We start from the raw sequence: 57,671 nt of genomic DNA, 5'->3' as shown, positions 1-57,671 counted from the left end.
CGTCATCCCGCCAGCTTATTGCCCCGGACGTTCAAATGACATACCGTTCCGGAAATGACACGTCATTCCGCAAGAGCGCTGGTGCTCGGCTGCGGCGGGACCTCGGGCTTCGCCTGGACCGCGGCGGTCCTCGAAGCGCTGCACACCCGGACAGGCTGGGACCCGCGCGAGGCGGACGTCCTGATCGGGACCTCGGCCGGTGCCGAGGCGGTGGCCATGCTCGGGGCGGGCATCCCGGCGAAGGCGATCCTCGGCGCGCTGGCCGGGGCGCCGGACGGCGATCCCGTGGTGGCCGCCCACGTCAGCCGGGTGCCGAACCGGTTCCCGCCGGTACCGTTCCCGCGGTGGCCCGCGGCCAAGCTGGTCCGGGCCGCGCTGCAGCGGGACGTCGACACGCTCGCCGGTCTCGCGGGGCTCCTGCCCCTGGGCAGGGGAGACGCCGGTTGGCTCCGCGAACTCGGGGACGCGCTGGCGCCCGGCGGCTGGGTGCCGCATCCCGCGACCTGGCTGGTGGCCACGGATCCGGCGGGCGGGCGGGTCGCTCTCGGCGCCGAAGACGCGCCACCCGCCCGGCTCGGCGAGGCGATCGCCGCGTCCTGGGCGATCCCTGGCTGGTTCCCACCGTCCGTTGTGGACGGACGACCGCTGCTCGACGGCGGGACGGTTTCGCCGACCTCGGCCGATCTCCTGCTGGGGCATGACGTCGGCGAGGTCGTGCTGATCGCGCCGATGAGCAGTGAAGGCGGTGCTCCGGCCCGCGGTCCGGCCCGGCTGGAACGCCTGCTGCGGACAGCGATGACCAGACGCGTCGACGACGAGGCGCGGAGGCTGCGCGCGGCGGGAGTCCGAGTGGTCCGGATCGAACCAGGACCGGCCGATCTCGCCGCCATGGGCGCCAACTTCATGGACGGACGGCGCCGGGAGCACGTGCTCGCCACGGCGTCGAGGACGGCGCCAGGCCTGGTCGCCGACGCCTTCGCACGAGAGGGAGTGCGCGCATGAGCAAGTATCCGGACCTCGACCTCGATGGGGCGCATGTGGCGATCACCGGCGCGGGGCAGGGCATCGGCCGCGCGACCGCGGAACGGATGGCCGCTCTCGGCGCGCGCGTGTCCATCGGCGACCTCGACCTCGAAGCCGCGAAACGCACCGCCGCCGACATCGGCGGGACGGCGCACCTTCTCGACGTCGCCGACCAGGTCTCCTTCGCCGCCTTCCTCCGGGACGCCGAACAGGCGAACGGGCCGCTCGCGGTACTCGTCAACAACGCCGGGATCATGCCGAACGGCGGTTTCCTCGATCTCTCCGACGCGCTGAACCGGGCGACCATGGAGGTCAACGTCTTCGGCGTCGTCCACGGTATGCGGCTGGCCCTGCCCGGAATGCTGGAGCGAGGCAGGGGACATGTCGTCAACGTCGCTTCGCTGGCCGGGAAATTCCCCGTCAAGGGACTGGCGATCTACAACGCCAGCAAGTTCGCCGTCGTCGGGCTGACAGCGGCGACCCGGCTGGAGTACGCGCCGCACGGGGTGAGCGTCTCCGCCGTGCTGCCTTCGGCTGTCGACACGGCGCTCGCGTCGGGGCTCGACATGCGGCCGATCCCGAAGGTGAAACCGGGCCGGATCGCCGACGCCGTCGTGGATTCCGTCCGCACCAGGGCCGCGGAGATCGCCGTGCCCGGCTACGTCGGCGCGCTCGCGTCCCTCGCCGCCATCACACCGGAACCGGCGCTCAACGCCTTCCGCCGCCTGATGCGGGACGACCGGGCCCTGCGCCCCGATTCACCGGAGCGGGACGGCTACCGCGCCCGCCTCCACCAGGACACCCACCGGGAGGAAAACGCATGAACGCGCAGTACGACGCCGTCGTCGTCGGGGCCGGTTTCGGCGGGATGGGCGCGGCGATCCAGCTCAACCGGCTCGGCTACGACAATCTGCTCATCCTCGAACGCGAGTCCGACCTCGGCGGCACCTGGCACGTGAACCGCTACCCGGGGCTGGCCGTCGACATCCCTTCCGCCACCTACTCGTACTCGTTCGAGCCGAACCCGCACTGGTCGCGCCTTTTCGCGCCGGGCGCGGAACTCAAGCGGTACGCCGAACACGTCGCGGACAAGTACCGGCTGCGGCGCTACATGCGCTTCGGCACTGTTGTCACCGGCGCGGTCTGGGACGAGGCGAACGCGCACTGGACGGTCTCGCGCGCCGACGCCGAGCCGGTCACCGCCAAGTACCTCCTCACCGCGACCGGATTCCTTTCCCAGCCCAAGAAACCCGACATCGCCGGGATCGAGACCTTCGGCGGCAAGGTCATCCACACCACCGCCTGGGACGACGGCTACGACCTCGCGGGCAAACGCGTGGCGGTGATCGGCACCGGCGCGACAGCCGTCCAGCTGATCCCCGAGATCGCGAAGGTCGCACGGGAACTCAGCGTGTACCAGCGGACCCCGATCTGGGTGAGCCCCAAACTGGACTTCCCGGTGCCCAAGGCGGTCCGGCGCGCTTTCGCGGCTGTCCCGCTCACCCAGCGCGTCGCCCGGCTGACCGGGACGGCCCTGCTGGAACTGATGATGGTCTCCGGTGTCCTGCACTACAAGCAGCTGCCGATCGCGAACCGGCTCGGCAAGCTGTGGTGCCAGGCGCATCTCCGCCGTCAGGTGCGGGATCCGGGACTGCGCGCGGAACTGACGCCGCGCTATTCGTTCGGCTGCAAGCGCCCGACGTTCTCCAACGAGTACTACCCGTCCTTCACCAAGGACCACGTGCACCTGGAGACGAAGTCCATCGCGAAGATCGACGAGACCGGCATCGAGACCGCCGACGGCGGGCGGAGGGACATCGACGTCCTGGTGCTGGCGACCGGCTTCGACCTGTGGGAGGCGAACTTCCCGGCGGTCGAGATCATCGGCCGCGGCGGCCGTGACCTCGGGAAGTGGTGGCGGGAGAACCGGTTCCAGGCCTACGAGGGCGTCGCGATCCCCAAGTTCCCCAACTTCATCTCGCTCAACAGCCCGTATTCCTACTCCGGACTGTCCTACTTCACCACCATCGAGACGCAGATGCGGCATATGGACCGGCTTTTCGGCGCGATGCGGCGGCGCGGCGCGACCGAGTTCGAGGTCACGCAGCAGGCCAACGACGCTTTCCTCGACCGGATGACCGAACGCCTCGGCGACTCGATCTTCACGCTCGGGAACTGCGCTCCGGCGAACAGCTACTACTTCAACCCGCACGGGGAGGCGACGTTGCTCCGGCCGTCCTCCACCTTGAACGCGATCAAGGAGGCGGGGAGTTTTCCGATCGAGGACTACACCTTCGCGTAGCTGAAGGGCGCTTTCCCCGCATGACACGCGGGGAAAGCGCCCTTCAGTCCTTGGTGCTTACTGCCGCCGGAGCCGGAGCGTGACGGCCGCGCCCGCCGCGGCGAGGAAGACCGCGCCGAGCGCGTACGGCCACCACGGCACCGAGTCGTCGCCGACCGGGGAGGCACCGTAACCGCCGGCCGCGCCGGTACGGTCGTAGGTCGAGCCGGGCAGCTTGTCGCCGTAGCGGCTCTGCAGGGCCTCACGGTAGGCGGCGAGAGTCATCGTCTCGCCGGTCTTCGCCACCGACGAGCCGTCGAGGACGGTCACCTTGTCCCCGTCGACGGCGTACCAGGCACCGGCCTGCGGTTCGCTCAGGAGGTAGCCCTTGCCGGTCCGCGCCGCGAGGCGCTTCTCGACGTCGCCCGAAGCGACGTTGTAGACCGACCAGCCCGACCCTTCGCGCTGTGACCAGACCGTCGCCGCGTCGCCGTTGCCCAGGGTGGCTGGGGTGGCGACGTAGGCGAGTTCGGCGGGGACGGCCGACGTTCCGGCGATGAAGCCCGCGGTCGGCTGGTAGACCGCCACCGGCGTCCGCGGATCGGCCTTGGCGGTCCTGGCCGCGAGGGCCGTGTCGGCCTTGGCGGCGCCGGGGAACACCGCCTTGGCGAGCCGCTGGGTGGTCGCGTCGCTGGTGACCACTGTGGACACCGCGGCGAGGTCGGCGGCGGTGGGCGCGCCGCTGGGGGCGTCGGCCGCGGACGCCTGGCCGCCGAGCGCCAGTGACAGTCCGAGGGCGAGGATCGTGGCGCCGAGGAAGGTTCGCTTCATGGTTTCAGTCCTTGATCCCGTAGACGGTGTGGGTCCAGGTGAACGAGTTGTTGGACCGATAGGCGTTGTAGCTCATCTGGTTGTAGCGGGGGCTCGAACCCCACGGGTCGCCGTAGTAGACCGTCGTCGCGCCATTGGTGTTGTCGTAGCCGTAGAGCACGTGCATGTGGCCGCCACCGTTGCGCCAGCCGATCCGGGTGCCGATCGGCTGCCGTGCGTCGACCTGCCCCTTGATCGAGGCGAAGCTCAGCGTCTGGCCCGACGAGCTGTAGGTGCCGACGTTGCTGAACCCGAGCCAGCGGAACACGCGCTGCTGATCGCTCAGGTAGCCCTGGTTGTTCGCACAGTCCGAACCGGACTCGTTGTGCGCGACCTGGCAGAACTTCGTCTGGGAGATGCTGTGCCCCCACCAGGCGGCGATGGTGTTGCCGCTGGCGTCCCAGCACCAGTTGCTCTTCTCCTGCGCCTGCATCTTGATCGGGATCGTGGTGGCCGCCGTGATCACGGGCGCCGCGGAGGCGGGCGCCTGGAGGGCGACCATCGCGGCGACACCGGCGCAGGCCGTGGCCAGCCCGCGCCTGAATGAGGTCTTCACCGTCGGAACACTCCTAACTGGATGGTCGAACGCGAAGCACGCGCGGGTGGCTACCCGGAGGGGACAGGTGGGGATTTCGGCTACCCGAATGGGTGGCCGACCGGCGCGGGCAGGGGACTTGCGCTGTGGCGATGTAACAGAAGGGCACTGCGAACAGACTGAGATTCACCCTCCGGGGGTATCCGTGGCAAGGTGCACGGCAATACCTAAGGGTCCGTATTGCCGATGCGGGGATTCGCTCCGCGCAGGTCGGCGTCGCCCGATCGAGTTAACTCGGTGACTCCGGTGGTGTGGACCAGCGGAAAGCGTGCGGCGCTCGGTCACTGTTCGTGTTCCCGCCTTTCGGCGGGTGTCCTATCGGTATGGTCCGAGCATGCCGACGATCGGTGCGGCACCGGTGTTCGTGGCCCGCGACGCCGAACTGGCCGAACTGGTGCGCGTCACCTCGAGCCCGCCGTCGGTCGCCGTCGTCGAGGGCGAACCGGGTGTGGGCCGGAGCCGTCTGCTCGCAGAACTGGCCGCCCACCCCGGGATCGCGTCGCGCGTGGTCTGGTCCGCCCGCTGTGGTTCGTTCGCGCGGCCGTGCCGCCTGGCGCCCTTGGTCGACGCGCTGCTCGGGAAGAGTGAGGTGGCCGCCGCCCACGCGGCGGATTTCTCCCCGGTGACCGGCGTCCTGCGGCGGCTGATCCCCGAATGGTCGCCGTGGCTGCCGCCGTTCCCGGAGAACGCGGACGCCGAGACCGTCCGGCAGCAGGAATTCCGCGCCGTGCGCGAAGTCCTGACCGGCTGCGGTCCGGCGGTCCTGATGCTCGACGACGTCCACTGCGCCGACGACGACACGTGGGAGTTCCTGCGCGGGCTCGCGGCGTCCCCCGCGCCGCGGCTGAGCGTGGTGCTCAGCTCGGTGACGTACGGACCGCGGCGATTCCCGCCGATGCGCGAGACCGCCGCGTATCTCTCGCTTCCCGCGTTCACCTCCGTCCAGGTGCGGACGCTGCTGGACGCGACCTTCGGCCGCTGTGCGCCGGATTTCGCCGAAGCGGCGCACCGGCGGACGTCCGGGATCGCCGTCGACCTGACCGCGCTGGTGCAGAGCGTCGGTGACACGGCCGAGTCGCTTTCGGCGGACAGACTGGCGTCGGCGGCCGCGCCACCGGTCGTGCGCGGCCGGATCGACGGGCTGATGGCGGCGATCGGCCCGGCCGCGCGGGACGTCGTCCGCGCGGCCGCGGTGCTGGGATCGTCCGCCGGGGAAGCGGATCTGGGCGCGGTGGCGGCATCCTCGTCCGGAGAGATCCCGGGCGCGGTCACCGAAGCCGTGGAAGCGGGACTGCTGCGGGATCTCGGACGAGGCCGATACGTCTCGGGGAGCCCGCTGATCGCCGAAGCCGTCTACGCGTTGCTCCCCGGCCCGCAGCGGTGCGCGATGCACGGTCGCGCGGCCGCCCGGCTCGCCTCCGGCACGGAACCGTTCGCGTCGCTCATCGCCCGGCACGCGCGGCTGGCGGGCGATCTCGTCGCGTGGACACAGTGGACCGGTGTCGCCGTCGACAACGCCATCGAAGACGGCCGGACCGAGGAAGCGAGCCGTCTGCTCGAAGCGGCTTTGCGGGACGCCGACCTGCCGAGGACGGCACGCGAGTCGTTCGCCGTCCGGCTCGGCAGGGAGCTGCCGCGCAGTATCGCCCACGCCGGCACTGTCCGGCTGCTGCGGGAGATCCTGCGCGAATGGCCGCTGAGCAAGGCCGCGCGGGGCGAGATCCGGGTCCATCTCGGTCAGGTGCTGATCAACCAGGTCGGCAAGGTCGAAGCGGGCAGGCTCGAGATCGAACTGGGCGCGGCCGACCTCGGCAGGCGGCAGGCGCTGCTCGCCAGGGGGCTGGTCACGTTGGCGCTGCCGCATATCGGGACGGTGCCGGTCGAGGAGAACTTCCGCTGGCTCGACGAAGCCGAACAGGTGAGCAAGGGGGAACACGACGCCGGGCTGCTCGCCGCGATCGCGGCCAACCGGCTTTCGGCGCGGATGCAGATCGCCGATCCGGAGGCCTGGGAGGACATCGCGGCCCTGCCGCGGGCGCCGGAATCGGCCGAGGTCTGCCGCCAGGTGGCCCGGACCTACATCAACCTCGCCGACGCGGTGGCGTGGAACGGGCACTATCCGGTCGCGCGGGCCTATCTCACGACAGCGCGGCGGCTGATCCGCGACGACCACCAGCCCTATCTCGACGCACTCGCCGACGGCACCGAACTCCGGCTGGATCTCGCGATGGGGGAGTGGTCGAGCGTCGCCGAGAAGGCGCGGGCGATGCTGACGCGGGTCGACAAGGACAGTTCGCTCGCCGCCGAGCCGCTGCTCGTGCTCGGCTGGTACGAGTACGGGCAACACCGGCCGACGGCGGCACTGCGCAGTTTCGACGCGGCGTTCGCGCTTTCCGCGGGCAGTGTCCCGGTGCAGGCGTCGGCCTACGCGGGCCGCGTCGCGGTCCACCAGGCGGGCAAGGATCTGCAGGCCGCCCGGCGTCTGGCCGAGTACGGCCTGGAGACCGTGCGGCGCAAGAACAACTGGGTCTGGGCGGCCGAACTGATGCCGTTCGCCGTGCGCACCATGCTCGGGCTGGGGCAGCATGTCGAGGCGCGAGAACTGCTCGCGGAATACCGGCAGGGCATCGACGGCAAGGACACACCGGTCGCCAACGCGGCGGCGCTGCTGTGCCGGGGCATGCTCACCCAAGCCCGCGGCGAGACGCTCGCCGCGGGCGATCTGCTGCTCGGCGCCGCGCGGGCCTATCACGCGCTGCCTTTGCCGTATTTCGCCGCCTACGCCGACGAACTCGGGGCCGGATGCTTCTTGGAAGCCGGTGAACGGGAGCGTGCCGTCGCCTCTTTCACCACCGCGGAGACGGCGTACGCGAGCCTCGGCGCCGCCGTGGACGCGCTCCGCTGCCGCCGGTCACTGCGCCGCTGTGATCCGGAGATGCCCCGGCGCGGCCGCAAAGGGTACGGCGAAACGCTGTCGCCGAGGGAACTCGAGGTCGCCCGGCTCGCCGCCCGGAACCTCACCAACCGGGAGATCGGCGAGCGGCTGTTCCTGTCGCCGCGGACGGTCGAGATCCACGTCGGGCGCGCGCTGCGCAAACTGGGGCTGCCTTCGCGCACCGTCCTGACGGACGACCTGCTCCGCGACGCGTCCGGCGAGGGTTCCAAAACCGCCTGACCCATTCCTTAAGTGCCCTTATTCGGCGATTCGCTGGGTACGTCGCGGAGAAACCGCAGGTGGGAGCCGGTTTCTTTAAATGGGGGAATGATCGCCGAACTCCACTATTGTTCCGTTTCCGCCGCCGATCGACAGTTGTCGGGCAGTCGCGATTTCCCTGAAAGGAATCACCGTGAGCAGAAAACGGATCTTCGGCGTGGTCGCCCTGACCATGGCCGCGCTGGCGCCGGCGGCGGGTATCGCCGGTGCGGCACCGGACGGCACCCCACGCGCCATCGCCCCGACCGACGCCGCGCCCCTGCCGACGGGCGGCGTCCACGGCCAGAGCATCGGCGGCTCGCCCGCGTCGGTCAAGGACTACCCGTACGTGATCGCCGCCCTGCGGGAAGGCGGTTCGCGGCCGAAGGGGCAGAGCTGCTCCGGCTCGGTCATCGCGCCGCGGAAGGTCATGGTCGCGGCCCACTGCAAGGAACTGGCCGGCGAGAAGAGCGTCCTTTATGGACTGGACGACCTCAAGGGCGCCGGCGGCGCTCAGCTGAAGGCCGTCGACTACAAGCTGCATCCCAGGTTCACCCAGCCCTGGAACGGATACGACGTCGCGGTGATCACCGTCGACGGTGACATCCCGGTGCCGCCCGGCGGGTACGCGAAGGTCGCCACCTCCGCCGACACCGGTCTGGAGACGCCCGGCAAGGACGGGTTCAGCCTCGGCTACGGCAAGAAGGACATCAACGACTCGACCCAGGACGTCACGCTGCACAAGCTGACCCTGCCGATCGTCAACGCGAGCCAGTGCACCGGCGTGGAGAACGGCGTCGACCCGAAGACGATGATCTGCGCCGGGTACTCCGACGGCCGCAAGACCGTCCTGCCCGGTGACAGCGGTGGCCCGTTCGTCGTCAACGGGAAGGTCGTCGGGGTCACCTCCTGGAGCCGCAGCGATTTCCGCTGGTACAGCGTCTACAGCAGGCTCAACAACGAGATGGGGGACTGGGTCGCCGAGCAGATCGGCGGCGAGCAGCCGGGTGACGCCTTCACGCTGGCCGCGTCGCCGTCGTCGGTGAAGGTGCTGCCGGGGAAGTACGTGTCGGCGAGTGTCACGAGCAAGCCGGGTAAGAACGGGGCCGAGAACATCACGCTCTCGGCGTCGGGACTTCCCGAGGGCGCCAAGGCCACGTTCCAGCCTGCCACGATCAAGGCGGGCGAGGTGGCGAAACTGACCATCGAGACCGCGTCCGGAACCCCGGAAAAGGCTTACCAGGTCACGATTTCGGGTAAGGGCACCACCGAGACGGCGACCGCCGGGCTCACCCTCACCGTCGGGGCGGGCGAACCTCCCGTCGGCGATCTGAAGGTGACCGTGAACCCGTCGTCCGGGTCCGGGCGCGCGGGTTCGCTGGTGAGCGCCACCGTCACCGCGACCGGTGGCAGCGGTTCGATCACGCTGTCCGCCAGTGGTTCCGGGCTGCCGATCAACCCGATGTTCTCACCGCAGAGCGTGTCGAGCGGCGGCAGTTCGACCATGCAGGTCTTCGCGCCGTTCAAACCGGGGACGTACCCGGTCACGGTGACCGCCAAGGACAGCGGCGGCAAGACCGCGACCACCACGTACACCCTCACCGTCCAGTGATCTTCGCCGAAACAGAGGTGACCAGCCATGCGTGACAAGACGAAAACCCTGTTGGCACTAGGCCTGTTGACCCCGCTTCTCGCGCTCGGTGCCGGAACGGCCGTCGCCGCCGAGGCCGAAGGCGTGGTGATCCCCGCCAAGGAACACTACGGCGACCAGTACATCGTCGTCCTCCACGACGTCGCCGCTGCCGGGCAGGCAGCGTCTGTCGATCTGGCGAAGCGGTACGGCGGCGAGGTCCGCTCGGTCTGGGCCGCGACCGTCCGCGGCTTCTCGGCCAAGAGCATGACCCCGGCCGAAGCGCGGAAGCTGGCCGCGGACCCGTCGGTCAAGGCCGTCTACGAAGACGGCACCGCTCGCGGCACGGGCACCCAGCAGAATCCGACGTGGGGCCTGGACCGGGTCGACCAGAAGAACCTTCCGCTCGACAAGGCCTACACCTATCCCAACGAGGGCACGGGCGTCACCGCCTACGACCTCGACAGCGGTATCAACCCGTCGAACCCGGAATACGAAGGCCGCGCCAGCCTCGGCAAGGACTTCATGGGTGGCGACGGCAAGGACTGCAACGGGCACGGCAGTCACACGGCGGGCACGATCGCCAGCAAGACCTACGGCGTCGCGAAGAAGGTCAAGATCGTCGGGCTGAAGGTCTTGGGCTGCGACAACACCGGCCCGGACTCGGGCATCATCGACGCCGTCGACTGGGTGACGGCGAACGCCCAGAAGCCCGCGGTGGCGAACATGAGCCTGACCATGGACGCGCCCGGCGTCGGTGACGACGCGCTCAAGCGGTCGATCGCCTCGGGCGTCGTGTACGGAGTCGCGGCGGGCAACGCCTCCACCGACGCCTGCAACACCAGCCCGGCCCGGGTGCCGGAGGCGATCACCGTCAACGCCTCGGACTCCGCCGACAACCGGTCGTCGTTCTCCAACTACGGAAGCTGCACCGACATCTTCGCGCCCGGCACGAACATCACGTCGCTGAGCCCCACCAACGGTGGCTCGGCCGGCATGAGCGGGACCTCGATGGCGACGCCGCACGTCGTCGGCGCGGCCGCGCTCTACCTGTCGGCCAACCCGGGCGCGACGCCGCAACAGGTCCGGGACGCGCTGGTGAACGGCGCGACCGCGGGCGTCATCAAGAACGCGGGCAGCGGTTCGCCGAACAAACTGCTCAACGTCTCGTCCATCGGCACCGGCGGCCCCGGCCCGAAATGCGGCGCCAAGTCGAACACCACGCCGGTGTCCATTCCGGACGCCGGAGCCGCGGTGACCAGTTCGGTGACCCAGGAAGGCTGTGACGGCAAGGCTTCGTCGTCCTTGCCGGTCAAGGTGGACGTTTCGCACACCTACAGCGCCGACCTCGTCCTCGACCTGATCGGGCCGAGCGGCAAGGCCTACCGGCTCAAGGGTTCCGGCGGTGTCGGCTCGGCCGACGGCGTGCACCAGACCTTCACGGTCGACGCCTCCGGCGAGTCGGCGAACGGCACCTGGAAGCTGAGCGCGCAGGACGTCTATCGCTTCGACACAGGTTCGATCGACGGGTTCACTGTCACCTTCTGAACCCACTGAGTCTCGCCGGCAGGGCGGGGAGGGAAATCACCGGCGGGGCCGTGTTCGCGGCCCCGCCGGTGCGTTCGCGGGCTTGCCGTTCCGACCGCTTCTGGTGTGAAGGGGCCCTTCGTCCGCACCGTTCGACGCGGCCAGCCGTGCTCAGGCGACTACGCGACAGCTTCCGAACCGTGTCTTGACATTTAGGTAAGCCCACCCTTAGTTTCCCCCTGTAACTTTCCGGGGTGAAGAGGGTGAGATGCCGAACATCGGTGGCCGTCCGGCCAGGATCGGGATGGACGACATCCTGCGGGCCGGTCGTGAGCTCGGGATGCGCGGGCTCAGTGTCAAGGCGGTCGCCGCCCGGCTGGGGGTGACCGCGACCGCCCTCTACCGGCACGTCGACGGGCGCTGGGGGCTCGAGCGGTTGGTCGGGGAGAGCATTCTGGCCGAGCTGAGGCTCCGGGACGATCCCGGGCACGGCCTCGAACAGCACTTGCTGTCCTTCGCCCTGCAGATGCGGGCCTTCGTGCTGGAGCATCCGGGCCTCGTCGCCTATCTGCAACTGCTGTTCCCGCGTGGCGACGGCGGCCAGCGCCTGCTGAACGCCGAGGTCGACGCCCTCGTCCGCCGCGGTTACGAGCCCGGAGCGGCGATCGTGCTCAGTGGCGCCGTCGCGTCGCTGACCATCGCGATGACCGCGTCCGAGGAGAACAGCATGACGGCCGAGGAGAGTGACGGCGACGGGCTGGATCGTGAGCGGCAGGCGGTCCGCGAGCGGTTGTCGCGTGACGATCGGCTCGCCGAGCCGTCCGCCGCGTTGCCGCAGGTCCCGCGGCCCGAGTACGTGCGGCTTGTGCTGACCGCGTCGATTCGCGGGCTGATCGGGTCCTGCCCGCCGGGCAGGCCGGTCGTCGAGATGGTGGCCGATCTGGCGGCCACCGGGGAGGGTCTGTGATGGCGCGCGGGTTCCAAGGCGCGGTGATGCGGGGTTTCGGTGCGAGAGACCACGAAGCGACCGTCGTCGAACGAGAAGAGATAACGCCGCGATTCGTGCGGATCCGGTTCGTCTCGCCGACGTTGTTCGAGGACGTCGTCGTGGAGCCGACGGCCTGGCTCCGGTTCTGGTTCCCGGACCCGGACGGCGGCCCGACCGAGTTCCAGCGCGCGTACACGCTGACCGAGGCCGATCCAGAGACCGGAACGTTCGCTGTCGACGTCGTCCTGCACGAGCCCGCCGGTCCCGCGTCGCGGTGGCTGGGTGAAGCGCGACCGGGGTCGAAGGTTCCGGTGATGTCCCTGGGTTCCTCGTCCTTCGCGGTCCCCGTCGAACCACCCGCCGGCTATCTGCTCATCGGTGACTCCGCCTCGATCCCCGCGATCAACGCGATCCTCGAAGTGGTCCCGGCCGAACTCCCCGTCGAGCTGTACCTCGAGGAACACGACGACACCGACCGGCTGATCCCGCTGGGCGAGCACGCGCGGCTGGCCGTGCACTGGGTGCCGCGCGGGGACGCGACCACGCTGGCCGCGGCGATCGAGACGCGCGACTGGTCGGACTGGCAGGCGTGGCTCGCGCCGGAAGCCGGTTCGCTCAAACATCTCAAGACCCGGTTGCGGGAGACGTTCGGATTCCCCAAATCCGAGGTGCACGGCCGGGCGTACTGGTACTACGGCCGCGCCATGGGTGCTTTCCGCGGTGAGAAGGAAGAACCGGCCGCCGAAACCCCGAAGCCCGTCGAGAAGGCGCCCAAGGGAGCTTGGCGGGCACAGGCCGCCGGACGGCTCCTCGCGCCGGTGCGGCGGACGCTGATCTTCGCCGGGATTTTGCAGGCCGTCGTGACGCTGATCCGGCTCGCGCCGTTCGTGCTGCTGGTGGAACTGGTCCGGCGGCTGCTCGCGGGCGGCGGATCGCTGTGGGCGCTCGGCGTCTCGGCGCTGGTGCTGCTCGGCGTGGGGACACTGCTCGAATCCGCGGTCGTGCTCTGGCTGCACGCCGCCGACGCGCGGTTCGCCCGCGACCTGCGGCAGCGGTTGCTGGGCAAACTCGCGAGGCTGCCGCTGGGCTGGTTCACCGCCCGCGGTTCGGGCGCGGTCGCGAAACTCGTGCAGGGTGACACGCTCTCGCTGCACTACCTCGTCACGCACGCCGTCCCCGACGCGGTGGCGGCCGTCGTCGCGCCGGTCGCGGTGCTGGCCTACCTGTTCGCGGTGGACTGGCGGCTCGCCCTCGTCCTGCTCGTCCCGATCCTCGTCTACCTCGTCACCACGTCGATCATGGTCGTCCAATCGGGACCCAAGACCGGACAGGCGATGCGCTGGGCGGAACGGATGGCAGGCGAAGCGGGTGCGTACCTGGAAGGGCAGCCGGTGATCCGCGTGTTCGGCGGTGCCGCGGCGTCGTCGTTCCGGCGGCGGCTCGACGAGTACATCGGCTTCCTCGGCGACTGGCAGCGGCCGTTCACCGGCAAGAAGACCATGCTCGACTTCGCCACCCGGCCCGCCACCTTCCTGCTCCTGATCACCGGCGTCGGCACGCTGATGGTGGCGGGCGGCGGCACGGAACCGGTGACGCTGATCCCGTTCCTCCTGCTGGGCACCACTTTCGGCGCACGGCTGCTGGGGATCGGCTACGGTCTCGGCGGCGTCCGCGAGGGGATGCTCGCCGCACGCCGGATCCAGGTCGTCCTCGACGAACCCGAACTGTCCACAGTGGAGCTGAAAGCCAGGGACGGCGTCGAGCCGGGCACAGTGGAGCTCGACAGGGTGGGCTTCGCCTACCGCACCGGCGTTCCCGTACTGGAAGACGTCACTCTCACCTTGCGTCCCGGCACGGTGACCGCGCTGGTCGGCCCGTCGGGCGCGGGGAAGTCGACCCTCGCCGCCCTGGTCGCGCGCTTCCACGACGTGACCGAGGGGGCGATCCGGGTCGGTGGTGCCGACATCCGCTCGTTCGCCGCCGACGAACTCTACGGCCGGGTGGGATTCGTGCTGCAGGATCCGCAACTCGTCCAGGGAACCGTGCGGGAGAACATCGCCCTCGCCGTCCCCGACGCCACCGACGAGCAGGTCGTCGCCGCGGCCCGCGACGCGCAGATCCACGAGCGGATCCTGCGGCTGCCGCAGGGTTACGACACCGTCCTCGGCGCCGGCTCCCAGCTGTCCGGCGGGGAGCGCCAGCGGGTCGCCATCGCCCGCGCGATCCTCGCCGACGCCCCCGTCCTCGTCCTCGACGAGGCGACCGCTTTCGCCGATCCCGAGTCGGAGTACCTCGTGCAACAAGCACTCGACCGGCTCACCGCGGGCCGGACCGTCCTGGTCATCGCCCATCGCCTGCACACCGTCACCGGCGCCGACCGGATCGTGGTCCTCGACCGCGGGGAGATCGCCGAGAGCGGGACCCACGAAGAACTGCTGGCTTCGGACGGCCGTTACGCCCGGCTGTGGCAGGCCGGGGCAGGCGCGGGGGTGACCGCGTGATCCGCACACTGCTGGGGCTGATCCCCGAGACGCAGCGCCGGACATTCCGCCTTTACAACGTGCTCGCCGTGCTTTCGGTGCTGCTGCGCGCCGTCGGTGTCGTTCTGCTCGTGCCGCTGGTGGGCGCCCTGTTCGGTGCCGACCCCGCGGAAGCCCTGCCCTGGCTGGGCGCGCTCGCCGCCGTCACCGCGGCGGGCTGGGCTGTCGACGCGGTCGTGGGACGGCTCGGGTTCGACCTCGGATTCGGGGTGCTGGACCACGCCCAGCACGACGTCGCCGAGCATCTGACGAACGTCCGGCTGTCCTGGTTGGACAGTGAGCACACCCAGACCGCCCGCCAGGCCATCGCCGCGACCGGTCCCGACCTCGTCGGCCTGGTCGGCTACCTGCTCACCCCGCTCATCGGCGCGGTCCTGCTGCCGATCGCGATCGCGCTGGCCCTGCTGCCGATCGCCTGGCCGCTCGGTGTCGCCGCGCTGGCCGGGGTCCCGGTGCTCTTGGGCGCGTTGTGGGCGACCGGGCGGATCACCCGGCGTGCCGACAACGCGGCGGCCGAAGCGAACACCGTGCTGACCGAGCGGATCGTCGAATTCGCCCGCACCCAGCAGACCTTGCGCGCCGCCCGTCGCGTGGAACCCGCGCGCAGTCACGCGGGTGCCGCGCTCGCCGCGCACCACGGCGCCACCGTCCGGCTCCTGCGTCTGCAGATCCCGGGGCAGGTGCTGTTCGGCATCGCCGGTCAACTGGCACTGGTCCTGCTCGCCGGGACGACCGTCCTCCTGGCCACGCAAGGAAGTCTGAGTGTGCCCGAGGCGATCGCGCTGATCGTCGTACTCGCCAGGTACCTGGAACCGTTCACCGCGCTCGGCGATCTCGCGCCCGGTATCGAGACCGCCACCACCACACTCGGCCGAATCCGCACCGTGCTCACCGCGCCCGTGACCCCGTCGGGAGAGGCCGTCCCACCGGGGAAGGAAGCGCCGCCGATCCGGTTCGAGGACGTCGGTTTCCGGTACTCGCCCGGCACCGAGAACGTGTTGGAGAACTTCGCCCTCACCCTGGAACCGGGGACGACGACCGCGATCGTCGGGCCGTCCGGCTCGGGCAAGAGCACCGTCCTCGCGTTGCTCGCCGGTCTGCACCAGCCCACCAGCGGGCGGGTGCTCGTCGGCGGGACGGATCTCGCCGAGTTGTCCGCGACCGACCGCCGGGAGCTGGTCACCGTTGTCTTCCAGCAGCCGTACCTGTTCGACGGTTCGGTGCGCGACAACGTCCTCGCCGGGGATCCCTCGGCGACGGACGAAAGGGTCGCCGAGGTCGTCACCCTCGCCAGGGTCGACGAGCTGCTCGAGCACACGGCCGTCGGCGAGGCGGGCGGCGCGCTGTCCGGCGGTGAGCGGCAGCGCGTGTCCATCGCCCGCGCGTTGCTCAAACCGGCGCCGGTGTTGCTGGTCGACGAGGCCACCAGTGCGCTGGACACCGAGAACGAGGACGCCGTCGTCCGGTCCCTCAGCGCCGATCCCGTGCCGCGGACGCGGGTGATCGTCACTCACCGGATCGCCGGCATGCGGCACGCCGACCGGGTCGTCTTCCTGGAGGACGGTGCGATCACCGAGGACGGAACCGTCGAGGAACTCCTTGCGAGGCAAGGACGATTCGCCGACTTTTGGCGACGGCAGATCGACGCCACCGGCTGGAGGATCACCGCACGATGACCCATACCCAAGGCGAGCCGGACTGGGTCGTCACCCGCGACGGCAGACGGCTCCACGCGATGGTGCTGCCGGGGCCCGGCGGAGTCACCGGGCCGACGGTCGTGTTCGAGGCCGGAGCCGCCGCGACGCGGTCGTCCTGGGCGACCGTCCAACCGGAGGTCGCGAGGTCGACGCGCGCGATCGTCTACGACCGTTCCGGGCTCGGCCGCAGCGCCCCCGACCCCGGCGGCCGGACGCTGCGCAGGATGGCCGACGACCTCAACGACCTCCTCGACCACTTCGGCCCGGGCCCGTACGTCCTCGCCGGGCACAGCGCGGGCGGGCCGATCGTGCGCCAGGCCGCCGCCCGCCGTCCGGAGCGGATCGCCGGTCTGGTGCTGGTCGACCCGACCGACGAGGCGGCGGACGTGCTCTTCGGCCGCGCCTTCCGCACCGGTGAACGCGTGATGATCGGGCTCGGCACCTCGCTCGCGCGGCTGGGCCTGCTCAAGGTCGTCTTCCGCGGTCTGCTGCGCGACATCCCGGACGACGTCCGCCGCGATCTCGAACGCGAGGCCTTCACCATCGGGACGATGCGGACCCACCGCGAGCAGGCCCGCACCTTCCTCGACGAACTGGCCGTCTGGCGGCACGATCCGCCGGTGCTCGCGGACATCCCGGTCACCGTCGTGTCCGGCGGGCGAGGCGGGGACGGGATGTCCGCCGGTGTGCGGGCGCGGGCGAACGCGTCCCACGCCCACCGGGTGGCCCTCTCACCCGGCGGGCGGCACGTGATCGCGGAGCGATCCGGTCATTACGTCCCGAAGACCGAGCCCGAGGTGATCGTCCGCGAGATCGTCAAGATGCTGTGAGCGCCGGCCGCAGTTCTTCGTAGGTCGGCGCGAGCTTCCGGAGCGTGTCCGCGGCGCGCACGTCGTCCTCGGTGACCAGGTCGTACTGCAACGAGCCGACCAAACGCGCTTGAGTGGTGGCGATTTCGGCGGCCTTGTCGCGGCCGATCCGGCGCAGGCACGCCGACGCGTCGGACAGCCTGCGGGCGCCGACGCGAATCGCGAAGTGCACGAGGAGCCCGCGCAGTTCAGGATCGCAGCCGGACGCGATCCGGGCGGCCAGCGCGAGTGCTGCGTCGGCGTTGCCGAGGCTGCCCGGCGGGAGTCCGGCACCGGTCTCTCCGCAGAGCCGCTCGATCGCCCGGGGGAGTGCCCCGGCGATCGCGGCGTCCTCCTCCACGACGGTGTGGCGGCGGAAGTCGGTGCGCATCGTGTGCGGCTTGCCGTAGGCGACCGTCTCGGCCCGCCAAGCGGCGGCGAACTCCGCCCGGGGAAGCCGCGCGTACGGGTATCCCTGCGGATCGTGGACGGTGACGGACTCGTCGTCCGAGGCGAGGACGACCAGGAAATGGTCGGCGCCGATCGGGCCGGTCATCCCTGGTTGGTAGCGCAGATGCCCCATTTCGATCGGGCCCGCCATGACCGGTCCGTCGGCCAGGCTTGCGACGAGCCGCGCGAACGCGGCGTCCGGATCCGGCTCGCTCACGGTTTCCGCGCTCCAGCCGAGGACCTCGAGCGCCTCGCCGATGCCGATGTCGGGATCCCAGCCGAAGGCGTCGAAGAACGGCAGCTCCCCGCCGACCAGCTGCATGCCGAAGGGACTGCCGGTCACGGTTTCGAGCACTGCTGTCGACGGAGCCTCGGAGCCGAGCATCATCGCGAGGGAATTCGCGTAGCAATAGGGACCGGAACCACGGTAAGAAATATCGATCACGCGTTCGACGATGGCAGTTTTCGCGGTTAAACGCCACATCCTCGAATTTCGTCCGTTGTGGACAGTGGGGTGCCCATTCATCACCCGTCCGGGGGTTTTGACGCCACTCAACGGGTTTTATCCAGGGAACACCGCCGGTCCCGGTTGCCGTCGACGATCTTGCCGACACAGGATGACCTTCGATCGGGCTCGCTGTCCCCGCCGTCCTGACCTGGGCCGACGGAAGCGAGGGGTGAGGCGGAGGCGGCATGGCGGAACGGCGTGGGCGAAATCGGTGGCGCCGGGGCGTAGCACTGCTCACGGTGGTCGTCGTGGCCCTGCTGATGGGTGCCCCGCTGCCCGCGAGTGCCCAGACGCAACCGCGCGGTGCGGGCACCGAACGGCCGATCGGGCCGGAGCCGGTGTATTCCGGGCTGGCGCACGGCGGGATCACCATGGCCGCCAACTCGGTCGTGCAATGTGGTTTCGGCGTCGTCTGTGACGCCTCCGCGAGCAACGCGAGCCCGGTGTCGTGGATCAAGACCGATCCGGCCGCGCCCGGCAACACCGCCTCCGCGGCGAACCTGACCATCCCGGCCGGCGCGAAGGTGCTCAACGCCCGGCTGTACTGGCAGTTCAACCCGGTCGCCTCCAGCGGGACTTCCGGCGACGGCTCCCGGGGCAACCAGGTCTCGCTGAAGGCTCCGGGTTCGAGCACTTATCAGCGGATCACCGCCGACACCTACGACTGGTTCCCCGCGCTGGCGACGTCCGGCTTCCCGGTCCCGTACACCTACGGCGGCGCGGCCGACGTCACCGACGCGGTGGTCAAGGCCGGGGTGGGCCAGTACACGGTCGCCGACATCCAGGCCTGCCAGGGCCAGTCGATCAGCGGGACCAACCTCGGCTGCTGGGGTGGCTGGTCACTCGTGGTGGCCTACGAGCTCCCCAGCGAACCGCTGCGCTACCTGCAGGTGTGGGACGGTCTGCAGCGCGTCGCGGGCGGTGGCGCGCCGACCTCGTCGACCATCGCGCTGAGCGGCATCAAGGCTCCGACGTCACGCCAGCCGAACGTCGAACTGGGGATCGTGGCAGGCGACGGCGACGCACCCATCTCGGGTGACTACCTCCAGGTCGGGCCGAACGCGAGCAGCCTTCAAGACATTTCCCTGCCCGGACCCGCGGGCACGGTGACGAACAACGCGTTCACCAGCCGGATCGACAAGGTCGCGGCCAACGGCTCGGGCGCGAACGTCACCACCCGTAATCCCAATCCGGTGAACAACGTCGGGTACGACGCCCGCAGCATCGACATCACCGGAAAGGTCCCCGCGGGCACCAGCGCGCTCCAGGTGAAGATCGGCACCACCGGCGACGCGCTGTACCCACAGGTGGTCTGGCTCGTCACCGACGCGCTCGAACCCGATCTGCAGATCACCAAGGCCAACGATCCGGTCGGCAACACGAACGACAGCCCGCCGGGGTACGTCACCAAGGGCAGCGACGTCACCTACACCTTCGACGTGGTCAACCGGCACGCCGACGGCACCACCACCGACCTCGACACCGCGACGAACGTGGTGCTCACCGACACGCTGCCGGACGGCGTCACGTTCGTGGCCGGGTCCAATCCGGACTGTTCGGCCGCCGGGCAGGTGGTCACCTGCGGACTGCGGAACCTGAGGCCAGGGCAATCGCAGAAGGTCGCCTTCAAGGTCAAGGTCGGCGCCTCGGTACCGGACGGCACCAAACTCGACAACACCGGCAAGCTGACCTTCCGCGGCGAGGACACCGGCCGCCCGCAGGAACGCACCTCGAACACGGTGCGGAACACGGTCGCCTCGCCGGGGTACCAGCTGACGAAGTCGGTCGACCTCGCCGAGGCGATCCCTGGCGACACCCTGACCTACCAGGTGACCCTGCGGAACACCGGCGTGATCCCCGTTCCCGCGCTCACGGTGCGCGACACCCTGCCGCCGGGAACGACCTACGTGTCGTCCGCGCCTTCGAAGGGCACGGCGTCCGGTACGGGGCCGATCGACTGGGCCGTGAACGGCCTCGCCATCGGGGAGACGGCCACGCTGACCGTGCGGGTGAAGGTCGAAGAAGCCGCCATCGGCAAGGAACTGGTGAACCGCGCGACCGTCCCGATCGGACCGCCGCCGGTCGTCCCACCCGACAACCGGTGCCCGGACGATCCCGCCGCGGCCTGCGCGAAGACCAAGGTGCCTTCGCCGTCGTACACGGTGACGAAGACCGCGGACAAGAAGTCCGCCAATCCCGGTGACACCGTGCGCTACACGGTCAACGTCACCAACACCGGAAGGGTGACCGCGGCGGGCCTCAAGGTCGTCGACGATCTGACCGGCGTACTCGACGACGCGGTCTACCAGAACGACGCCACCGCGTCGCCCGGCTCGGTGTCCTATGTGGATCCGAAGCTCACCTGGACCGGCACGCTCGCGGCGGGGAAGAGCGCGGAGTTCACCTACACGGTGAAGGTGAAGAGCCCGAACACCGGTGACAACCGGCTCAAGAACGTCGTGACTTCGGAGACGCCGGGCGGCAACTGCCCGCCGGGCTCGACGGATCCGAAGTGCGGGACGACGACTCCGGTTTCGGGTCTGCTGATCGAGAAGTCGGTGGACAGGCAGTCGGCGAATCCGGGCGATGTCGTCAAATACACGGTGAGTGTGCGGAACACCGGCCAGACGAAGCTCACGGGTGCGACGTTCACCGACGACATGACGCAGGTTCTCGACGACGCGGTCTATCAGAATGACGGTGCCGCGACGATCGGTGTGGTGTCCTTCGCTTCGCCGAAGCTGACGTGGACGGGCGACCTCGGTGTGGGCGAGACGTCCACGGTGACCTACACGGTGAAGGTGAAGAACCCGAACACCGGCGACAATCTGCTCAAGAACGCGGTGTCGTCGGAGACGCCGGGTGGTAACTGTCCGCCGGGTTCGACGGATCCGAAGTGTGGCACGACGACGCCGGTTTCGGGTCTGCTGATCGAGAAGTCGGTGGACAAGCAGTCGGCGAATCCGGGCGATGTCGTGAAGTACACGGTGACGGTCACGAATACCGGGCAGACGAAACTCACTGGTGCGACGTTCACCGATGACATGACGCAGGTTCTCGACGACGCGGACTATCAGAACGATGGCGCGGCGACGATCGGTGTGGTGTCCTTCGCTTCGCCGAAGCTGACGTGGAGCGGCGACCTGGACATCGGGCAGACGTCGACAGTCACTTACACGGTGAAGGTGAAGAACCCGAACCCCGGTGACAAGAAGATGTCCAATGTGGTCACTTCGAGCACTCCGGGCGGGAACTGCCCGCCGGGATCCACGGATCCGAAGTGTGGCACGACGACGCCGGTGTCGGGCTTGATCATCGAGAAGTCGGTGGACAAGCAGTCCGCGAATCCTGGCGATGTCGTGAAGTACACGGTGACGGTCACGAATACCGGGCAGACGAAGCTGACCGGTGCGACCTTCACCGATGATCTGACGCAGGTGCTCGATGACGCCGGCTACCAGAACGACGGTGCCGCCACGATCGGCGTGGTGTCCTACGCGGCGCCCAAGCTGACGTGGACGGGCGACCTCGGCGTCGACCAGTCGTCCACGGTGACCTACACCGTCAAGGTGAAGAACCCGAACACCGGCGACAATCTGCTCAAGAACGCGGTGTCGTCGGAGACGCCGGGTGGTAACTGTCCGCCGGGTTCGACGGATCCGAAGTGTGGCACGAAGACGCCGGTTTCGGGCTTGAAGATCGAGAAGGTGGTCGACAAGCAGTCGGCGAATCCGGGCGATGTCGTGAAGTACACGGTGACGGTCACGAATACCGGGCAGACGAAGCTGACCGGTGCGACCTTCACCGATGATTTGACGCAGGTCCTCGATGATGCCGACTATCAGAACGACGGTGCCGCGACGATTGGAGCGGTGTCCTACGCGGCGCCCAAACTGACCTGGACTGGCGACCTCGAAATCGGGGCGATCTCGACAGTCACTTACACGGTGAAGGTCAAGAGTCCTGACCCTGGCGACAAGAAGCTCATCAACACGGTCACTTCGGAGACGCCGGGCGGGAACTGTCCGCCCGGGTCCACGGATCCGAAGTGCGGGACGAAGACGCCGGTGTCGGGCTTGATCATCGAGAAGTCGGTGGACAGGCAGTCGGCGAACCCGGGTGATGTCGTGAAGTACACGGTGACGGTCACGAACACCGGGCAGACGAAGCTGACCGGTGCGACCTTCACTGACGATCTGACGCAGGTCCTCGATGACGCGGACTATCAGAACGATGGTGCGGCGACGATCGGTGCGGTGTCCTTCGCTTCGCCGAAGCTGACGTGGACGGGTGACCTCGAGGTGGGGCAGACGTCCACTGTCACCTACACCGTCAAGGTCAAGAGCCCGAACACCGGCGACAATCTGCTCAAGAACGCGGTGTCGTCGGAGACACCGGGCGGGAACTGTCCGCCGGGCTCGACGGATCCGAAGTGCGGGACGACGACTCCGGTTTCGGGTTTGAAGATCGAGAAGGCTGTCGACAAGCAGTCGGCGAACCCGGGCGATGTCGTGAAGTACACCGTGACCGTCACCAACACCGGCCAGACCAAGTTGACCGGTGCGACCTTCACCGATGATCTGACGCAGGTCCTCGACGACGCCGACTACCAGAACGATGGTGCGGCGACGATCGGTGCGGTGTCCTACGCCGCGCCGAAGCTGACCTGGACGGGCGACCTCGATATCGGCCAAGCGTCCACGGTGACCTACACGGTCAAGGTGAAGAACCCGAACCCCGGCGACAAGAAGATGTCCAATGTGGTCACTTCGGAGACGCCGGGCGGGAACTGTCCGCCGGGGTCCACGGACCCGAAGTGCGGGACCACGACTCCGGTATCCGGTCTGCTGATCGAGAAGACGGTCGACAAGCAGTCGGCGAACCCCGGTGAGGTCGTGAAGTACACCGTCACGGTCACCAACGTCGGGCAGACCAAGCTGACGGGTGCGACGTTCACCGACGATCTGACCCAGGTTCTCGATGACGCCGACTACCAGAACGACGGAGCCGCCACGATCGGTGGAGTGTCCTTCGCTTCGCCGAAGCTGACCTGGACCGGTGACCTCGAGATCGGGGAGACCTCGACGGTCACCTACACCGTGAAGGTCAAGAATCCGAACACCGGCGACAATCAGCTCAGGAACGCGGTGTCGTCCGAAACACCGGGCGGCAACTGCCCGCCGGGGTCCACGGACCCGAAGTGTGGCACCACCACCCCCGTCTCGGGTGTGACGATCGAGAAGTCGGTCGACAAGCAGTCGGCGAACCCGGGTGACGTCGTGAAGTACACGATCACCGTCACCAACACCGGCCAGACGAAGCTGACCGGGGCGACGTTCACCGACGATCTGACGCAGGTTCTCGACGACGCCGATTATCAGAACGACGGCGCGGCGACCATCGGTGTGGTGTCCTTCGCTTCGCCGAAGCTGACCTGGACCGGCGATCTCGAGATCGGGGAGACGTCCACGGTCACCTACACCGTGAAGGTCAAGAACCCGAACACCGGCGACAATCAGCTCAGGAACGCGGTGTCGTCCGAAACACCGGGCGGGAACTGCCCGCCGGGCTCGACGGATCCGAAGTGCGGCACGAAGACGCCGGTGTCCGGCCTGCTCATCGAGAAGGCCGTGGACAAGCAGTCCGCGAATCCGGGCGACGTCGTCAAATACACGGTGAGCGTGCGGAACACCGGCCAGACGAAGCTCTCCGGTGCGACGTTCACCGACGATCTGACGCAGGTTCTCGATGACGCCGATTATCAGAACGATGGTGCGGCGACGATCGGTGCGGTGTCCTATGCGGCGCCGAGGCTGACGTGGACGGGCGACCTCGAGATCGGGGAGACCTCGACGGTCACCTACACCGTCAAGGTCAAGAACCCCGCCCTTGGCGACAAGAAGCTCATCAACACGGTCACTTCGGAGACCCCCGGAGGGAACTGTCCGCCGGGTTCGACGGATCCGAAGTGCGGCACGACCACTCCGGTGTCGGGTCTGTTGATCGAGAAGGCTGTCGACAAGCAGTCGGCGAACCCGGGTGACGTCGTGAAGTACACGGTCACGGTCACCAACACCGGCCAGACGAAGCTGACCGGGGCGACGTTCACCGACGACCTGACCCAGGTTCTCGACGACGCCGATTATCAGAACGACGGCGCGGCGACCATCGGTGCGGTGTCCTATGCGGCACCGAAGCTCACGTGGACCGGTGACCTCGGTGTCGGTGACAAGTCGACGGTGACCTACACGGTCAAGGTGAAGAACCCGAACACCGGCGACAACCGGCTCAAGAACGCGGTGTCGTCGGAGACCCCGGGCGGCAACTGCCCGCCGGGGTCCACGGATCCGGCCTGTGGCACGGAGACACCGGTTTCGGGGCTGGAGATCGAGAAGACCGTCGACAAGCAGTCGGCGAACCCCGGTGACGTGGTCAAGTACACCGTGACCGTCCGGAACACCGGTCAGACCAAGGTTTCCGGCGCCACCTTCACCGACGACCTGACCAAGGTCCTCGACGACGCCGACTACCAGAACGACGGTGCGGCGACGATCGGCGCGGTGTCCTACGCGGAGCCCGAGCTGACGTGGACCGGTGACCTCGGTATCGGCGAAACGGCCACGGTGACCTACTCGGTCAAGGTGAAGAATCCCGGTGACGGCGACAAGAAGCTCGTCAACGGCGTCACCTCGGACACACCGGGCGGTAATTGCCCGCCGGGTTCGACCGATCCGAAGTGCGGGACCACGACGCCGGTTTCGGGACTGCTCATCAAGAAGACCGCGGACAAGAAGTCGGTCGACCCCGGTGACACGGTGAAGTACACGATCACCGTGACCAACACCGGTCAGACCAAACAGGACGGTGCCACCTTCACCGACGACATGACCGAAGTCCTCGACGACGCCGATTACCAGAACGACGGCGCGGCGACCATCGGCGGTGTCTCGTACGCGGCACCGAAGCTGACCTGGACCGGTTCGCTCGACATCGGGCAGACCTCGACCATCACCTACACGGTCAAGATCAAGAACCCGGACACCGGTGACAAGAAACTGTCCAATGTGGTCACTTCGGAGACGCCGGGCAACAACTGCCCGCCGGGGTCGAACGACCCGAACTGCGTCGCGGACGTGCCCTCCCGCGAACTGACGGTGAAGAAGACCTCGGACAAGCAGACCGCGAACCCGGGCGACGTCGTCACCTACACCGTCATGGTGGCCAACACCGGCAAGGTCGACCTGGTCGGCGAGGACGCCGCACGGGTCACGGACGATCTGTCCGAGGTGCTGGACGACGCCGATTACCGGAACGACGCCGCGTCGGCGCCGGTCGCCGGGGTGTTCGCCTTCACCGCGCCGAACCTGGTGTGGACCGGCGATCTCCCGGTGGGGGCGTCGACCACGCTGAAGTACTCGGTGAAGGTGAAGAACCCGGTCACGGGCGACCACGAACTGCGGAACACCGTCAGCACCAACACGCCGGGCACCTGCCCGCCGCAGTCGGACGATCCGGCCTGTTCGACGATCACCCCGGTGCCCGGTATCTCGCTGGAGAAGAAGGCGGACAAGGCCACGGCGAACCCGGGCGACGTCGTCAAGTACACGGTGACGGTGCGCAACACCGGCAAGACGAAGCTGACCGGCGCGACGTTCACCGACGACCTCACCGAGGTCCTCGACGACGCGGTGTTCCAAAAGGACGGTGCGGCGACGATCGGCGCGGTGACCTACGCGGAACCGAAGCTGACCTGGACCGGTGATCTGGAGATCGGGCAGACGGCGACGGTCACCTACAGCGTCAAGGTGACCAAGACCGACGGCGACGGAAAGCTGACCAACACCATCGTGACCGACACCCCCGGCGGGAACTGCCCGCCGGGCAGCAAGGATCCGAAGTGCGGCACGACGACGCCGCTGTCCAGCGTGAAGATCAAGAAGACGGTCGACAAGACGGAGGCGAAACCGGGCGAGGTCGTCACGTACACCGTCACGGTGGAGAACACCGGACAGACCACCGTGGACGGCGCGACGTTCACCGACGACCTGACCCAGGTGCTCGACGACGCCACCTTCGACGGAACCGCGAAGGCCAGTACGGGAACGGTCACCTACTCCGCGCCGAAGCTCACCTGGAAGGGCGAGCTGAAGCCGGGGGAGAAGGCGACAGTCACCTACGCCGTCACCCTGCGGAAGCCGGCGACCGGCGACCACCGGCTCCGCAACGTGGTCACGTCCGACACCCCAGGCGGCAACTGCCCGCCGGGCTCGGCGAACCCCGACTGCGGCACCGACACCCGGGTGCCGCCGACGCCGCAGCCGCCGGACAAGCCGAACCCGCAGCCGCCGAACCGGCCGGGCCTGGCTGTCACCGGTTCGCCGGTGAAGACGATGTCGATCCTGGGGCTCGGCATGCTCGCCATCGGCGCGCTGCTCCTGCTCGCCGGACGGAGGCGCAGGGAGTCCTGATCGGGCTCAGTGGGGATCGCCCATCGACGAGTTGTCGTAGGTGCCGGACTTGGCGCGGTAGGGGTAGCGACCCTGCTTCCTACCGCGCCGGACCTGGCGGCCCAGCAGTATCCCGACGGTGAGCAGGATCAGAACGAACAAGAGGATCCCGCCGCCGAGGAGGAGCAACGCCGTTCCCATCGGTCCTTCTTTCCCGGTGCTGGGAGGAAATTTCGCCTTTCGAGTATCGATGACCGATGATTCCTGTTCGCGGCGGGAGTCTCCTCTTCGGACGACGATGACGGGAAGGACCTGGCATGACCAATTCAGGATCGAAGGCGGCCCGGGTCTGGCCGCTGATCCACACCGAGCGGGCGGCGCTGGCGATCGACCTCGAGGACCTCACCGAGGAGCGGTGGGGGACACCGTCGCTGTGCACGGAGCTCACCGTGCGCGAGGTGCTGGCGCATCTCACCTCCGCGGCGAGCCTGACGCCGGCGCGCTGGCTGGCCGGGGTGATCCGCTGCCGGTTCGACTTCGAAAAGCAGGTCGCGATGCGGCTGGCCGAGCATCTGGGGGCGGACGGGGCCGAGACTCTGGAGCGGTTCCGCCGTGTCGTCAAGAGCACGACGAAACCTCCGCTGCCCGCCATCGCGATACTCGGCGAGACGATCGTGCACGGCGAAGACATCCGCCGCCCGCTCGGGATCCGCCGGGACCATCCGATCGCCGTCCTCACGTCGCTGGCCGGCTACTACCAAGGCGCCGATCTGGTGGTGATGGCGAAGGGACGTATCGGCGGGTTGCGGCTGGAAGCGACCGACGGCCCCTTCGCCGTCGGGTCCGGGCCGCTCGTCTCGGGCACGACCCTCGCGCTGATCATGGCCATGACCGGACGTTCGGCCTATCTGGCCGAACTCGACGGCGACGGGGTTCCGCTCCTGCGACAGCGCGTCCCGTCGTCGTAGAGGCTCAGCCCTGTTCGAGGGGCAGGCCCGCTCCCGCCCAGTCTTCGATGCCCTCCTGGTACTTGCGGACGTCGGTGTAGCCGAGGGCGGTGAGCCGGTCGGCGACCTGTCCGCTGTTGGGGCACGCGGGGTTGGAGCAGTAGGTGACGATCGCGGCGCCGCGATCGGGCAGTACGGCGGCCGCCCGCGCGTCGACGTCCGCGAGGACGAGCGGGACGGCGCCGGGCAGATGCTGCTTGGCGTAGTACTCGCCACCCAGCGCGTCGACGACCGTCACGGCCTTCGCGTCGATCGCGGCCTTCAGGTCATCACGGGTGATGAGTGCGGTCATGTCGCTACCTCCAGATAATCGGACTATAGTCCGCATGTGCCCCACGACCATAACGGACCGCAGTCCGCTTTTGCAACCTCGCTGGAACTCCTGCGCACGCCGCCGCCCAAGGAACGCGCGGACGCCGCCCGCAACCGCGCCGCCATCCTGGACGCGGCCTCGTCGCTTTTCGCCGAGCACGGCGTCGACGCGGTGTCCATGGACCAGGTGGCGGCGGCCGCCGGCGTGGGCAAGGGGACGCTTTTCCGCCGCTTCGGCGACAAGGCCGGGCTGGCCGTCGCGTTGCTGGACGCACGGGAACAGGCGCTCCAGGACGGGATCCTGCACGGGCCGCCGCCGCTGGGCCCGGGTGCTCCGCCGTCGGAGCGGCTGGTGGCTTTCGCCGACGCCTACCTCGACTACGTGCTGAAACATCTGCCGCTGGTGCGGATGTCGGAGACCGCCGCGCCGGGGGCGCGCTACCGGATCGGCGCCTACCGGTTCTGGCACCGGCACGTGGCGATCCTGCTCGACGGCACTCCCGACCCCGAGCACGCCGCGCACACCCTGCTGGCGCCGCTGGCGGCCGAGCACCTGACGGCGTTGCTGCCGGAGCTGGGGGAGAGCCGCGTCCGCGCCGGGATCACGCGACTCGCCGTCCGGCTCGCGCCAGGCAAGTAGGGTGTCGGCGAGGACCCGGGAGTGTGTCGATGACGGTGGAGCGCCGGAAGTACCGGACGGCCAGGAAGGCCGTGCCGGTGCTGCTAGCCGCCGTCCTGACCGCGCTCGGCCTGTTCTTCACGCTGCACTCGGTCGATTCCGCCTCGGCGGCGGACTCGCGCGGGGCGAACGCGGTGGTCGACTCCTCGGTCTCCAAGGCCGTGGCGCCGGTACGCGCCGCGGGCAGGCTCGCCGCCGAGCCCTCGCTCCTGGGTGTGCACGGTCACGGTGACCTGCCTCTCTTCGGCGCCGTCCCGTGCGGACCGGCGTCGACGACACTGCTCCGCCTCGGCGAGCTCCACGCCGACATCGCCCCTCCCTCGTACGCGGCGAACCGCCTCGCGCTGGGGGATCGAGCCCCTCCTTTCCCGGTAGCCGTCTGAAGCTCACGGGCACGTCTTCCGCGTGCCCGGACCGGGGATCCGCGCGCCTTCCGCCGCGCGCGGACGAATTCATCGAGGAGAAACCGTCGTGCCGCGCGAAACCGCGCGGCGAGGCATGACCGGGCGAGCCGTCGTCTCGCTGGTCGTCCTCGCCGCGACCGTGTACCTGTTGCTGACCACCGCCCCGCGCCTGGGGCTCGATCTGCGTGGTGGCACGCAGATCGTGCTGGAGACCAAGGATTCGCCCACCGTCACCGCCAGTGCGGAGACCACCGACCGGACGCTCGAGGTGCTGCGCCGCCGGGTCGACGCGCTGGGTGTCGCCGAGCCCATGCTGGCCCGCTCCGGCGACAACCGGATCATCGTCGAACTGCCCGGCGTGCGGGATCCGCGCGAGGCCGTCGAGGTGATCGGCCGCACGGCGCAACTTTCCTTCCATCCGGTGCTCGGAGCTCCTACCGAGGGAAGCCGTGTCCTTCCCGACGAGAGCGGGCAGCCGATCAGCCTCGGGCCCGCGGCGCTGACCGGCGAAGGTGTCGACAAGGCGCTCTCGACGATCGATTCGCAGGGTGGCGGACACCTCGTTTCCGTTGACTTCAAAGGGGATTCCGGTCGCGCCTGGGAGCGGCTGACCGGACAGGCGGCCTGTTCCCCGCCAGGCGATCCGACCCGCCGGGTGGCGATCGCGCTCGACGACAAGGTGATCTCGTCGCCGCAGGTGAGCCCGCAGGTCGCCTGCGGGGTCGGGATCGTCGGCGGGAGCACGCAGATCACCGGGCGGTTCTCCCCGGCCGAGGCGAAGGACCTGGCGTTGCTGATCAACGCCGGCGCGCTCCCGACGCCGGTCGAGATCATCGAGCAGCGCACCGTCGGCCCCACTCTCGGTGAGGCCGCGATCGACGCCAGTGCCCGCGCGGCCGTCATCGGACTGGCGCTGACCGCGCTGTTCCTGCTCGCGGTGTATCGGCTGGCCGGACTCGTCGCGGTGGGTGCGCTGGTGGCCTACGCGGCCGTGTCGTACGGAGCGTTGCTCGCTGTCGGCGCGACGCTGACCCTGCCCGGTCTCGCGGGCTTCGTCCTGGCAATCGGTATGGCCGTCGATGCCACCGTGCTCGTCTTCGAACGGGCGAGGGAAGAACACTCCGTCAAACAGGGAGGCTCGCTGCCCCGATCGGTCAGCCGGGGATTCAGCGGCGCGTTGTCGGCGATCGTCGATTCGAACGTGACCACCCTGCTCGCCGCGGGGCTGCTGTTCTGGCTGGCGTCCGGCCCGGTGCGCGGGTTCGGGGTGACGCTGTCCATCGGCGTGGTCGTGGCGCTGTTCATCTCGCTCGTGCTCACGCGTTTGCTGCTGCACCTCACGATGCGGGGTGTGGTCGCGCGCAAATCGCGGCTTTCCGGGCTCACGCACGAGGGCCGGGTCCGCCGCTGGGTGAACAGGCGTGATCCGGGGTTCCTCGGCAAGCCCGAACGCTGGCTGATGGTGACGGGCGCCGTCGTCATCGCCGCGATCGCGGGACTGTTCGTGGCGGGGCCGAACCTCGGCGTCGAGTTCACCGGCGGCAGGGTGGTCGAATACAGCACTTCGGCGCCCGCCGACGTCGAGCGGGTGCGGGACGCGGTTTCCGACGCGGGATTCCCCCGCGCCGTCGTCCAGATGTCCGGGGAGAAGGACATCTCGGTGCGGACCGAGCCCATCGACGAGGCCGCCACCGAGCGGATCCGGACCGCGGTGGCCGGGGTCGCGGGTGACGCCACCGAGATCCGCGACGAGCAGATCGGGCCGAGCCTCGGCGCCGAACTGCGGACCAAGGCGGTCGTCGCGCTCGTCCTCGCGGTGCTGGCGCAGCTGATCTATCTCGCGGTGCGCTTCGATTGGCGCCTCGGCCTGGCGACGGTGGCCGCGCTCGCGCAAGACGTCCTGATCATCCTCGGGATCTTCGCCTGGCTGGGCAAGTCCATGGACGGCGTCTTTCTCGCCGCGCTGCTGACGGTGATCGGCTACTCGGTCAACGACTCGGTGGTGGTCTTCGACAGGGTCCGGGAGGTGCGCGGGCTACGCCGCAAGGAGCCGTTCGCCCGCGTCGTCGGCACGGCGGTGCTGCAGACGCTGCCCCGGACGATCAACACCGGGATCGGGGTGTTGTTCGTGCTCGGGGCGCTGCTGCTCCTCGGGGACGGGTCGCTGGCCGACTTCGCCCTCGCGCTGCTGCTCGGCCTCGTCGCGGGCACGGTGTCCACTGTGGCCACCGCGGGTCCCGTCGCCATCCTGCTCGACCGGCGCTGGCCGGGCGCCGGACGTCCGGCCGAAAAGGCGTCGCGGAAACGGGAGCGCGACGACAACGGCGCGGTGGTGTGATCTGGTTCCTTTGTGGACGGCCTCTATGCTCGTTCCCGGTGGCAGGGGAGTCCACCGGGAACGAGGGGCGGGTAGATGATCCAGAGCGTGCTCGTCGGCGCGGTCGTCGTGCTGGCTTGGACGATGACGGCGGCGCGGCTGGAGCGGTGGCAGATCACCGCTCCGATGGCGATGGTCACGGCGGGGCTGGCGATCGGGTTCAGCACCCGCAACGATCTCGGCAACGGGCTCAACACCGAGATCGCCCTCAACGCCGCGGAACTGATCCTCGCGCTGCTGCTGTTCGTGGACGCCACCGCGGTCAAGGGCGGCTATCTCGGCCATGACGCCAAGACCGCGGTGCGGCTGCTGCTGATCGCGCTGCCGCTGACGATCCTGATCGTCATGGGGGTCGGCCTGCTGGTGCTGCCGGGTCTCGGGTGGACGGTGGTGCTGCTGATCGCGTGCATCATCGCCCCCACGGATTTCGCGCCCGCGACGTCGGTGGTGCACGACGTCCGCGTGCCCGAGCGCGTGCGGCATCTGCTGAACGTCGAAAGCGGCTACAACGACGGCGTCGTCGCCCCCGTGTTCATCTTCGCGCTCACCCTCGCGGGGAGCCACCACCAGGCGAGCACGCCGGGTGAGGCGCTGCAGACCGCGATCCCGGCGGCGTTGCTGGCCGTCTTGGCGGGCTCCGTGATCGGCGCGGTGGCCGCGGTGGCGATGAACGTGACGGGCAAACACGGCTGGTCGACGCGGCATTCCGCCCGGGTCGCGGCCGTCGCGCTGCCGCTGCTGACCTACACCGCCGCCGTCGCGATCGGCGGCAACGGTTTCGTCGCCGCGTTCATCTGCGGGATCGCCTACAAGACCGCCCGGCACCCGAGCGAAGACGAACTCGGGCTGGCCGAGGACGTCAGTTCGCTGTGCGGGCTGCTGATGTGGTTCGTCTTCGGCAGTACCGCGGTGCTGGTGCTGTCGTTCGGCCTCACCTGGGGCGTGGTGATCGTCAGCGTCGTCGCGCTGACCGTGGCCCGGCTGATCCCGGTGCTGCTCACCCTGCTGCGGACGGATTTCCGGTGGCGGGACCGGATGACCATCGGCTTCCTGGCGCCGCGCGGCGCGGCGTCGATCGTGTTCGGGCTGCTGGCCTACAACTCGCTCGACGGTGACGCGGCGGACGTCGCGTTGAGCGTCATGGCGGTGACGGTGCTGGCGAGCGTCGCGGCGCACGGTGTCGGGGCGTCGGCTTTTCTGAACCGCAAGTCGAAGACCTCCTGAGCAGTCCCGGGACCGCCTTCACGCGCGGCAAGTGTGACTGCTGGTGCGGGTGGGGCGAGTGTGGCGATCCGGTAAGTCCGTGAAGGCGTCCTTGGCGACCCTCGATTTGCTTGCCCACTGGCGTGGCTGGTGGTCGAGTGTGAAGGATTTGGGACGTTCAACGTCCCAAATCCTTCATGCTCGGTCTCGTCGCTCAGGGACCCGCGCAACCACCGTCCTCACGCAAGTCAGACGAAGGTAGTGAAGGCCTCCTTAACGGGCTTGTGTTTGCTGACCTGCTGGTGTGTGTGGGTCCGGGTGTGGAGGTTTCAGGACGTTGAACGTCCGGAATGTTCCTCGCTCGGTCGTCGGCCACGAGGTCGTGACCGACACAGCCTCGATCAACCAGGGTGACTCGCGCGACGGTGGAGGATTTGGGACGTTGAACGTCCCAAATCCTCCACCGTCGATCCCCGAACAGATCGAGCCGCCAGCTACGCGCAGGTCAGACGTAGGTAAACAGATGAAGGCCTCCTTCCCTACCCTCAGAGTAGGCAAGGAGGCCTTCACGGACCGGTCTCACGAACAGCCGCAGTCACGTCCCGGGACCGCGCGTAACGGTGAGCGCCGGGCTGCCGACATCCGGTGGCGGCACCACGAAACCCGCCCGCCGACCGGAGGTAGGAGATTGCCCGAGATCATCGAGGTCCGGGCTCCCGTGTCGGCGGAATTGGACGTGGTGTTCCTGCACGGGCTGGACGGGGACGCGCGGAAGACGTGGGCCGGCGCGTCGCCGTCGTCGTTCTGGCCGGAGTGGCTCGCCGAGGATTTCGCTCGCGTGGCGGTGTGGTCGGTGGGCTACGAGGCCTGGTCTTCGGGCTGGCGGGGCCGGGCGATGCCCATGCAGGACAGGGCGATCAACCTGATGGCGACGCTGCAGAACCGCGGTATCGGCGAGCGGCCGTTGTGTTTCGTCACGCACAGCATGGGCGGTTTGCTGGCCAAGGAGATCCTGCTGCACGCGGCCGAGGGCCGGACCGGATTCGCGGCGTTCGCGGCGGCCGCGCGCGGGGTGGTCTTCCTGGGGACCCCGCACACCGGCTCGGGTCTGGCGGCGGTCGTCAAGGCGCTCGGGCTGATCTCCCGGTCCACCGCGGCGGTGAAGGATCTCAAACGTAACAACGCCCACCTGAGGCATCTCAACGACCGCTACCGCGATTGGGCCGACGAATCCGGGATCCGGAACCTGGTGTTCTTCGAGACGTACCCGACCAAGGGGGTCCGGGTGGTAGACGAGGGCTCGGCCAACCCCGGCCTGCCTCGGGTCCGCCCGATCCCCGTCGACGCCGACCACGTCGGCATCTGCAAACCGGCAGACCGCGATTCCCTTGTGTACGGCCAGATTTCGAGGTTCATCGACGGCATTCTCGCGGAGATCGAGGTTCCGCCGCCCCGGCACGCGGCTTGGAAACTGCCCCTGAGCGGCAGGGTCTTCGTCGGGCGCGCGGCCGAGCTGGACCGGTTGGAGAAGACGGTGAAGGCCGCCAACCGGGTCGCGGTGGTGGCGGTGCACGGGCTGGGCGGTGTCGGCAAGAGCACTCTGGCCGCCAGATTCGCGGAATCGCGCTCGGCCGACTATTCGGCCGTGTGGTGGGTGACGGCGGACTCGGCCGCGGCGATCGACGACGGCTTGGCGGAGCTGGCCGTGGCGCTGTCCCCGGAAGCCGCGGGGCTGCCGTGGGAACAGCGGGCCGAACAGGCCGTCGGCTGGCTGGCCGGGCACACCGGCTGGCTGCTGATCCTCGACAACCTGACCGATCTCGCGCACGCCCGCGGGCTGCTGGAGCGGGTGCGGACCGGCACGATCCTCATCACCAGCAGACGCGGCACCGGCTGGCGGGACATCGGCACCGTGTCACTGGACGTGCTGGAGCCGGACGAGGCCGTCGAGCTGCTCGGCCGGACGGTCCGGGCCGAGTGGCCGGACGCGGAACCGGCGGGCGGCGGCGCGCTCTGCGCGGAGCTGGGATGGCTCCCCCTGGCGGTGGAGCAGGCGGGGGCCTACCTCGCGCAGAACCGGATGACCCCGGCGCGCTACCTCGAACTGCTCGCCGGATCTCCGGCGAAGATGTTCGCCTGGACCGCGGAGGCCGAAGACGCGGAGCGCGCGGTGGCCCGGGTCTGGCACGTCACCCTCGACAGGCTCGCGGATACCCCACTCGCCGCGAAGTTGTTGCGACGGCTGGCCTGGCACGCGCCCGAACGCATCCCGCGATCGCTGCTGGAGGGCGACGGCGAGGAGCCGGAACTGTCGGAGGCACTGGGGCGGCTGGCCGCCTACAGCATGATCACCCTCGACGCCGAGGCGATCGACGTCCACCGGCTCGTGCAGGCCGTGACCCGGACCCCCGATCCGGCCGACCCCTATCGCCACCCCGGCGACATCGATCACGCCCGTGAGGCCACCGCCGACGCGCTCGCCCGCGCGCTCGATCCGGTGGACCCTCGGCTGCCCGGGCACTGGCCCGTCTTCCGAACCGTGCTGCCCCACGGGCGGGCGCTGCTCGACCACACCGACCGTGACACCGGTTCGCTCTGTCATCTCGCGAACAGCCTCAGCCTCTACGTTCTCGGCCAGGGCGACCCGGCGGCGGCCATCGCGTTCGCGAACCGGGCCGTCCAAGGCGGTGAACGTCTCTTCGGCGTCGACCATCCCATCACCCTGCGTGCCCGGAACAGTTCGGCGTCCGCGTACCAGGCGGCCGGTGACGTGCGGCGAGCGATCACATTGTTCGAGGCCGCGCTGGCGGACTGCGAGCGGGTACTGGGGTCGCCCCATCCCGACACTTTGAGCTTCCGCAACAACCTGGCGGCCGCCTGCCACGCCGCCGGTGACCTGCGGCGGGCGATCTCGCTGTTCGACGAAACGCTCGAGGGACGTGAGCGCGTGCTGGGAAAGGAGCACCCGGACACGCTGGTCTCCCGGAACAACCTCGCGATGGCCTACGAAATGGCGGGCGACACCGAACGGGCCATCCCGCTTCACGAAGCCACGCTCGCCGATCGTGAGCGGGTGCTGGGATCCGATCACCCGGAGACCTTGCTCTATCGGAACAATCTGGCGTACCTCCTGTGGTCCACGGGTGACTCGGAGCGTGCCGTCACGCTGTTCGAGGCGACGTTGAAGGATCGCGAGCGCGTGCTGGGTCCGGACCATCCGAACACCTTGGTCTCGCGAGGCAATCTCGCCGGAGCGTGCGAGTCCGCGGGCGATCTCGTCCGCGCGATCGAACTCCAGGAACGGACGCTGGCGGATCGTGAGCGCGTGCTGGGCCCCGATCACCCCGACACCCTGAGCTCGTGGAACAACTTGGCCGGAGCGTACGAATCCTCGGGCGATCTGACCAGGGCGATCGAGGTGTACGAGCGCACGCTGGCCGCCAGGGAGCGGGTGTTCGGGCACGATCACCAGGACACGCTGAATTCGAGGAACGATCTCGCCTACGTCCGCGGCGTCTCGGGTGACCTGCCGCTCTCGATCCGGATGTACGAAGAGGCGTGGTCCGACGCCGAGCGGGCGCTCGGTCCGGATCACCGCCTCACCAAGAGGATCAAGGAGAATCTCGAGACGGCGATCCGCCTGCGCGACCGGTCTTGATCAGGTGCCGGGGCCGGGATCCACTGTGAACCATGTCCGGGATTGCTGACATCGATGGCAAACCGCGAACAGGGCGATACGAAGCCATTTGGCTCACTCATTTGTCTGGTCCAGTCCAGTTATGTCTACTAACGTAGAGGGATGGAGCTGGAACTGCGCCACTTGCGCATCATGTGCGCGATCGCCGAACTCGGGAGTATCACCAAGGCGGCGAACACGCTCGGAATGGCGCAGCCCGCTTTGACCGCACAACTGAAGCGCATCGAACGGACACTCGGCGGGAAGCTCTTCCTCCGTGATCACACGGGGACCAGGCCGACGGCACTCGGTCTCCTCGTTCTCGACCGGGCCAAAATGGTGCTTCCCGCAGTGTCGTCGCTGCACGACGAGGCCGCGCGCCTCGCCCAGCACGCCGGCACCGGCGAGCCGGTGACCTTGCGGCTCGGTTCGGCGACAGGGCCGATGCTCGGGGCTCTCCTGCAGCGTCTCGGCACCACCCATCCCGACATCCATGTCGCCACCCATACGTCGTGGTCGGCCAACCAGCTCGCGGAAATGACCGCCGAGGGCGCGCTGGACTTCGCCTTCGTAGGCGTCTGCGGTGACGCCTCGCCGCCGCCCGAGCCCGGCGTCCGGTGGCGGACGCTCGCGCACCATCCGGTGTTCGTGCTGATGTCGGCGCGTGACGAGCGCGCGCAGCACAACGAGGTCGAACTCGCCGCGCTGGCGGACGAACGCTGGTGCGCGACACCGGGGGACGGCTGTTTCGGCGACTGTTTCGCGTCCGCGTGCGCCCGGTCGGGGTTCACGCCGCGTTCGCTGTACGAGACCGATGTGCTGACCTGCATCGAGATGGTCGAATCGGGACACGCGGTGGTGTTGTGTCAGCCGCTGTTCCACGAGATCCCGGGCATCGTCGCCGTCCCGATCGCGGGGAATCCGCTGAGCTGGAAGAATCTCGTCGGCTGGTCGGAGCGCGGGGAGATGGGCCCCTTCGCCGCGGAGATGATCGCCCTGTCCCGCGCGGTGTACGGCGAACTGATCGACCGGCGGCCCACCTACTCGAAGTACCTCGAGTTGAACCCGGGTTATGGCGTGGACTACACGGATGCCGGAGTGCGCTGACCTGCGCGGAAGTCGCTGAAAGGTCCAGTCCACTGGGTGGATATGACCTAAATGGTATGTACCATTTGCCGCAGGTGCCTCGTACGGTCTGGACGAGATCTTCTTCCGGAACGTCGGTGAGGAACGCCTGAAATGAACCGAAAGATCGTATCGGCCGCCGCGGCGGCCGTCACCGGCGCGGGCCTGGTCACGGCCATCGCGCTGACGCCGAGCGCCAGCGCCGGTCAGACCGTCTCGGCGGCCGACCAGGTCCGATCGGAGATCGTCGCGGCCCTGTCGCGCGACCTGAAGATCAGCCCTGATCAGGCCAGTGCCCGTCTCGCCGGTGAGCAGAAGGCGGCGCACACCGACGGCGCCCTCAAGACCCGGCTCGGTCCGTCCTACGCCGGCTCGTGGCTGGACGCGGCGGGGACCACGCTGACCGTCGCGGTCACCGACGCGGCGCTGGAAGGCGCGGTCCGCGCGGCGGGCGCGACCCCGAAGACCGTCACGCGGAGCGCCGCCCAGCTCGACGCGGCGAAGCTGTCTTTGGACACCAAGGGAACCAGCGCGCCGAAGACCGTGCCCGGCTGGTACGTCGACGCCACCACCAACTCGATCGTCGTACTGGCGAACGCGGGTACGGAGGAAGCCGCGAAGTCGTGGGCGACCGCGTCCGGCGTGAGTGCCGACGCGGTGCGGGTCGCGACCAGCACCGAGAGCCCGGTTCCGCTGATCGACGTCATCGGCGGCAACGCCTACACCTTCGGCTCGGGCCGGTGCTCGATCGGTTTCTCGGTCGAGGGCGGCTTCGTGACCGCGGGCCACTGCGGCACCACCGGGACTCGGACCTCGAACCCGAGCGGGACCGTCGCGGGCTCCAGCTTCCCCGGCAACGACTACGCCTGGGTCCGCGTCGACGCGGGCAACACCCCGCGCGGGCTCGTGAACCGGTACCCGGGCACCGTGCCGGTGGCGGGTTCGCAGGAGGCCGCGATCGGCGCCTCGGTCTGCCGCTCCGGTTCCACCACGGGCTGGCACTGCGGCACCATCCAGCAGAAGAACGCCTCGGTGAACTACCCGCAGGGCACCGTTTCCGGCCTCACCCGGACCAACGCCTGCGCCGAGCCGGGCGACTCCGGCGGTTCGTGGCTCGCGGGCGACCAGGCGCAGGGCGTCACCTCCGGCGGTTCCGGCAACTGCAGTTCGGGCGGCACGTTCTACTTCCAGCCGATCTCGGAGATCCTGAGCGTCTACAGCCTGCGCCTGGTGACCTCGGGTTCGAACCCGCCGACCAGCACCACCACGACGCCGACCGGCCCGACGACGTCGAACCCGCCCACCGGAACCTGGGCGGCCGGCACCACCTACGCCGCGGGGGCGACGGTCACCTACAACGGTGCTTCGTACCGGGCGCTGCAGGGCCACACCGCTCAGGCAGGTTGGGAACCGCCGAACGTCCCAGCGCTTTGGGCGCGATCCTGACCGCCTAGCCGTCCGGGCCACACGCAGGGGTGCGCCCGGACCCGACCGCCCCCGACGTCGTCCGTGCGTCGGGGGCGGTCCCTCTTTTCGCCTCAGTGCAGGACTTTCAGTCCCACCACGCAGGCCACGATCCCCACGATCAGCAGAATTCGGGCGAGTGACGCGGTTTCCGCGCCCGACACCATGCCGTAGCCGACGGTGAGCGAGGCCCCGATCCCGACCCAGACCGCGTAGGCGGTCCCGACCGGGAGGTCCTTCATCGCATACGCGAGACCCACCATGCTCGCCACGAGGGTCACGCCGAAGATCACCGACGGTGTCGGCCGGGACAGCCCCTCGGACCTGCCGAGGGCAGTGGCCCACACGGCTTCCAGCACACCCGAAACGATCAGGACAAGCCAGGACATGACGCGCTCCCAGAGCGCCGTCTTGTCGCTGGCCGGGTACGGCACCCACTCGTCCGGGGACCTCGATCACGAGGTTCCGTAACCAGGATCGCACACCGTCCTCGTGGCGCGCCCGCGGGTTTGACGAGGATCACCACGCGGACGCACCACTGTGGACAGTCAGCGCTTCAGCACCTTGGGTGCGGACCAGGCGAGCAAACCCAGTTCCAGCACCGAAAAACCGATCAGCGCCCACGCGCTCGGCAACCAGATCAGCGAGATGCCGACGAGGAGAATGGGCAGGACTAGCCCCGCGTAGGCGGCCAGGAACAGGGCCGCGAGCACCTCGCCGCGCACCGGCGGCTCGGCCAGTGCGGCGACGGTGGCCACCGAGGCGCGGAAGCCCAGCCCGACCCCGGCGCCCGCCGCGATCCCGCCCGCGAGGAAGAGCCACAGCTGGGACGTCGTCACCGCGACCGGCAACGCCACCAGTCCGGCCGTCATCAAGGCGAGGCCGAGACGCAACTGGGTCCGCCTGGCCAACCCGGCGAAGATCACCTGTGCCGCCGCGGCGGCGAGGAACACCGAGAACGACGCGAGGCCGGCCAGCATCCGTGAGCTTTGGTGCATTCCCTGCGCCAGCAACGTCGGCGTCAGCGCCATGAACAGTCCCGTGATCGCGAAGGCCGCGAAGGCGCCGATCGCCGCGCCGAAGAAGGCGGGCCGAGCGCTCGACGGCAGCGAGACGCGCTGGGGCCGGTACGCGGGCCGTTCCTCGGCGCGTTCCACCGTTTCCGGGACGAGCGCGACGGCGAGGGCCGAGGCCAGCAGCAGGACAAGGAAGAACACGAACGGCGTGGTCAGCGGTTCGGCCGAGTAGCTCGCGAACGCGCCGCCGAACAGCGGTCCGAGCGCCAGCCCGCCCATGTTGACCACGGTCGCGATCAGGCCCGCGCGGCCGTGGTCTTCGCTCGGCCTGGCCACGGCTCGCAGTTCGGACAGGTGTGCGGTGGCGGTCGCGGTCAGCGCGCCGATCCCCGCGCCGCCGACGAGCCTGGCCAGGATCAGCCCGGGAACGTCCGGCCAAGCCAAGAAGAGCGTCGCGGAAAGCGCCTGGGTCAGGGTCGCGGCGAGGATCACGCGCCGTCGCCCCAGCCAATCGCTGACGTGTCCGGCGAGGTAGAGGCTGCCCATCACGCCGACCGCGTACGCCGCGAACACGATGGTCACGACGTAGGTCGGGAAACCGTCACGTTGCTGGTAGAGCACGTAGAGCGGGGTGGGAACGGTGGAGAAGGCCAGCGAGGCGGCGTACGCGGCCGCGATGATCCAGAAGCCGCGGCCGTGACTGATCCGCCGGAGCGCGGGACGGGGAAGGGTGACGGTGTTCAGCATGTCTCCACTGTGGATCCCCGGATCATCCAAGTCCAACGAACAATACTGGTCACAGTTATCCGAAACTGCGATAATCGGCGACCGTGGAGACCCGCCAGCTCGAATGCTTCGTCGCCGTCGCCGAGGAACTCAGTTTCACCCGCGCCGCTCGACGGCTGTTCGCGGTGCAGTCCACCGTGTCGGCGACCATCCAGGCGCTCGAAGGCGAACTCGGCGTCAAGCTGTTCGACAGGTCGACGCGGCGGGTCGCGCTTTCCGCGGCGGGCAAGGTGTTCCTGCCCGAGGCCAAGGCCGCGCTGGAGGCCGTCGACAGGGCGCGCGAGGTGGTCGCCGACGCCTCCGCCGGCCTGCGCGGCAGCCTCCGCATCGGCACCCTGACCAGTGTCGGGGGCCTCGACCTGCCGGATCTGCTCGGCGCTTTCCATCGGCGGTATCCGCTGGTCGACCTGCACGTCACGGTGTCGATCACCGGATCGACCGGGCTGGCCGAGGACCTGCGCCAAGGCAGGCTCGACGTCGCGCTGCTCGGGCTCCCCGAGTCCGATCTCGCCGGGTTCCGCACCAAGCCGCTCGGTTCGGTGCCGTTCGTCGCCGTGCTGCCCGACGGCCACCGGCTGGGAGGCCGGCGATCGCTGACCCTGGCGGACGTCGCGGGCGAGTCGTTCGTGGACAACCCGCGCGGCTTCGGCAACCGGGTCGCCCTGGACCGCGCGTTCGAGGCGATCGGGGCTCCTCGGCGGGTCATCGTCGAGGTCGCCGACCTGCGTGTGGTGCCCGCCTACGTCGCGGCGGGGCTCGGCATCGCCGTGGTGCCGGACCTCCGGCTGCTGACGGGCGTCCGGACGATCCCGCTCGACGCGCCCGGCCTGGTCTGGCCACTGACCATCGCCACCAGGGGCGAGCGGTCGCCCGGTCCGGCGGCCCGGCTCCTGCTCGACCTGATCGACGGCGGGGAGTACTCCATCACGGTCCCGGCCCGGATCTGAACTCAGCCCGACAGCAGTGTGCGCGTGGTCTTGGCGACCAGATCGACGGTGCGGGGCGGTGGAGCCTCGCCGCGGTCGAGATGCCTTCTCACCGCGGCATAGGGAAGATCCACGAGGGCCAGCATCAGTTCATCGGTGCTCCGGCCGGTCAGTGGGCGCAGCCGTCGCACGACCTTGGTGATCGCCGCGTCGAGACGGTGGTTGGCTTCCTCGGCGCGGGCGCGGTCTTCGGCGTTCCAGTCTTCGACGCCGAGCGCGCGATTGCCCGCGTAGAGCAGTCTCCCCTCGGCGGGATGAGCGCGGCACCATCGGACCACCTGTGCCGCTGCCCCGACCGCGGCCTCCAAGACCGGTTCCTGGTCGAGTGCTTCGAGGTAGTCCCGCTGGAAGCTGGTCAAAGTGCGGATCCAGACCGCCGCGAGCAGGGCTGGGCGACCGGGGAAGCGGTGGTAGATCGACCCGCTCGGCGCGCCGACTTCGCGGGCGACGGCCGACATGGTCACCCCGGCCGCCCCTTCGGTGGCGAAGATCCGCAGGGCCGCGTCGAGGAAGTCGTCGGCGGTGTGCCGCGGTGGCCGTCCCATTTTCAGAGACTATCCTCTACTATGGTTTTAGGGGAAGGTCTCTATAACCAGGAGGCAGAGATGCGAGTGTGGAACAGGCATTCCCGGATTGTCGCCGTGTCACCGGAGCGCGTGGGCGCGCTGATCGACACACTGTCCGATGACGGCGACCGGCTGTGGCCCGTCGGCACGTGGCCGCCGATGCGGTTCGACCGGACACTCGGGGTGGGAGCCGTCGGCGGGCACGGACCGGTGCGGTACTCCGTCGAGTCCTACGAACCGGGGAAGTCGGTGCGGTTCCGGTTCACCGCGCCGCGGGGTTTCGACGGCTTCCACGAATTCACCCTGCGCGCGAGGGGAACGGGGGAGACCGAGCTCGAGCACCTCATGGTGCTGCGGCTCCGGCATCCCGCTTGGTTCACGTATCCGCTGCTGTGGCGGCCGATGCACGACGCCTTGCTGGAGGACGGCCTGGACCGTGCCGAGCGTGAACTCACCGGCACGGTCCGGACACCCGCGCGATGGAGTCCCTACGTCCGGCTCTTGCGGAACCTGATCTCCGGCAACAGGCCTTTCCGCTTCAAGAAGAACAAGGTCCCGCCGATGAGCACGACGGCGATCAGGTAGCCCAGCGCCAAGGACACGGCACCACCGTTGGCGGGCGGGAGCAGCACGCCGAACACCGCGCTGATCGCGGCGAGGATCCAGCGGCCTCGGTCGGTCGTGAGGCTGACGGCGAGCAGGGCGACCGTCCACAGGAGATACCACGGCTGCACGACCGGCCCGAGGACCAGCATCGCGGCGAAGGTCAGCCCCGCGCCGTAGAGAGGGTGCAGCTTCTCCCGATAGGTGAGCCACAGCAGCCTGGCCCCGACGGCGAGACCGAGGATCGCGCCGATGAGCGAGAACACCTTGATCGCGCCGTCGGTCAGGTCGGCGCCGAAGATCTTGCCCACCCCACCGACGAGGAAACCGAGTTCGTTGGTGGGCGCCATCCAGCTGTGGACCTGACCGGAAACCCCGGAAAGCACGCGGACCCAGCCGAAACCGAGCCCGCTGCCGAGGGAGATCGCCACGGTGACCGCCGCGAATCCGGCGGGCAGCCCGAGCGCCACCGCCACCCGGCCCGCGGGTGTCGCCCGGCGGAACAGGTCGACGCCGACGAACAACAGGCCCGCGACGGCCACGATCTTGATGTTCGCGGCGGCGCTCACCGCGATCACGCCCGCCGCGATCAGCGCGGGCCGCGCCGCTCCGGCCTTCGCCGCGCCCATGAGGACGAGTTCCAGTCCGGCGACCATCAGCCCGACCATCAGCCCGTCGTTGTGCACGCCCGCGACGACGTGCCACAGCACCAGCGGGTTGAGCAGGGCCAGCCACAACGCGATCGACGGCGAGACCCCGACGCGGCGGGCGAGGCGGGGGAGCGCCCACGCCATGAGCGCGATCCCCGCCAGCCCCAACAGCCGGTGCAGCAGCACCGTCGGGACGAAGTCGTCCCCGGCGATGTGGGCGACCGAGCGCGCCAGCGCGACGAACGCCGGCCCGTACGGGGCGGGCGTGTCGCGCCAGTAGTGGCTGACCGCGAGCGTCACCGGCGAATCGGCGCCGAGCGCCTCCGCCGGTCCCACGAGATAGGTGTCGAATCCCTTGGCGGCGATGAGTCCTTGAGCCAGGTAGCTGTTGATGTCACCGCTGAACAGCGGGCGTGCGACCAGCAGTGGCGCACACCACGACGCCGCGATCCAGTACAGCCGACGCTCGGGCAGGCCCGCGGCGAGCCGTCCGATGCCCAACCAGGACAGCACGAGGGTGGCCATCCCGGTCACCCCGAGCGCCACCACCAGCACCGAGGGCAGGCCGATCCCCGACGTGACCAGCACCAACACGGCTATCCCCAGGAAACCCGCCCAGTGCAACGCCGAGATGTTCAGCCCGGCCTTCTCCGGCGCGGGCAAGACGCTTTGCATGCGGCCAAACTACTCCAAGTGCGAAATCCGGTTCCGCCGATCGTCGGCGAAACCGGCGGGGACGCTTCACGACCGCGTCCGCCGGGTACCCCACGCGCTGGAGAGGCGGTGGTGGGCGTGAAGAAACGGTGGGTGCGCCTCGGGGCGTTCGCCCTGGTCGGGCTCCTGATCGTCGGTGCGGCACTGCAGATCACCGGGTTGCTGCCGAAGTTCGACCCCTTCGGAACGTCCACTGTGGACCGATCGCAGCCCGCGGTGCTCCAGGCGGTCCGTGATCTGAGCCAGTATCACGCCGCTGTCGGCGACTACCAGGTCGTCGTGGACATCGAGAAGGACGTCAAATGGGTGCCCGCGAGCATCGCCGGGGAGCGGACCCTGTTCGTGGCGGCGGGCTCTGTCGACGCGTACGTCGATTTCGGACCGCTGCTGGAGAATTCCCTCACTGTCTCGGAAGACCGGCAGTCGGTCGAGGTCCGGTTGCCCGAAGCCCGGCTGGCGAAACCCAATCTGGACAACGAGCGCAGCTACGTCTTCGGTCAGGAGCGCGGCCTGATCGACCGGCTGGGGGCGTTGGTGTCCGTACCGGACCAACAGCAGTTCCACGTCGCCGCGGAGAAACGGATCGGCGAGGCGGCGCAGCACTCCGGCCTGCTCGAACGCGCCAGGGCCAACACCAAGGCCATGCTCACGCAGATGCTGCAGGCGCTGGGCTTCCGGGTGAGCTTCCCGGCGGAACCGACCACCTGATCCCGGCCGGTGTTTGCGCGAACGTGCTGTGGTTGCCGTGCCGGTCTTGACCGTGCCGCCCGGTGCTGGTGGGCTGACAGGGTCGACTGGGAGGCGCGATGGCGACGAAGCCGAAGGACACCCTGACCTACACGGAACCGATCGCGACCGGCGAGGTCACGATCGACGCCGCGCCCGAGCGGGTGTACCGGCTCGTCAGCGACCCGGTCGCGATGGCGGAGTGCACCGAGGAGCTGCGCAAGGCCCGCTGGATCCGCGGCGCGACCGAGGCCGCCGTCGGGAACTGGTTCGCCGGCAGCAACCGCAACGGCGTGCGGCGCTGGGTGACCCACGCCGAGATCACCGACGCCGAGCCCGGCCGCCGGTTCGCCTACCGTGTCCGCACCCCGTTCCTGGTGCCGATTTCCCGCTGGGAGTACGACATCGAGCCCGAGGGTGACGGCTGCCGCCTCATCGTGCGGAACTGGCTGCGCGTGCCGCGGTGGTTCATCCCGATCGCCATCTTCATCACCGGCGAGCCCGACCGCGCCGGGACCAACCGCGCCAACATCGCGACCACCTTGGGACGGCTGAAAGCCCGGGTCGAGGGCCGGGAGTGGCAGCGCCCGCCCCGCGACTAGACACCGCACTCACGTGATCAGACCCGGATCTCGTGTGATTGAAGCCGGAACTCACGTGTTCAGCTGCCCCGGTTCTCCAGTTTGCGCATCACCGGACCGGACACGAGACCGTGCACGAGGACCGACACCGCGATCGTGAGCGCCGTGACGCGCCAGAGCGAGTCGGCCATCGGGAAGTCGCCGTGCCCCAGGGCGTAGGACAGGTAGTAGAGACTGCCGATCCCGCGGATGCCGAAGAACGCGATCGCCGTCGCCGCCGGTTGTGTGGCGCCGCCGCCGATCAGGGCCAGCCCACCGAACAGCGGGCGCACGACGATCACGGCGGCCACTGCCACCAGGACTTCGGCGAGTTTCAGGCCCGCCAGGAGCCCGTCGCCCAGCGCGACACCGAGGCCGAGCAGGGCCAGCGCGACGAAGAGGCGTTCCAGCTGGTCACCGAACTCGTGCAGTACGCCGTGGTACTCGTGTGAGCGCTCGCTGGCGCGAATGGTCGCGGCGGCGGTGAACACCGCGACGAAGCCGATCCCGCCCAGCCACTCGCACAGTGCGAAGGGCAGGAACGCGATGGCCAGCACCACCAGCCCGTCGGAGTACTCACCGAGGCGCAGCCGCTCGTGCCGCACCCGGAACATGAGCCAGGACAGCAACCGGCCGCAGACGAGACCGACCAGTACGGCGATCGCGAGCGGGACGACGACCTCGGTCAGCAACCACGGCACGGGAGAAGTGCTCGCCGTCCCGGCCAGGACGAGGGCCAGCAGCACGAACGGCATCGCCAGACCGTCGTTGAGCCCGGCTTCCGAGGTCAGCGTGAACCGGATCTCGTTGTCCGCGCCCCGGCCGTCGTCGGTATGCGGCGCCGGTACCTGGACGTCGCTCGCCAGCACCGGATCGGTCGGTGACAGCACGGCGCCCAGCAGCAGCGCGGCGGCGGGGGAGAGGGCGAGCGCCCACCAGCCGAGCAGGGCGACCGCGCCGATCGACAACGGCAGGGTGATCGCCAGCAGCCGCCAGGTCGAGTTCCACGATCGCCAGCCGATCAGCCGGTCCGATTTCAGTCCCGCGCCCACCAGCGACACCAGGACACCGAGTTCGGTGATCACCTCGACGGCGCCCACATGGGACCGCGGGTCGAGCACCCCGTCGCCGTAGGGGTGTCCTAACGGGAGCAACCCGAAGATCAGCCCGCCCACCAGCAGGATCAGCGGCATCGACAGCGCGCGTTCGTGCAGCAGGTTCGGCAGCACCGCGGCGCACAACGCCAGGACGCCGGCCCCGGCGAGCAGTATCTCCATGCGCGCGGAGTACCCGGCATGGTCTCCGCGCAACCGGGAGCGGCTCAGCCGCCTATTCGAGTCCTTTGTGGACCGTCAGGCCGACGCCCGAGGCGAGCCGGTACGGGCGGGTGTCCACAATGGCTCCGAGCAGCCGCCGCAGCCGGGAGACCTCGGCGCGGACGGTGACGAGGTGTTCGGCGTCACCGTAGAGCGCGCGGCTGAGCGCCTCGGCCGAAAGCCCGGACGGACCCGTCGCGTGAAGGTGCACGAGGATCTCCGCGTGCCGGGGTGTCACGGTGCGCACCCAGCCGGCGTCGCCCGCCCGCATCCGCAGCATCGGCGCGTGCCCGAGTTCGAGATCCAGCCGGACCTGGCGAGCGGTGTCGGCGGGGCGGACGAGCCAGCCCTCGGCCAGGCGTTCGGGCAGGCAGGCGCCCAGACCGGGAACGGCGAGGATCTGGCCTTCCGAGGGGGCGGCGATCCGCTCGCCAGGGGCGATGCCGGCGGCGTGAGCCACCCAGCCGTCGTCGTCCACCAGCAGCGCCGGACCGCCCATGCCCGCCACCAGCGGTTCGGCGGTCCTCCTCAGTTTGTCCAGGCCTTGCTGGTGGTGACGCCAGAGTTCGGCTTCGGCCAGCCGCCGTCCGGTCTCCACGAGCGCGGCGATCGCGGGATGCAGGGTCAACGCGGGTCCGCTGACGTCGATCACGCCGAGCAGTTCGCCGGTGCGCGGATCGTGCACCGGCGACGCGGTGCAGTACCAGGGATGCTGGCCCTGTTCGAAATGTTCCCCGGCCAGCAGTTCCACGGGTGCTGCCTCGGCGAGCGCGGTGCCGATCGCGTTGGTGCCGACCCGCGCCTCGGTCCACTCGGAGCCTTCGGTGAAGCCCAAGGTGTCCGCGCGGCGCTTGACGGCGGGGGAGCCCGCCCGCCAGAGGATGATGCCCTCGGCGTCGGTCACCACCAGCAGCATGTTCGCGGTGTCGGAGGTCGCACCGAGCACCTGGCCGAGGCTCTCGACGACGTGGCGCAGCGGGGAGGCGCGGCGACGGCGGGCGACCTCGTCGAGCGGGACGGAATCCCGGGTGTTCATCCCGTCGGCGGCCAGCCCCAGGCTCAGCGCACGCGACCACGATCGCGACACCAGCGGCCGCGGCCGGACCCGCGGACGGCCGCCGCCGATCACGGCTTCGTGCATGCGGACCAGGTCGCGGGCGTGCATCGGCAGGTCGGCGCCGGGCGGGACCGAGCTGAACACGCCCACGGGCCACCTCCGCACCATCGCGTCGACGGATCAGCATAGGTCGGCCGGACCGACCGCGCCAAGGAGTCGCGCTGCAACACGGTGCAACCCTTGCCGCCGTCCCCGCCCGCGGCGTGTGATCGGGGTAACAGCCGAAACGCCGAGGTTTGGGAGTGGCCATGACACAGACGGTGGACCGGATCGAGGCGACGGACTCGCCGCAAGCGCGGGTCAACGCCTGGCTGAGCCGGTTCGAAGCTGCCCTCGCGACCCGCGACGTCGAAGCCGCCGCCACGCTCTTCGCCGTCGACAGTTACTGGCGCGACCTGGTCGCCTTCACCTGGACGATCAAGACGGTCGAAGGCCGCGACGGGGTGGCAGGCCTGCTCGGCGCCTGTCTCGACGGCATCGAGCCGTCCGGATTCCGCACCACCGAGACACCGACCGAAGCCGACGGCGTGACCGAAGCGTGGCTGGAGTTCGAAACCGCGACTGGCCGCGCGAAGGGCCACTTGCGACTGAAGGACGAAGGCGCCTGGACGCTGCTGACGAGCCTGCGTGAGCTCAAGGGTTTCGAGGAGCGGCGCAACACTCAGCGGCCGAAAGGGGTCGAGCACGGCGTCGTCCGCGGACGGAAGTCGTGGGCGGAGAAGCGCGAGGAGGAGCAGGCGCGGCTCGGCTACGACCAGCAGCCGTACGTCGTCGTCATCGGCGGTGGTCAGGGCGGTATCGCGCTCGGTGCCCGGCTGCGGCAGCTCGACGTGCCCGCACTCGTCCTCGAACGCAACGAGCGTCCCGGCGATTCGTGGCGGAAGCGGTACAAGAACCTCTGCCTGCACGACCCGGTCTGGTACGACCACCTGCCTTATCTCCCGTTCCCGGACAACTGGCCGGTGTTCGCGCCCAAGGACAAGATCGCCGACTGGCTGGAGATGTACACGCGGCTCATGGAGGTGCCGTACTGGACCAGCACCGAGGTGACCTCCGCCTCCTGGGACGAGGAAAAGCAGGAGTGGCTGGTGACCGTCGTCCGCGAGGGCGAGGAACTGGTGCTCACGCCGCGGCACGTGGTGTTCGCGACCGGGATGTCCGGTAAGCCGAATCTCCCGTCGTTCCCGGGGATGGACGACTTCGACGGCGATCAGCACCATTCGTCACAGCATCCGGGCCCGGACTCGTACGCGGGCAAGAAGGCCGTCGTGGTCGGCTCCAACAACTCCGCGCACGACATCTGCGCGGCACTGTGGGAACACGGCGCCGACGTCACCATGGTGCAACGGTCCTCGACACATATCGTCAAGTCGGATTCCCTGATGGACCTGGGACTCGGCGACCTGTATTCGGAGCGGGCGGTGCAGGCGGGGATCACCACCGACAAGGCGGACATGATCTTCGCGTCGATCCCGTACCGGCTCCTGCCGCGGTTCCAGATCCCGGTGTACGACGCCATCCGCGAGCGGGACAAGGACTTCTACGCGCGGCTGGAGGCGGCCGGGTTCCGGCACGACTGGGGCGACGACGGATCCGGCCTGTTCCTGAAGTACCTGCGCCGCGGCTCCGGCTACTACATCGACGTCGGCGCGTCGGAACTGGTGGCCGACGGGAAGATCAAGCTGGCACACGGTCAGGTCGACCATCTGACCCGGGACAAGGTGGTGCTGTCCGACGGCACGGAACTGGAAGCGGATCTCGTCGTCTACGCCACCGGATACGGCTCGATGAACGGCTGGGTCGCCGACCTGGTCGGACAGGAGACCGCGGACCGCGTCGGCAAGTGCTGGGGCCTCGGCTCGGACACGACGAAGGACCCCGGGCCGTGGGAAGGGGAGCAGCGCAACATGTGGAAGCCCACGCGGCAGGACGGGCTGTGGTTCCACGGCGGCAACCTGCACCAGTCGCGGCATTACTCGCTTTACCTGGCGCTGCAACTGAAAGCGCGTTACGAAGGGATCCCGACGCCCGTGTTCGGGCTCCAGGAGGTGCACCACAAGTCGTGAGGCGTCCTCACGGCACGATCGAGTCGACATAGCCGCCGTCGACGCGGACGGCGGCCCCGGTGGTGGCCGAGGCGAGAGGAGAAGCCAGGTACACCACCAGGTTGGCGATCTCCTCGGGTTCGATCAGCCGCTGCAGCAGCGATTGCGGCCGGTGCAGGCGCATGAACTCGCGCTGCGCCTCGTCCCAGGGGAGATCCTTGTCGACCAGTTCGTAGACGAAGTCCTCGACGCCGCCGGTGTGGGTCGGGCCCGCGATCACCGAGTTGACCGTGACGCCCGTCCCCGCCGCGGTTTTGGCGAAACCCCTCGAGACGCCGAGCAACGCTGTCTTCGACACTCCATAGTGGATCATCTCGGCGGGGATGACGATCGCGGAATCGCTGGCGATGTACTGGATCCGTCCCCAGCCGCGGTTCGTCATCCCCGGCAGGTACGCGCGGGTGAGCCGCACCGCGGCGAGGACGTTCACCTCGAAGTACCGCCGCCACTCGTCGTCGGTGATGTCCAAAGGGGACTGCGACCCGAAGATGCCGAGATTGTTGACCAGGACGTCGATTTCGGGCACCGCCTCGAGAACCCGGGCGGTGCCGTCGTCGGTGGACACGTCACCCGCCGCCGCGACGACTTCGGCGTCCGGCACCTCGCCGCGTAAGCGGTCGATCGCGGACGTGACGCCGGCTTCGCCCCGGCCGTTGAGCGCGACCCGGGCACCGGCCCTGGCCAGCCCCGTGGCGATGGCGAAACCGATGCCCTGGGTCGATCCGGTGACCAAGGCCGTCTTCCCGCTCAGATCCAGTCGCATGGCTCCAGTCTCGCGCAGAAGATCACCGCGCGCAGGTTGTGTCAGGACGCTGTCGCGACCTTCCACAGATTGCCGTCGGGGTCGGCGAAGTAGCCGGAGTAGCCGCCCCAATCGGCTCCCACCGCCTCCTTGATCACGGTCGCGCCCGCGGCGACGGCGGCACGGAAGATCTCGTCCACTTCCTCACGGGAGCCGGTGATGTGGTGGAACGAGGAACCGCGGAAACCCGAGCCCTCGGGGGAGACGCCGGCGTCTTCGGCCGCCGCCGCCCGTTCGTACAGCGCCAGCGACGGGGACCCTTCGCCCAGCGCGCATTTCACGAAGCCGGGGAAGTCCTGTTCGATCTCGCAGCCGAGGCCTTCGGCGTAGAACTTCTTGGCCCTGTCGAGGTCTTCGACACCCAACATGATGGTGCTCACCTGGAGTTTTGTCTTCATGAGGGGAGATTAGGGCGAAACCTTTCCACGCCGCTTCTCGATTCCTGATCAGCATCCAGAGGACTGAACGCGGGCCGCCTTCGTGTAGCGGCGCGCCAAGACGGCGAAAGCCTCTGTCAGCTCAGCGGGTCCGACGACCTCGATGTCCGCGTCGAACCGCCCGATGCTCGCCGCCAGTCCGGCCCACGACCAGGACCCCAGTGCCAGACGGCAGCGATCGGGCCCGACCTCCTCGACGACGCCGTCGCGGACGTAGTGCGCCACGGTGGTGGCGGGGAGGTCGAGGATCACCTCGCCGCGGCACGGCCACTCGCTCGAGTCCGTGCCGGAAGATCCCCGGAACCGGCTCGCGACGAAGGTGGCGACGTCCGGGGCGGGCAGCTCGCGCGGGGTGAATCGCGGGCCGTTCGGGGTGCGCGGGGTGATCCGGTCGGCGCGGAAGGTGCGCCAGTCTTCGCGATCGAGGTCCCAGGCGACGAGGTACCAGCGGCCGTGCCAGGTGACGAGATGGTGCGGCTCCGCCCGGCGCGGCGGTTCGGTGCCCGCGTAGTCGAAGCGCAGGACTTCGCGCGCGTGGACGGCCGCGCTGAGAGCCGGCAGGACATCGCCGTCGACGCGGGGATCCGAACGGCTCGCGGGCGATTCGACGGCGGTGACCCGCACCGTGTCGATCCGGCGCCGTAACCGCGAAGGCATGACCTGCCGGACGGTGTGCAGCGCCCGCATCGCCGCTTCTTCGATCCCCGCGCCGCTGGTGGTGGCGATCTGGAGCGCGACCGCCAGCGCGACCGCCTGGTCGTCGTCGAACAGCAGCGGCGGGAGTTCGGAACCCGCGTCGAGCCGGTATCCGCCGTCGGGGCCCTTGACCGTCGCGATGGGATAGCCGAGCTCGCGGAGCCTGTCGACGTCGCGCCGCACCGTGCGCGGGCTGATGTCCAGCCGTTCGGCCAGGAGCGCTCCCGGCCAGTCGCGGCGGGCCTGCAGCAACGAGAGCATCGACAGCAGTCGCGCGGAGGTCTTCGGCATGGTTTCCATGATGCCCTCGGTAGAGGCCACATCCTGTCCTCTACCCCTGCGAGAGTCGGTCTCGTGCCAGAAAACGACAACCCGGAGGGCCTGATGACCGCCACCATCCTCGACGCCGAACGCGCCGACCTGCTCGAAGCCCTCGACACCATCCGCGCCACGCTGACCGGCACCGTCCAGGGCCTCACCGACGAGCAACTCGCCGAAAGCCCGACGGTCAGTGAGCTGAGCCTCGGCGGCCTGATCAAGCACGTCGCCTCGATCGAAGAGAGCTGGCTGCGCTTCGTTGTCGAGGGTCCGTCCGCGATGACCTACGACCTGCCGGAAGGCGTCACCTGGGCCGACCTCGGCGCCGGGACCGCCCGTGAGTACCCGCAGTGGGCCATCGACCACCAGGACAACTTCAGGATGTCGCCCGGCGACACGCTCGAGGGGATCCTCAAGCGATACGAAGAGGTGGCGGCGCGGACGAAGGAGGTCGTCACTTCGATCCCCGACCTGTCCGCGACGCATCCGCTGCCGGAGGCACCCTGGAACCCGCCGGGCGCGGTGCGCAGTGTGCGCCGGGTGCTGACGCATGTCATCGCCGAGACCGCGCAGCACGCCGGCCACGCCGACATCCTGCGCGAGAGCATCGACGGCCAGAAGTCGACCTGACCCCCGGGGTCGGCCACGACCACCTGAACCGATGCCTCACGTGCGGGACGGCGGCGTTGTGAACGCCACGTTCGCAACCCTCAACGTTGCGAACGTGGCTTTCACAACGCGTTCCCGAGAGCCCTCCAGGGAGCCTGGCGCGCCGGTTACCGGTCACGAGGTGCCACAGCTCGCTCACAGCTTCCTGCCGTAGGGTCCCCGCGCGTCGGCGGACCTGATCATGGTGGTGGTTGTGTGCGGGAGAGTGTGGCGGAGCGACGGTTCCGCCCGGAGATCCAGGGATTGCGGGCGCTCGCGTGCGTGCTGGTGGTCGTCTACCACGTGTGGCTCGGCCGGATCTCCGGTGGCGTCGACGCCTTCTTCCTGATCTCCGGGTTCCTCGTCACCGGCCAGCTCTACCGCGCGGCGGCGCGCGGGAAGATCGAATACCGGCCGATGTGGGGCCGGATGATCAAACGGCTGTTCCCGGCCGCGCTCACCGTGTTGCTGCTGATCGTCGCGGCGAGCATGGTGCTGCTGCCGCAGAACCGCTGGTTCCAGACGATCAAGGAGGTCGTCGCCTCCGCGCTGTACCTGGAGAACTGGCAGCTGGCGGCGGATTCCACCGACTACTTCGCGCAGCACGACTCGGCCAGCGTCGTCCAGCATTTCTGGTCCCTGTCGATCCAGGGGCAGTTCTACCTGGTCTGGCCGCTGCTGGTCGGGCTGGTGCTGTTGATCGCGAGGCGGGCGCGGCGGAACGTGCTCCCGCTGTTGCTCGCGGTCCTCGGCACGGTGTTCGCGGCCTCGCTGGCGTACTCGGTGTGGCTCACCGCCGTCGATCAGCCCTTGGCGTACTTCGATTCGCTGACCAGGGCGTGGGAGTTCGCGCTCGGCGGCCTGGTCGCGCTGCTCCTCGACCGCGTCCGGGTGCCCCGGTCCGCGCGGGTCGTGTTCGGCTGGGCCGGGGTCGCGGGGCTCGTCTCCTGTGGACTGGTCCTCCAGGTCGGGACGGTCTTCCCCGGCTATCTCGCGCTGTGGCCGACGCTTTCGGCGGCGCTGGTGATCCTCGCGGGGGACACCGCGTCCAAAGGCGGCGCGGACCGTTTCCTGAGCAGCCGCCCGCTCGGATACCTCGGCGACCTGAGTTACTCGCTGTACCTCTGGCACTGGCCCGTTCTGGTGTTCTACCTCGTTTCCCGCGATCAGGAGGAGGTCGGGCTCCGAGGCGGCGCGGTGATCATCGCGTCGGCGTTCGTCCTCGCCGTGCTGACCCATCATCTGGTCGAGCGGCCGCTGCGGGCGTCCGGGATCGGTGTCCGAACCCGTTGGGGCGCCTACCGGTTCGGTGTCGCGACGCTCGCGGCCGTACTCGCCGCGACGGGTGCCTGGCAGTGGGTCGGCGTGCGACAGGCGGAGAACTATGCGATCGCGGTCAACGATCCCGATCATCCCGGCGCGCTCGCGCACACCGACGGGTTCACCTACTGGGGCGCCGCCGACGCGCCGCTCGTCCCGTCGTTCGTCGCCGTTTCCGAAGACTGGGCGGGTATCGACCCGGCCCGCTGCGGAGCGTCCCCGCGCAACGGCGATCTCGAGGTCTGCACCTCGGAGACGTCGGGGCATCCCACCCGCCGGATCGTGGTCACCGGCGACTCGCACGCCGGGCAGTTCCTCGGCGCACTGCTGCCGATCGCCGAGCAGCGGAACTGGGAGGTGACTTCGATCCTCCGCGGCGGCTGTCCGTTCTCCACCGACTCGGACACGGTGCCGGGCGACCAGTCCTGCATCGACTGGAACACCGCCGTGGCCGACGAGATCCTCACGACCCGGCCCGACGTGGTGATGACCATCGGCACCAGGGACGTGCGACTCGGTGTCGAGGAGCGGGTTCCCGGCGGCTACATCGCCCAGTGGCGCAAGATCGACGAGGAGGGCATTCCGGTGCTGGCGGTGCGGGACAACCCGCGGTTCGCCCAGTCGCCGTCGGCCTGCGCAGAGAACCGCGGCGCGGAGGCGCCCGAGTGCGCGACGCCGCGCTACGACCTCTACGCGGCGGAGCCGCCGTACGAGACGCTTTCGGATCTGCCGCCGAACGTGCGGTTCCTCGACTTCAGCGACTACTTCTGCACGGCCGAGGTCTGCCCGCCGGTGATCGGCAACGTCCTCGTCTACCTCGACGACAACCACGTCAGCGGTACCTATATGTCGACGATGTCGGCCATCGCGGAGAAGGCGATCACCGAGGCACTGGGCTGGGCGGACGACCATACGGAGGAACCCCCGCCCGGCGGGTGACCAAGACAACAAATCGCCGCAGAATTGCATCGGACTGCATCGAACCGATGGTCCGCCAAGATCTTTCGCAACGATTCGGCCTTATCCGCGCAGTAGAACGGCGGATATCGTCGATGGCGTGAAGATCGCCGTCCATCAGGGCCCCTACGCCGAACTGCCGTCCGCCGTCGCGGCGTCGGGCGCCGACCTCGTGGTCGCCGCCGAAATGATCACCACCGGTTACCACATCGGCGTCCGTTCCCACGAGCTCGCCGAACCGGCCGACGGGCCGACGGCGGCCCGCATGTCCGCGCTGGCCAGGGAAACCGGGGCCGCGCTGGTCTACGGCTACCCCGAATCCGACGGCGCCCACGTGTTCAACAGCGTTCAGCTGATCGGCCCCGACGGACGCCGTCTGGCGAACTACCGCAAGACACATCTGTTCGGCGACATCGACCGCTCCTGGTTCGAGCCGGGTGCCGAGGCGGTCGTGCAGGCGGATCTCGGCGGTCTCCGGATCGGCCTGCTGATCTGCTACGACGTCGAGTTCCCCGAACTGGTGCGGGCACACGCGCTGGCGGGGACCGACGTGCTCGTGGTGCCGACCGCGCTGATGAGCCCGTACGAACTGGTCGCCGACACCCTGGTGCCCGCCCGCGCCTACGAGAGTCAGCTGTACGTCGCCTACGCGAACCGCTGTGACACCGAGCGGGAACTGACCTACTGCGGCCGTTCCCGCGTCGTCGCCCCGACCGGTGAGGTACTCGCGACGGCGGGCGCCGGGCCGGAGCTGATCAGCGCCGAAGTCACCCGTGACGCGCTCGTCGCGTCGCGGCTCGAGAACACCCACCTGGCCGACCGACGGCCCGATCTGTACCGAGGACTGTCCGCATGACCTCCGCCCTCCCGACAGCGATCCACCACGACGAGCCCGCGGGCCGTCCGATCACCATGTTCGGCCCCGATTTCCCGTTCGCCTACGACGACTTTCTCGCCCACCCCGCCGGACTCGGCTCCCTTCCGGCCGAGCGGCACGGCACCGAGGTGGCGGTGATCGGCGGCGGCCTCTCGGGCATCGTCACCGCGTACGAACTGATGAAGCTGGGTCTGCGCCCGGTCGTCTACGAGATCGCCGAAATCGGTGGCCGCCTGCGCACGGTGAACTTCCCCGGCTGCCCGGACGACGTCGTCGCGGAGATGGGCGCGATGCGCTTCCCGCCCGCGTCCACCGCGCTGTTCCACTACATCGACAAGGTCGGCCTGGAGACCACTCCGTTCCCGAACCCGCTGGCACCGGGAACGCCGAGCACCGTCGTCGATCTCAAAGGGGAGAGCCACTACGCCCGCACGGCGGACGAGTTGCCCGCGGTCTTCGGCAAGGTCGCGGCCGCCTGGGACAGCACGTTGGCCGAGCAGGCCGCGTTCGCCGAGATGCAGACCGCGATCCGCGAGCGCGACACGAAGACCATCAAGCGGCTGTGGAACGAACTCGTGCCGCGGCTGGACGACCAGACCTTCTACGGCTTCCTCTGCCAGTCACCCGCGTTCGCCTCGTTCCGCGACCGCGAGATCTTCGGCCAGGTCGGCTTCGGCACCGGCGGCTGGGACACCGACTTCCCGAACTCCATCCTGGAAATCCTGCGCGTGGTCTACACCGGCGCCGACGACGAGCACCGCAGCATCGCGGGCGGCAGCAGGCAGCTTCCGTTGCGGCTGTGGGAACACGCGCCCGAGGACATCGCGTTCTGGCCCCCGGGAACGAGTCTGAGCTCGCTGCACGGCGGCGGGCCGAACCCCGGAGTCGCCCGGCTGCACCGCACCGCGCCGAACAACATCACCGTGACCGACACCGAAGGCCGAATCCGTACGTATCCGGCGGCGGTGTTCACCGCGCAGAGCTGGATGCTGCTGTCGAAGATCGAATGCGACGAGGCGCTGTTCCCGATCGACCACTGGACGGCGATCGAGCGCACGCACTACATGGAGTCCTCGAAGGTCTTCGTCCCGGTGGACCGGCCGTTCTGGCTGGACAAGGATCCGGAGACCGGCCGCGACACGATGAGCATGACGCTCACCGACCGCATGCCCCGCGGCACCTACCTGCTCGGCGACGATCCGGACGCGCCCGCGGTGATCTGCCTGTCCTACACCTGGGCCGACGATTCGCTGAAGTGGCTGCCGCTCTCGGTGTCCGAACGGGTCGAGGTGATGCTTCAGTCGCTGAAGGAGATCTATCCGGGCGTCGACGTCCGGCGGCACATCATCGGCGATCCGGTGACCGTCTCGTGGGAGGCCGAACCGCATTTCATGGGCGCGTTCAAGGCCAACCTTCCCGGCCACTACCGCTACCAGCACCGGCTGTTCACGCATTTCATGCAGGACCGGCTGGAAGAGCGTCATCGCGGCCTTTTCCTGGCGGGCGACGACGTTTCGTGGACGGCGGGCTGGGCGGAAGGCGCGGTCCAGACGGCGCTCAACGCGGT

At 69.2% G+C, this 57,671-nt stretch carries 43 protein-coding genes and 1 riboswitch (2 of these 44 running past the window's edge); of the genes, 28 read left to right on the top strand and 15 right to left on the bottom strand.

What is annotated here, in order from left to right:
* Window positions 1–6, bottom strand: the start of a protein-coding gene (locus HDA45_RS03965; RefSeq protein WP_184891936.1) for a TetR/AcrR family transcriptional regulator. It extends 627 nt beyond the left edge of the window; 6 of the gene's 633 nt are visible here — the first part of the coding sequence; the start codon lies at window positions 4–6; its stop codon lies off the left edge, out of view.
* Between the two features lie 48 nt (window positions 7–54).
* Here HDA45_RS03965 and HDA45_RS03960 point away from each other — a divergent pair, with 48 nt between their 5' ends.
* The 3 genes from HDA45_RS03960 to HDA45_RS03950 are packed head-to-tail and all read left to right on the top strand — an operon-like array spanning window position 55 to window position 3,325.
* A complete protein-coding gene (locus HDA45_RS03960) occupies window positions 55–1,002 on the top strand; it encodes a patatin-like phospholipase family protein (protein ID WP_221471009.1) in 948 nt (315 codons plus the stop codon).
* Complete coding sequence (locus HDA45_RS03955) at window positions 999–1,847, top strand: SDR family oxidoreductase (protein WP_184891935.1); 849 nt, start codon at window positions 999–1,001, stop codon at window positions 1,845–1,847. The genes HDA45_RS03960 and HDA45_RS03955 overlap by 4 nt, the downstream gene beginning before the upstream one ends.
* Entirely contained in the window at window positions 1,844–3,325 is a 1,482-nt protein-coding gene (locus HDA45_RS03950) for a flavin-containing monooxygenase (RefSeq protein WP_184891934.1), read from the top strand. Before HDA45_RS03955 ends, HDA45_RS03950 begins: the two co-directional genes overlap by 4 nt.
* Before the next feature lie 57 nt (window positions 3,326–3,382).
* Here HDA45_RS03950 and HDA45_RS03945 read toward each other — a convergent pair whose 3' ends face one another.
* Window positions 3,383–4,135 carry a hypothetical protein gene (locus HDA45_RS03945; protein WP_184891933.1) on the bottom strand — a complete coding sequence of 251 codons (753 nt, stop codon included), beginning with the start codon at window positions 4,133–4,135 and terminating at the stop codon, window positions 3,383–3,385.
* Between the two features lie 4 nt (window positions 4,136–4,139).
* On the bottom strand, window positions 4,140–4,730 hold the full coding sequence (locus tag HDA45_RS03940; RefSeq protein ID WP_184891932.1) for a papain-like cysteine protease family protein: 591 nt from the start codon (window positions 4,728–4,730) through the stop codon (window positions 4,140–4,142).
* 373 nt (window positions 4,731–5,103) lie between these two features.
* Between HDA45_RS03940 and HDA45_RS03935 the strand changes: the two genes are divergently transcribed.
* The 7 genes from HDA45_RS03935 (at window position 5,104) to HDA45_RS03905 (ending at window position 17,174) form a co-directional block, all read left to right on the top strand.
* A complete protein-coding gene (locus tag HDA45_RS03935; RefSeq protein WP_184891931.1) occupies window positions 5,104–7,944 on the top strand; it encodes a helix-turn-helix transcriptional regulator in 2,841 nt (946 codons plus the stop codon).
* A gap of 172 nt (window positions 7,945–8,116) precedes the next feature.
* Entirely contained in the window at window positions 8,117–9,574 is a 1,458-nt protein-coding gene (locus HDA45_RS03930; RefSeq protein ID WP_184891930.1) for a trypsin-like serine protease, read from the top strand.
* 27 nt (window positions 9,575–9,601) lie between these two features.
* Entirely contained in the window at window positions 9,602–11,140 is a 1,539-nt protein-coding gene (locus tag HDA45_RS03925; protein WP_184891929.1) for a S8 family serine peptidase, read from the top strand.
* Between the two features lie 247 nt (window positions 11,141–11,387).
* Window positions 11,388–12,086: a TetR/AcrR family transcriptional regulator gene (locus tag HDA45_RS03920; RefSeq protein ID WP_184891928.1), complete on the top strand. Its 699-nt coding sequence runs from the start codon at window positions 11,388–11,390 to the stop codon at window positions 12,084–12,086.
* Window positions 12,086–14,608 carry an ABC transporter ATP-binding protein/permease gene (locus HDA45_RS03915; protein WP_184891927.1) on the top strand — a complete coding sequence of 841 codons (2,523 nt, stop codon included), beginning with the start codon at window positions 12,086–12,088 and terminating at the stop codon, window positions 14,606–14,608. Before HDA45_RS03920 ends, HDA45_RS03915 begins: the two co-directional genes overlap by 1 nt.
* On the top strand, window positions 14,605–16,323 hold the full coding sequence (locus HDA45_RS03910; protein ID WP_184891926.1) for an ATP-binding cassette domain-containing protein: 1,719 nt from the start codon (window positions 14,605–14,607) through the stop codon (window positions 16,321–16,323). The genes HDA45_RS03915 and HDA45_RS03910 overlap by 4 nt, the downstream gene beginning before the upstream one ends.
* Window positions 16,320–17,174, top strand: a complete 855-nt coding sequence (locus HDA45_RS03905; RefSeq protein WP_184891925.1) for an alpha/beta fold hydrolase — start codon at window positions 16,320–16,322, stop codon at window positions 17,172–17,174. The genes HDA45_RS03910 and HDA45_RS03905 overlap by 4 nt, the downstream gene beginning before the upstream one ends.
* On the opposite strand, the gene HDA45_RS03900 is transcribed toward HDA45_RS03905, so the two are convergent.
* Window positions 17,161–18,087, bottom strand: coding sequence for a hypothetical protein (locus HDA45_RS03900; RefSeq protein ID WP_343071973.1), 927 nt, complete (start codon window positions 18,085–18,087; stop codon window positions 17,161–17,163). The two genes, HDA45_RS03905 and HDA45_RS03900, sit on opposite strands and share 14 nt — an antisense overlap.
* A 248-nt stretch (window positions 18,088–18,335) precedes the next feature.
* Here HDA45_RS03900 and HDA45_RS03895 point away from each other — a divergent pair, with 248 nt between their 5' ends.
* On the top strand, window positions 18,336–26,618 hold the full coding sequence (locus HDA45_RS03895; protein WP_184891924.1) for a DUF7927 domain-containing protein: 8,283 nt from the start codon (window positions 18,336–18,338) through the stop codon (window positions 26,616–26,618).
* A 6-nt stretch (window positions 26,619–26,624) separates the two neighbouring features.
* On the opposite strand, the gene HDA45_RS03890 is transcribed toward HDA45_RS03895, so the two are convergent.
* Window positions 26,625–26,798: a hypothetical protein gene (locus HDA45_RS03890; RefSeq protein ID WP_184891923.1), complete on the bottom strand. Its 174-nt coding sequence runs from the start codon at window positions 26,796–26,798 to the stop codon at window positions 26,625–26,627.
* 116 nt (window positions 26,799–26,914) lie between these two features.
* Here HDA45_RS03890 and HDA45_RS03885 point away from each other — a divergent pair, with 116 nt between their 5' ends.
* Window positions 26,915–27,565 (top strand): maleylpyruvate isomerase family mycothiol-dependent enzyme, encoded by a 651-nt coding sequence (locus HDA45_RS03885; protein ID WP_184891922.1) that lies wholly within the window; start codon window positions 26,915–26,917, stop codon window positions 27,563–27,565.
* 4 nt (window positions 27,566–27,569) lie between these two features.
* Here HDA45_RS03885 and HDA45_RS03880 read toward each other — a convergent pair whose 3' ends face one another.
* The gene (locus HDA45_RS03880) at window positions 27,570–27,896 is read right to left on the bottom strand and encodes a rhodanese-like domain-containing protein (RefSeq protein WP_184891921.1); all 327 of its coding nucleotides are present in this window, start codon (window positions 27,894–27,896) and stop codon (window positions 27,570–27,572) included.
* An 81-nt stretch (window positions 27,897–27,977) separates the two neighbouring features.
* On the opposite strand from HDA45_RS03880, the gene HDA45_RS03875 reads away from it, so the two are divergent.
* The 7 genes from HDA45_RS03875 (at window position 27,978) to HDA45_RS03845 (ending at window position 38,826) form a co-directional block, all read left to right on the top strand.
* Window positions 27,978–28,556 carry a TetR/AcrR family transcriptional regulator gene (locus tag HDA45_RS03875; protein ID WP_184905272.1) on the top strand — a complete coding sequence of 193 codons (579 nt, stop codon included), beginning with the start codon at window positions 27,978–27,980 and terminating at the stop codon, window positions 28,554–28,556.
* A 29-nt stretch (window positions 28,557–28,585) separates the two neighbouring features.
* The gene (locus HDA45_RS03870; protein ID WP_221471008.1) at window positions 28,586–28,978 is read left to right on the top strand and encodes a hypothetical protein; all 393 of its coding nucleotides are present in this window, start codon (window positions 28,586–28,588) and stop codon (window positions 28,976–28,978) included.
* An 88-nt stretch (window positions 28,979–29,066) separates the two neighbouring features.
* On the top strand, window positions 29,067–31,337 hold the full coding sequence (secD, locus tag HDA45_RS03865) for a protein translocase subunit SecD (RefSeq protein ID WP_184891920.1): 2,271 nt from the start codon (window positions 29,067–29,069) through the stop codon (window positions 31,335–31,337).
* 75 nt (window positions 31,338–31,412) lie between these two features.
* Window positions 31,413–32,600 carry a cation:proton antiporter gene (locus tag HDA45_RS03860; protein WP_184891919.1) on the top strand — a complete coding sequence of 396 codons (1,188 nt, stop codon included), beginning with the start codon at window positions 31,413–31,415 and terminating at the stop codon, window positions 32,598–32,600.
* 667 nt (window positions 32,601–33,267) lie between these two features.
* Window positions 33,268–36,237 (top strand): FxSxx-COOH system tetratricopeptide repeat protein, encoded by a 2,970-nt coding sequence (fxsT, locus tag HDA45_RS03855; RefSeq protein WP_184891918.1) that lies wholly within the window; start codon window positions 33,268–33,270, stop codon window positions 36,235–36,237.
* A gap of 141 nt (window positions 36,238–36,378) precedes the next feature.
* Complete coding sequence (locus HDA45_RS03850; RefSeq protein WP_184891917.1) at window positions 36,379–37,362, top strand: LysR family transcriptional regulator; 984 nt, start codon at window positions 36,379–36,381, stop codon at window positions 37,360–37,362.
* A gap of 132 nt (window positions 37,363–37,494) precedes the next feature.
* Window positions 37,495–38,826, top strand: coding sequence for a carbohydrate-binding protein (locus tag HDA45_RS03845; RefSeq protein WP_184891916.1), 1,332 nt, complete (start codon window positions 37,495–37,497; stop codon window positions 38,824–38,826).
* Window positions 38,827–38,918: 92 nt separating this feature from the next.
* On the opposite strand, the gene HDA45_RS03840 is transcribed toward HDA45_RS03845, so the two are convergent.
* Both HDA45_RS03840 and HDA45_RS03835 read right to left on the bottom strand, forming a co-directional pair.
* Window positions 38,919–39,233, bottom strand: a complete 315-nt coding sequence (locus HDA45_RS03840) for a DMT family transporter (RefSeq protein ID WP_184891915.1) — start codon at window positions 39,231–39,233, stop codon at window positions 38,919–38,921.
* Window positions 39,234–39,244: 11 nt separating this feature from the next.
* Window positions 39,245–39,313: riboswitch (guanidine-III (ykkC-III) riboswitch) on the bottom strand.
* Between the two features lie 79 nt (window positions 39,314–39,392).
* The gene (locus HDA45_RS03835) at window positions 39,393–40,607 is read right to left on the bottom strand and encodes an MFS transporter (RefSeq protein ID WP_184891914.1); all 1,215 of its coding nucleotides are present in this window, start codon (window positions 40,605–40,607) and stop codon (window positions 39,393–39,395) included.
* An 83-nt stretch (window positions 40,608–40,690) separates the two neighbouring features.
* Between HDA45_RS03835 and HDA45_RS03830 the strand changes: the two genes are divergently transcribed.
* Complete coding sequence (locus HDA45_RS03830) at window positions 40,691–41,593, top strand: LysR substrate-binding domain-containing protein (RefSeq protein ID WP_184891913.1); 903 nt, start codon at window positions 40,691–40,693, stop codon at window positions 41,591–41,593.
* A gap of 2 nt (window positions 41,594–41,595) precedes the next feature.
* Here HDA45_RS03830 and HDA45_RS03825 read toward each other — a convergent pair whose 3' ends face one another.
* Window positions 41,596–42,177, bottom strand: coding sequence for a TetR/AcrR family transcriptional regulator (locus HDA45_RS03825; protein WP_184891912.1), 582 nt, complete (start codon window positions 42,175–42,177; stop codon window positions 41,596–41,598).
* Between the two features lie 60 nt (window positions 42,178–42,237).
* Between HDA45_RS03825 and HDA45_RS03820 the strand changes: the two genes are divergently transcribed.
* The gene (locus HDA45_RS03820; protein WP_221471007.1) at window positions 42,238–42,783 is read left to right on the top strand and encodes an SRPBCC family protein; all 546 of its coding nucleotides are present in this window, start codon (window positions 42,238–42,240) and stop codon (window positions 42,781–42,783) included.
* Here the strand turns inward: HDA45_RS03820 and mptB are convergent.
* Window positions 42,687–44,126, bottom strand: a complete 1,440-nt coding sequence (mptB, locus tag HDA45_RS03815) for a polyprenol phosphomannose-dependent alpha 1,6 mannosyltransferase MptB (protein ID WP_184891911.1) — start codon at window positions 44,124–44,126, stop codon at window positions 42,687–42,689. The two genes, HDA45_RS03820 and mptB, sit on opposite strands and share 97 nt — an antisense overlap.
* A gap of 111 nt (window positions 44,127–44,237) precedes the next feature.
* Between mptB and HDA45_RS03810 the strand changes: the two genes are divergently transcribed.
* A complete protein-coding gene (locus tag HDA45_RS03810; RefSeq protein ID WP_184891910.1) occupies window positions 44,238–44,873 on the top strand; it encodes a DUF4230 domain-containing protein in 636 nt (211 codons plus the stop codon).
* Between the two features lie 98 nt (window positions 44,874–44,971).
* On the top strand, window positions 44,972–45,493 hold the full coding sequence (locus tag HDA45_RS03805; protein WP_184891909.1) for an SRPBCC family protein: 522 nt from the start codon (window positions 44,972–44,974) through the stop codon (window positions 45,491–45,493).
* Between the two features lie 59 nt (window positions 45,494–45,552).
* Here HDA45_RS03805 and HDA45_RS03800 read toward each other — a convergent pair whose 3' ends face one another.
* Together HDA45_RS03800 and HDA45_RS03795 are read right to left on the bottom strand one after the other, a co-directional pair.
* Window positions 45,553–46,788 (bottom strand): cation:proton antiporter, encoded by a 1,236-nt coding sequence (locus HDA45_RS03800; RefSeq protein ID WP_246480600.1) that lies wholly within the window; start codon window positions 46,786–46,788, stop codon window positions 45,553–45,555.
* Window positions 46,789–46,840: 52 nt separating this feature from the next.
* Window positions 46,841–48,034: a sigma-54-dependent transcriptional regulator family protein gene (locus HDA45_RS03795; RefSeq protein WP_184891907.1), complete on the bottom strand. Its 1,194-nt coding sequence runs from the start codon at window positions 48,032–48,034 to the stop codon at window positions 46,841–46,843.
* Window positions 48,035–48,192: 158 nt separating this feature from the next.
* Here HDA45_RS03795 and HDA45_RS03790 point away from each other — a divergent pair, with 158 nt between their 5' ends.
* On the top strand, window positions 48,193–50,010 hold the full coding sequence (locus HDA45_RS03790) for an NAD(P)/FAD-dependent oxidoreductase (RefSeq protein ID WP_184891906.1): 1,818 nt from the start codon (window positions 48,193–48,195) through the stop codon (window positions 50,008–50,010).
* A gap of 7 nt (window positions 50,011–50,017) precedes the next feature.
* On the opposite strand, the gene HDA45_RS03785 is transcribed toward HDA45_RS03790, so the two are convergent.
* From HDA45_RS03785 to HDA45_RS03775, 3 genes are read right to left on the bottom strand one after another with little or no spacing between them, the layout of a single operon-like run.
* A complete protein-coding gene (locus HDA45_RS03785; protein WP_184891905.1) occupies window positions 50,018–50,812 on the bottom strand; it encodes an SDR family NAD(P)-dependent oxidoreductase in 795 nt (264 codons plus the stop codon).
* Window positions 50,813–50,853: 41 nt separating this feature from the next.
* The gene (locus HDA45_RS03780; protein WP_184891904.1) at window positions 50,854–51,249 is read right to left on the bottom strand and encodes a VOC family protein; all 396 of its coding nucleotides are present in this window, start codon (window positions 51,247–51,249) and stop codon (window positions 50,854–50,856) included.
* 48 nt (window positions 51,250–51,297) lie between these two features.
* Window positions 51,298–52,275, bottom strand: coding sequence for a helix-turn-helix transcriptional regulator (locus tag HDA45_RS03775; protein WP_184891903.1), 978 nt, complete (start codon window positions 52,273–52,275; stop codon window positions 51,298–51,300).
* Between the two features lie 93 nt (window positions 52,276–52,368).
* Between HDA45_RS03775 and HDA45_RS03770 the strand changes: the two genes are divergently transcribed.
* From HDA45_RS03770 to HDA45_RS03755, 4 genes are all read left to right on the top strand, one after another.
* Window positions 52,369–52,932 (top strand): DinB family protein, encoded by a 564-nt coding sequence (locus tag HDA45_RS03770; RefSeq protein WP_184905268.1) that lies wholly within the window; start codon window positions 52,369–52,371, stop codon window positions 52,930–52,932.
* Window positions 52,933–53,166: 234 nt separating this feature from the next.
* The gene (locus HDA45_RS03765; protein WP_184891902.1) at window positions 53,167–55,209 is read left to right on the top strand and encodes an SGNH hydrolase domain-containing protein; all 2,043 of its coding nucleotides are present in this window, start codon (window positions 53,167–53,169) and stop codon (window positions 55,207–55,209) included.
* A gap of 118 nt (window positions 55,210–55,327) precedes the next feature.
* The gene (locus tag HDA45_RS03760) at window positions 55,328–56,083 is read left to right on the top strand and encodes a nitrilase-related carbon-nitrogen hydrolase (RefSeq protein ID WP_184891901.1); all 756 of its coding nucleotides are present in this window, start codon (window positions 55,328–55,330) and stop codon (window positions 56,081–56,083) included.
* A protein-coding gene (locus HDA45_RS03755) for a flavin monoamine oxidase family protein (RefSeq protein ID WP_184891900.1) crosses the window boundary here: on the top strand, window positions 56,080–57,671 show its 5' portion. It continues 100 nt past the right edge of the window; 1,592 of the gene's 1,692 nt are visible here — the first part of the coding sequence; it begins with the start codon at window positions 56,080–56,082; its stop codon lies off the right edge, out of view. Before HDA45_RS03760 ends, HDA45_RS03755 begins: the two co-directional genes overlap by 4 nt.

Source organism: Amycolatopsis umgeniensis, assembly GCF_014205155.1.
Classification (GTDB): Bacteria; Actinomycetota; Actinomycetes; order Mycobacteriales; family Pseudonocardiaceae; genus Amycolatopsis; species Amycolatopsis umgeniensis.
The sequence above is the reverse complement of the archived record's forward strand: the minus strand, read 5'-3'. Positions and strand labels throughout refer to the sequence as shown.

What these genes read in the sequence shown, in the direction of transcription:
- mptB (WP_184891911.1), bottom strand. Translation starts at nt 44,126, where the DNA reads ATGCAAAGCGTCTTGCCCGCGCCGGAGAAGGCCGGGCTGAACATCTCG.
- HDA45_RS03770 (WP_184905268.1), top strand. Translation starts at nt 52,369, where the DNA reads ATGACCGCCACCATCCTCGACGCCGAACGCGCCGACCTGCTCGAAGCC.
- HDA45_RS03805 (WP_184891909.1), top strand. Translation starts at nt 44,972, where the DNA reads ATGGCGACGAAGCCGAAGGACACCCTGACCTACACGGAACCGATCGCG.
- HDA45_RS03920 (WP_184891928.1), top strand. Translation starts at nt 11,388, where the DNA reads ATGCCGAACATCGGTGGCCGTCCGGCCAGGATCGGGATGGACGACATC.
- HDA45_RS03785 (WP_184891905.1), bottom strand. Translation starts at nt 50,812, where the DNA reads ATGCGACTGGATCTGAGCGGGAAGACGGCCTTGGTCACCGGATCGACC.
- HDA45_RS03905 (WP_184891925.1), top strand. Translation starts at nt 16,320, where the DNA reads ATGACCCATACCCAAGGCGAGCCGGACTGGGTCGTCACCCGCGACGGC.
- HDA45_RS03820 (WP_221471007.1), top strand. Translation starts at nt 42,238, where the DNA reads ATGCGAGTGTGGAACAGGCATTCCCGGATTGTCGCCGTGTCACCGGAG.
- HDA45_RS03895 (WP_184891924.1), top strand. Translation starts at nt 18,336, where the DNA reads ATGGCGGAACGGCGTGGGCGAAATCGGTGGCGCCGGGGCGTAGCACTG.
- HDA45_RS03870 (WP_221471008.1), top strand. Translation starts at nt 28,586, where the DNA reads ATGACGGTGGAGCGCCGGAAGTACCGGACGGCCAGGAAGGCCGTGCCG.
- HDA45_RS03850 (WP_184891917.1), top strand. Translation starts at nt 36,379, where the DNA reads ATGGAGCTGGAACTGCGCCACTTGCGCATCATGTGCGCGATCGCCGAA.
- HDA45_RS03880 (WP_184891921.1), bottom strand. Translation starts at nt 27,896, where the DNA reads ATGACCGCACTCATCACCCGTGATGACCTGAAGGCCGCGATCGACGCG.
- HDA45_RS03925 (WP_184891929.1), top strand. Translation starts at nt 9,602, where the DNA reads ATGCGTGACAAGACGAAAACCCTGTTGGCACTAGGCCTGTTGACCCCG.
- HDA45_RS03800 (WP_246480600.1), bottom strand. Translation starts at nt 46,788, where the DNA reads ATGGAGATACTGCTCGCCGGGGCCGGCGTCCTGGCGTTGTGCGCCGCG.
- HDA45_RS03915 (WP_184891927.1), top strand. Translation starts at nt 12,086, where the DNA reads ATGGCGCGCGGGTTCCAAGGCGCGGTGATGCGGGGTTTCGGTGCGAGA.
- HDA45_RS03950 (WP_184891934.1), top strand. Translation starts at nt 1,844, where the DNA reads ATGAACGCGCAGTACGACGCCGTCGTCGTCGGGGCCGGTTTCGGCGGG.
- HDA45_RS03835 (WP_184891914.1), bottom strand. Translation starts at nt 40,607, where the DNA reads ATGCTGAACACCGTCACCCTTCCCCGTCCCGCGCTCCGGCGGATCAGT.
- HDA45_RS03960 (WP_221471009.1), top strand. Translation starts at nt 55, where the DNA reads ATGACACGTCATTCCGCAAGAGCGCTGGTGCTCGGCTGCGGCGGGACC.
- HDA45_RS03955 (WP_184891935.1), top strand. Translation starts at nt 999, where the DNA reads ATGAGCAAGTATCCGGACCTCGACCTCGATGGGGCGCATGTGGCGATC.
- HDA45_RS03845 (WP_184891916.1), top strand. Translation starts at nt 37,495, where the DNA reads ATGAACCGAAAGATCGTATCGGCCGCCGCGGCGGCCGTCACCGGCGCG.
- HDA45_RS03945 (WP_184891933.1), bottom strand. Translation starts at nt 4,135, where the DNA reads ATGAAGCGAACCTTCCTCGGCGCCACGATCCTCGCCCTCGGACTGTCA.
- HDA45_RS03860 (WP_184891919.1), top strand. Translation starts at nt 31,413, where the DNA reads ATGATCCAGAGCGTGCTCGTCGGCGCGGTCGTCGTGCTGGCTTGGACG.
- HDA45_RS03935 (WP_184891931.1), top strand. Translation starts at nt 5,104, where the DNA reads ATGCCGACGATCGGTGCGGCACCGGTGTTCGTGGCCCGCGACGCCGAA.
- HDA45_RS03885 (WP_184891922.1), top strand. Translation starts at nt 26,915, where the DNA reads ATGACCAATTCAGGATCGAAGGCGGCCCGGGTCTGGCCGCTGATCCAC.
- HDA45_RS03790 (WP_184891906.1), top strand. Translation starts at nt 48,193, where the DNA reads ATGACACAGACGGTGGACCGGATCGAGGCGACGGACTCGCCGCAAGCG.
- HDA45_RS03775 (WP_184891903.1), bottom strand. Translation starts at nt 52,275, where the DNA reads ATGCCGAAGACCTCCGCGCGACTGCTGTCGATGCTCTCGTTGCTGCAG.
- HDA45_RS03890 (WP_184891923.1), bottom strand. Translation starts at nt 26,798, where the DNA reads ATGGGAACGGCGTTGCTCCTCCTCGGCGGCGGGATCCTCTTGTTCGTT.
- HDA45_RS03780 (WP_184891904.1), bottom strand. Translation starts at nt 51,249, where the DNA reads ATGAAGACAAAACTCCAGGTGAGCACCATCATGTTGGGTGTCGAAGAC.
- HDA45_RS03840 (WP_184891915.1), bottom strand. Translation starts at nt 39,233, where the DNA reads ATGTCCTGGCTTGTCCTGATCGTTTCGGGTGTGCTGGAAGCCGTGTGG.
- HDA45_RS03825 (WP_184891912.1), bottom strand. Translation starts at nt 42,177, where the DNA reads ATGGGACGGCCACCGCGGCACACCGCCGACGACTTCCTCGACGCGGCC.